This window comes from Pseudomonas sp. CDFA 610 (assembly GCF_021147865.1).
GTDB lineage: Bacteria > Pseudomonadota > Gammaproteobacteria > Pseudomonadales > Pseudomonadaceae > Aquipseudomonas > Aquipseudomonas alliivorans.
Genome location: NZ_JAGTPM010000005.1, coordinates 396,156 through 453,338 on the forward strand (window position 1 = coordinate 396,156; position 57,183 = coordinate 453,338).

A 57,183-nucleotide genomic window follows, 5' to 3' on the forward strand; every position below is an offset into this window, starting at 1 on the left:
GCGTGCAGCGAACAATCAGGTGCCGATCATCATGCTCACCGCCAAGGGCGATGAGTTGAGCCGTATCAAGGGGCTGGAACTGGGCGCCGACGATTACCTTGCCAAGCCGTTCAACCCGGACGAGCTGATGGCCCGCGTCAAGGCGGTTCTGCGTCGTCAGGCTGCACCCGTGCCCGGTGCCCCCGGCAGTGAAGACGAGTCGGTCAGCTTTGGTGACTATGTATTGTCCCTGGCAACCCGCGAGCTAAAGCGCGGTGATGAAGTGCACATGCTGACGACCGGTGAGTTCGCTGTCCTCAAGGCATTGGTCATGCACGCTCGCGAGCCGTTGACCCGTGACAAGTTGATGAACCTGGCCCGTGGCCGGGAATGGGATGCACTGGAACGCTCCATCGACGTACAGATTTCCCGTCTGCGTCGTCTGATCGAACCGGATCCTTCCAAACCCCGTTATATCCAGACTGTCTGGGGCGTAGGCTATGTGTTCGTTCCCGATGGTGCCGGAAATCGCTGACAGCTCGTTTGTCAGAACAGAACACCGAAGATCCTGCCAGCCACGTCGATAATCTTGCATAGATTATCGACGTGCTGGTTTTTTGCGTTCGTACCTCGGGTCTGTCCCGCGTCCGGCAAACTTGCGAGCCCAGGCTCGCCCTGCAAAGTGTGTAGCTGCAGTTATGAAGACACCGCTCTGGTTTCCGCAAAGCTTTTTCTCCCGCACCCTGTGGCTGGTGCTCATCGTCGTGCTGTTTTCCAAGGCGCTGACGCTGGTCTACCTGCTGATGAACGAGGATGTGCTGGTCGACAGGCAGTACAGCCATGGTGTCGCCCTGACACTGCGTGCGTACTGGGCGGCTGATGAAAACGACCGGGAGGCGATTGCCGAAGCTGCGGGTCTGATTCGAGTGGTGGGCGGCGGAGTACCGGAAGGCGAGCAGCACTGGCCATACAGTGAGATTTACCAGCGACAAATGCAGGCCGAACTGGGGGCCGACACAGAAGTGCGTTTGCGTGTGCATGCACCCCCCGCACTCTGGGTGCGCGCGCCGAGTCTGGGTGATGGCTGGCTGAAGGTGCCGCTGTATCCACATCCGCTGCGTGGCCAGAAGATCTGGAGCGTGCTGGGCTGGTTCCTGGCTATTGGCCTGCTGTCCACGGCGTCCGCCTGGATTTTCGTGCGTCAGCTCAATCAACCCCTCAAACGATTGGTCTTTGCGGCTCGCCAGCTGGGGCAGGGGCGCAGCGTGCGGCTGCCGATCAGTGACACGCCGAGTGAAATGGCCGAGGTGTACCGGGCTTTCAATCAGATGGCCGAGGATGTCGAGCAGGCGGGGCAGGAGCGTGAACTGATGCTCGCCGGTGTCTCCCATGACCTGCGGACACCGCTGACCCGGCTGCGGCTGTCGCTGGAACTGATGAGCGACAACGAATTCACTGAGGGCATGGTGCGCGACATCGAGGACATGGACGCGATTCTCGACCAGTTCCTGGCCTTCATTCGCGACGGTCGTGACGAGGAAATCGAGGAAGTCGACCTGGGTGATCTGGTGCGTGACGTGGTCGAGCCGTTCAACAGTGCCGAAGACACCATCCGCCTGTGTCTGGAACCGATTCCCCCGTTTCCGCTGCGCCGCGTCTCGATGAAGCGACTGCTAACCAACCTGATCGGCAATGCCCGGCACCATGCGGGCAATGGCATTGAAGTGGCAGCCTATGTATCGGGTGACCGGAATGCGCCCTACGTCGTGCTGAGCGTTCTGGACCGTGGTGCCGGTATCGACCCATCTGAGCTGGACACCATCTTCAATCCCTTCATACGCGGTGACCGCGCGCGCAGCGGCAAAGGCACTGGGCTTGGACTGGCCATCGTCAAGCGCATCGCTGCCATGCATGGCGGTAATGTGGAGTTGAGGAATCGTTCGGGAGGCGGTCTGGAAGCGCGGGTGCGTCTGCCGTTGGGACTGATGTTGCCGAGGGATGCAGTTTAAAGCGCCATGTTGATCGTGCCAAAGCGATGCATTGGCACGATCGTATTGCCTAGCCTTTCCCTTTGGTACGCGTCATGTGCGGGCCGCTGTTCTTCTCCAGGTACTCGATGATCATCCCCGCGACGTCCTTGCTGGTCGTCACCTCGATACCTTCAAGGCCCGGCGACGAGTTCACTTCCATCACCAGCGGGCCGTGATTGGAACGCAGGATATCCACACCCGCCACGCTCAGGCCCATGACCTTGGCAGCACGCAGGGCTGTCATGCGTTCTTCCGGAGTGATCTTGATCAGGCTGGCGCTGCCGCCACGGTGCAGATTGGATCGGAACTCACCCGGCTTGGCCTGGCGCTTCATGGAGGCGATGACCTTGTCACCGACCACGAAGCAGCGAATGTCCGCGCCACCCGCTTCCTTGATGTACTCCTGAACCATGATGTCCTGCTTGAGGCCCATGAACGCCTCGATCACCGACTCGGCAGCGGTCGCGGTTTCACACAGCACAACACCGATCCCCTGAGTACCTTCCAGCACCTTGATCACCAGTGGAGCGCCGTTGACCATCTGGATCAGGTCGGGAATGTCATCCGGGGAGTGGGCAAAACCGGTGACCGGCAGGCCGATCCCGCGACGCGAGAGCAGTTGCAGAGAGCGCAGCTTGTCCCGTGAGCGGGCAATGGCCACGGATTCATTGAGCGGAAACACACCCATCATTTCAAACTGGCGCAACACCGCGCAGCCATAGAACGTCACTGAGGCACCGATGCGCGGAATCACCGCATCGAAGCCCTCCAGTGGTTTGCCGCGATAATGGATCTGCGGCTTATGACTGGCGATGTTCATATAGGCGCGCAGGGTATCGATCACCACCATCTCGTGGCCACGCTCAATACCAGCTTCGACCAGACGACGGGTGGAATACAGACGCGGGTTACGCGAAAGCACAGCGATCTTCATGCAGCACCTGAGGAAGTAGAGGCCGGGAACACCGGCTTGTCTTGTACATAAGTAATGCCCGGATTGACGACCAGCTGGCCGTCGATCAAGGCGTTGGAGCCCAGCAGCAGTCGATAACGCATCGACTTGCGGCATGCCAGGGTAAATTCCACTGGCCAGATGCGATCACCCAGGGCCAGCGTGGTGCGAATGACGTAACGCACCTGTGCCTGGCCGTTGGAGCTTTTGATGGTTTTCATGGCAACCAGCAGTGCCTCGCAGCGACGATGCCGCAACTGAACCACGGTGCCCAGATGCGCGTTGAAACGAACCCATTTCTGGCCATCGCGTTCGAAAGGTTCTATTTCAGTCGCATGCAGGCTCGATGTACTGGCGCCGGTATCGATTTTTGCCCGAAGGCCCGCCACCCCCAAATCGGGAAGCGCCACCCACTCGCGCAGGCCGATGACTGTCAGATGATCGAATGTTTTCAATGCGATTCCGTATGTATCAAGACTTCTGCCAGGCGTCGGGGCTGATCCGCGCCAGGGCTTTAAACGCAGGTTTGGCGAACCAGTAACCCTGCATCAGGAAAATGCCGCAATCCGCGAGGAAGTCCCGCTCCTCTACACTTTCTATTCCCTCGGCGATGACTTTAATCCCTAACTCCGAACACATTGTGACAACCCCACGAACAATAGCCTGACGCGCGCGATCGCGGTGGATATCGCGGATCAGATTCATGTCGAGTTTTATCAGGTCGGGTTGAAAATCAGCCAGCAGGGACAGGCCGGAATGGCCAGCGCCGAAATCGTCGATGGCGGTCATGAATCCGAACTCACGGTACTCGCGCAGAATATTGCTCAAGTGGCCGCGATCATCCACATGCTCGGTTTCGATTGTCTCGAAAATCAGGTGCTCAATGGGGAAATTATGTGCCTTGGCCGCTTCCAGTGTGCTGCGGATGCACAGCTCGGGACGGTACACGGCATTGGGCAGAAAGTTGATGGAAAGTCGTTCGTTCATGCCCAGTCGCGCGGCACCGGCGATGGCGGTGGTCCGGCATGCCTGATCGAAGCGATAGCGGTTCTGGTCCGTGACCTGGCTGAGCACCGAATGCGCGCCTTCGCCGTTGGGGCCACGCACCAGTGCCTCATGAGCAAAGATGGAGCGGTCGCGCAGATCTACAATGGGCTGATAGGCATAGTCGAACGAAAAATTCAGTTCCGGACTGTTTGTACAACCTTCGCACCCCTTCCTGGGGGCGGTCAATGAAGCTGGAAAGTCGGTCACGTCGCACTCCCTACGGGGTAAAGGCTGTGAAATTGAAGCAGGTTGTTTTTGACAGGCAAGGATCGGTTACTTCATGTTCGTGTCGATATGAGGTCTTGCATGAGCGAACGCCTGAGGGCCGTCACTGATTGCAAAACGCCTGGTAAACGTTCTGACTGTTATAAGGATGAGGAATTCATATGGCACAAAAGCCAGAAGAAGACGACAAGGTTCGTTTGGACAAATGGCTGTGGGCAGCGCGTTTTTTCAAGACCCGCGCCTTGGCCAAGGCCGCCATCGAAAGTGGCAAGGTGCACTGTCGCGGCGAACGCTGCAAGCCCGGCAAGGAGCCCCGTGTGGGCGACGAGTTTCAGATTCGCATGGGTTTCGATGAGCGCACCGTCGTGGTCGAAGCACTGTCCGTTGTGCGTCGTGGCGCTCCCGAAGCGCAGACACTTTACCGCGAAACACCGGAAAGCATTACACGGCGCGAGCATGCGGCCGCGCAACGCAAGGCGGGCAATCTGGGCGTCACGACTGAGGGGCGACCGACCAAGAAGCAGCGCCGTCAGATTTTCGATTTCCGTGGTGTCCAGCGCGACGTTTGAGTCCTGCCGCTGAACACCTGCGTGGCCGGCCTGAAATGCCGTGCGGCTTGGAAGACTACCGGATAGCTCCTAAAATGGCGGCCAAACGGCACGATGCAGAGCGTTTCATCGCGCTTTGCCCGGCGCATTCACGTCGACTGCCCTCACAGATACCCACCTCAGATACCTTCTTTTATGAACGATACCCCGGACATCGATTTCACCCAGCGCTTTATCTTTGACGAAAGCGACGTTCGCGGAGAACTGGTCGCCCTCGAACGCAGCTATGCCGAAGTCCTCGCCAAACATCCGTACCCCGAGCCGGTCGCAGAACTGCTTGGCGAGCTGATGGCCGCCGCTGCCTTGTTGGTAGGCACGCTCAAGTTCGACGGTCTGCTGATTCTGCAGGCAAGGTCCAGTGGCGCGGTTCCGTTGCTGATGGTCGAGTGCTCGAGCGAGCGCGAACTGCGCGGCATTGCCCGCTACGACGAGGCCTTGATCACGCCGGACGCCGGGCTGCAGGACCTGATGCCTGATGGTTCGCTGACACTCACCATCGACCCCCGCAAGGGCAAGCGTTATCAGGGCATTGTTGCCCTGGACGGTGTCGATCTCTCCGAGAGCCTTTCCAGCTACTTCGTGATGTCGGAGCAGCTGGGTACACGCTTCTGGCTCAAGGCTGACGGCCATCGCGCTCGCGGCCTGCTGCTGCAACAGTTGCCGGTGGCGCAGATTCCCGACCCTGAAGAGCGGGACGCCAGTTGGGAACACGTCATTACGTTGGCCAGCACCCTGACTGCCGAAGAAATGCTGAGCCTGGACAACGCGACCATCCTGCATCGCCTGTACCACGAAGACCCGCTGCGGCTGTTCGACATCCAGCCTATCTGCTTCCGCTGCAGCTGCTCGCGCGAGCGTTCGGCCAACGCGTTGGTCAGCCTTGGGCTTGAGGATGCGCAGCAACTGGTGCAGGAGCACAACGGCACCATCGAGATCGACTGCCAGTTCTGCAACGAGCGCTATCTGTTCGATGCCACTGACGTGGCCCAGCTGTTCGCTGGCGGCGGTGTCGATTCGCCATCTGACACGCGTCATTAACCGGACCGCAAACAGCCTCCAGAATACGACGTGGGCCCTGTAATCCAGTTCTGACAGGAGGGTTCTACCATTCCTGAGCTTTTCTGGCATAATCCGGCCCACTTTTACGCTGTAGTAGTGGTAGTTTTTTTACTACAAAACCGTTTGGAGCACTCGGCCACTGGCCGACGGGGAACCTCATGACGCAAACCAACACCGCTGTGTACACCGATCTGAGCACCGACGAACTGGTCAAGGAAGCCCTTGCCCGCAACGAAGGCGAACTTTCCGACACTGGCGCACTGGTTGTGCAGACAGGCCATCGTACTGGCCGCTCGCCGGTCGATCGTTTCATCGTTGAAGAGCCGAGCACTCAGGACGCTATCGCCTGGGGCCCGATCAACCGCAAGTTCCCGGCCGAGAAATTCGACGCTCTGTGGAATCGTGTAGGTGCTTACCTGGCCGAACGCGAGCGCTTCGTTTCCCACGTTCATGTAGGTTCCGATCCTGCGCACTACCTGCCCGTCAAGATGACCACAGAGACGGCCTGGCACAACCTGTTCGGTCGTTGCCTGTTCATCAACCCTGAACAGTACAACCCGGCTGGCAAGGACGAGTGGGAAATCCAGAACGCCCCCTGGTTCGTCTGCGACCCTGAGCGCGACGGCACCAACTCCGACGGTACTGTCATCATCAACTTCGCAGCCCGCAAGGTGCTGATCGCAGGCATGCGTTATGCCGGCGAAATGAAGAAAGCGATGTTCTCCGTGCAGAACTTCCTGCTGCCAGCCTCCGATGTGCTGCCGATGCACTGCGCGGCCAACATGGGCGAAGACGGCGACGTGACCCTGTTCTTCGGTCTGTCCGGCACCGGCAAGACCACCCTGTCGGCTGACGAAAGCCGTTACCTGATCGGTGACGACGAGCACGGCTGGGGCGAAGGCGTGGTGTTCAACATCGAAGGCGGTTGCTATGCCAAGTGCATCGACCTGTCCGAGAAGAACGAGCCTGTCATCTGGAAAGCCATCCAGCACGGCGCTGTTCTTGAAAACGTCGTCCTCGACGCCAACAAGAAAGCCGACTACGCCGACAGCAGCCTGACCCAGAACAGCCGTGCGGCCTACCCGCGCGAACTGATCGAAAAGCGCGCGCCGAAAAACCTCGGTGGCGAGCCAAACGCCGTGATCTTCCTGACCTGCGACCTGACTGGCGTACTGCCGCCTGTGTCGATCCTCAGCGAAGAACAGGCCGCCTACCACTTCCTGTCGGGCTACACCGCACTGGTTGGTTCGACTGAAATGGGTTCGGGGTCGGGCATCAAGTCCACCTTCTCCACCTGCTTCGGCGCACCTTTCTTCCCGCGTCCGGCTGGCGAATACGCAGAGCTGCTGATCAAGCGCATCCGCGGTTTCGGCTCCAAGGTCTATCTGGTCAACACCGGCTGGACCGGCGGCGGCTACGGCGTTGGCAAGCGCTTCAACATCCCGACCACCCGTGGCGTGATTGCAGCGATCCAGAGCGGCGCGCTGATCGGTGCCGAAACCGAGCACCTGGACACCATCAACCTTGACGTACCGAAGTCGGTTCCGGGCGTAGACACCAACCTGCTCAACCCGCGCAACACCTGGGCTGACAAGGCTGCCTACGACGAAGCCGCCAAGGCGCTGGCTGGCCTGTTCGTGGAGAACTTCAAGAAGTTCGACGTGAGCGACGCCATCAAGGCTGCCGGTCCGAAGTTGTAATTAAACATTCTCGACGCCGCGCCTCAGCGCGGCGCTCGGAAATGCTCAAGCAAACGCCTCGACTTGTCGGGGCGTTTGCTTGTCCGGGATACTGCCTGGGTGTTGCATATCATGAAAAGGAGCTGTGTTTTGACCCCGACCGACATCCTGATTCAACGTTTCGAGCCGCATCACCAGCAGGGCGTGGTTGATGTGATCCTGCCCATTCAGCGCGAAGAGTTCGGTATCGCCATCACTGCCGAGGACCAGCCGGATCTCAAGAGCATTCCCGATTTCTATCAGAGTGGCACCGGAGATTTCTGGGTCGCCACGCACTGTGGGCAGGTCATCGGAACCATCGGGCTCAAGGACATTGGTGCAGGGCAGGCGGCGCTGCGAAAGATGTTCGTCGCCGCGCCGTTTCGCGGACGTGAATTCTCGGTGGCCGCCAGGCTGTTGGACAGGCTGATCCAAGACGCCAGGATTAAGGGCGTCAGCGAAATATTCCTCGGCACCACCGACAAATTCCTCGCCGCACACCGGTTCTATGAAAAGCACGGGTTCAGCGAGTTAGCCAGGGAAAACCTGCCTGAAAGCTTTCCGCTCATGGCGGTGGACAGCCGGTTTTATGTGCTGGGGCTGAAAGGCTGACCCTTTCGCTCATTGAGCATGAAGTCGCTCTTGTGGGCTTTGCTCAATCCTTAACGTTAGCTGCGCCCTTCATTGTTGAAGGGCGCGACTTGGGAATCACGTCACCGCATAGAACTTGCGGACATACCCTGTGCTGGTCCACTTGCACGGCGCACCTTGTGCGACGAAGACGGTATCGCCGGTTTTCACCACGACCGCTTCACCGCCCTCGATGCCCAGTGTCACGCTGCCTTCGATGAGGTTCATCAGTTCGTGGATTCTGTGCGGACGCGAGATGCGCTCGTAAGGCGTGGAATCCCAGACACCGATGCGCAGGGTGCTGGCGGTGTCTTCGAAGATGTTGTTGCTGCGGCACTGCGGCAGCGCGCTGATCATGATTGCCGGATCCGGTGGAGATGACGGTGTGAGCATCGCGAGACGATCCAGGTGCGTGACGCCAGGCTTGTCCGGTCCGGTAGCCTGTGTGGCCGCGCAGAATGCCCAGACGCTGTCGTGTTGTGCTTCGATCCGTACCTGCGTGCCCTGGCCGATGACGGCGCTCTCGCCGGTGCTGATCGTAATGGTGTCGGCGCCTGAATTGAGTGTGACGGCACCACGATGCACAACCAGCATTTCGGTGTAGGGATAAGCGCCGACCGACACTGAAGTACTGGAATGAACGACACCGGCGGCGATGCCTGCCTCATCCATGAAGGCTGTACGGCGTTCGTTGGCGAAGGGGTCGCTGGCGTCGAGAGGCCCCGGTGTGAATTCGGTATCGACAGGGCTGTGATCGGCGCGGGCCAGCAGAAGTACGGTGGGTTGAGGCATGGTTCCGGTCTCGAGAATGGTGTGTGGACTGTTCGCGGACGAGGGAGGGTGGCTTGCCCGTGATGAGCGACGCGGTACTTCAGGAACATCGCGTCATCGTTTCATCGCCGGCAAGCCGCCTCCCACAGTCCGGCGTTTGCTGTGCGGCAGCGCTACGTCGTCGCGCAATGCTGCGCTCAACCAATCGCCTGGGTAATCAACGCAAACTGGCGCACGCCCTGGCTGGGCTGTGGCACCGCGCCCATGCTCATGCAAGTCACGGCATCGACGCGTTTGAGGCCGGCTTCTTCCAGCCAGTCCACCAGGCCGCCATTGGAGGGGATGTCGATGCGTACGAAGGCGTAAGGCACCTTGGCCAGTAACTGTTCGATCATATGTCTGGCCTGATCCACGTCCTCGGCAACCACCGGTCCGATGCACAGGCCGCGACCGAACGGACGCATCAGGGCGAAGGCCTTCAATTGGCTGTCGCGCTGGATGCCTACTGCATGTTCGAGGTTATCGAGCACATCGCTCAACACCTTCGAGCGATCCATGCCAGTGCCCGCATTGGCGAGTTCAAGAACACGAGCATGGTCGGTCCCGGTCAGGACGCGGAAGTGTTCTCCAGCTTTCAGAGCGGTCGGCGCGGGCAGTTGGGCCTGGCCTTGACGCTGTTGAACTTCACCAAAGCTGACGAAGCCCATCTTTGCGTAGAGCGGCGCGCCTTCAAGGGTGGCGTTGAGCACTGCTGTACGGGGAGCGACGCTGCCGACGGCCATTTCCATCAGCTTGCGACCGATGCCCTTGCCTTGATAATCGTCGCTGACAATCACCAGACCGATGGTGGAAAACTCACCCTGATGGCAGGCGAAGGCGCTACCGATCAGTCGGCCGTTGTGCAGCGCGACGAAGCCCTCGGCAACGCGTTGCAGCATGGCCCAGTCTTCAAGGCGGTGCGGCCATTTCAGGGCGATGGACAACTCGTGAGCGTTGGCCACATCGGCGGCAGTCATCGGGCGGTATTCAAGGTCGAGGCGTTGCTGGGCGAGCATGGTGTGTCTCCCATCCAGAAGGATGCACAGGCGATAAAAAGGATACGGCAGGATTGCTGTATCCCACCTGCGCGACGGGGTGACAAGAGGGGTTTGAACATTCGGTAGATTTCACGATTGGCAGATCGCCTGACCACACTTACTGCTTAAAACGGCTGAAACTCCGGCAGCAAATGCTTGAGGTTTTCCAGCGCATTCCTGCCTTATATAGCTGCGCGAATCGGCTCGTTCCGTACGCAGTACATTGTGCTGCGCCACCAGGGATGCAAAGGCGCAGTTTCTGCGGTGCAAAGCCGCGTGTTTGAGCCGGAGCGCCCTGAAAAGGGTCAAAAAAGCACCAAAAACCGGGGTTTGCCCAAGGCTGGAGCGCCCCGCAAAGTCTGCTGAGCGCGCACCTCAAAACGGTGCTTTCTATCAAGCAGCCAGCACTTTTAACGCCATCTGCTGATTTCACGGTGTTGTAATGAGGGTGTGCTGCAACGTGCAACGCGGTCCCTTGCATCAGGGCCGGAACTGCTCGTCACGCCATGACCCCAACGAACTTTCAGGACCGCACACAATGAGCTTTCTTCGACCAAAATTCATTACGTTCGACTGCTACGGCACGTTGACCAACTTTCACATGGGCACCATGACGCGCGAACTTTTCGCTGACCGTGTTCCGGCCGAGCAGATGGATCAGTTCGTGAAGGATTTCTCGGCGTATCGCCTGGATCAGGTCATGGGTGACTGGATGCCTTACGACGAGATCCTGAAAGTGTCCCTGTCGCGTGTCTGCAAGCGCTGGAACGTCGAATACCGCGGCGAAGGCCAGCTCTATTACGACGCCGTTCCGACCTGGGGTCCGCACGCCGATGTGCCGGCCGGTCTGTCGAAGATCGCCGACAAGATTCCGCTGGTGATCTTTTCCAATGCCAGCGACAGCCAGATCATGTCCAACGTCGAAAAGCTCGGCGCACCTTTCTACAAGGTCTTCACGGCTGATCAGGCCAAGGTCTACAAACCACGCCTGGCAGCGTTCGAATTCATGCTCGACAACCTCGGCTGCGGTCCGGAAGACGTGTTGCACGTGTCCTCCAGCTTCCGCTACGACCTGTTCTCGGCCAACGATATGAAGATCAAGAACAAGGCCTTTGTGGCTCGCGGTCACGAACAGCCTGCCCACAGCTCGTTCGAATATCACCAGATTCCAGACATCGGCGGTCTGGCGGGTCTGGTCGGTCTGTAAGCAGAACGATCCGCGACACGGCATTTTTCAAGGTGCTCTTCCATGAGTGACAAGGGGAACAAGATGCGCAGTGAGTCCTACTGGCTCGATACGGCTCCAGACTTTACCGGCGCGCAGGCTGGCGCGGTGGAGGGGCAGGCTGACGTGGTGGTGGTCGGTGGCGGTTTCACCGGGCTCTCGGCAGCGCGTGCATTGGCCTTGAAAGGTGCCAGCGTCGTGGTGGTGGATGCGGGCCGGGTGATCGGCGAAGCGTCCGGCCGCAACGGCGGGCAGTGCAACACGGGTGTCGCGCAGGATTACGCGTCGTTGAGCGCGACACTGGGTGCAGCTCAGGCCCGCGAATTCTACAAGGCGTACGAAAGTGCAGTACAAAGTGTCGTCAGCGTGATCGAGCAGGAAAACATTGCCTGTGACATCAAGCGCAACGGCAAATTGAAGCTGGCCGCCAAGCCGGGCCATTACGAAGGGTTGGCACGCACCTGCGAACTGATCCGTCGTGAGGTCGATGCCGATGTCGAGCTGCTGTCGGCGCAGGACATCCGCTCCGAAATCGGCTCGGACGAGTTTCACGGTGGACTCCTGCAGCGTAATGGCGTGCAGATCCATGTGGGTCGCTTTGGCCTGGGTCTGGCCGATGCGGCCGTGCGTCACGGCGCACGGATTTATCAGGACACAACGGTCAGAGACTGGAAGGCCAACCGCAACGGCTTTGTGGTCAACACCTCGAAAGGATCGATTCAGGCGAAGCAGGTGTTTCTGGCGACAGGTGCCTGTCAGCACGGCGGACTGGGCTGGTACCGTCGCCGCATCGTGCCGGTCGGCAGTTTTGTGATCGCCACCGAGGTGCTGCCGCAAGCCTTGATCGATCAGTTGTTTCCCAACCAGCGTGCGTACGTGACCAGTCGCTTGATCGGCAACTATTTCCGCCTCACCCCGGATAACCGTCTGCTGTTCGGCGGACGCGCCCGCTTCGCCATGTCCAACAGCAGCTCCGATGCCAAGAGCGGCAAGGTGCTGCAGGCGGCCATGATTCAGATGTTTCCGCAGTTGGCGCACGTGAAGATCGATTACTGCTGGGGCGGTCTGGTGGACATGACGTCCGATCGTTTGCCGCGTGCGGGCGAGCACGACGGCGTCTTTTACTCGATGGGCTACAGCGGTCATGGCGTGCAGATGTCGGTGCACATGGGCCGCGTCATGGCCGACGTCATGGAGGGCAAGGCGCAGGCCAATCCCTGGAAAGATCTGAACTGGCCGGCCATTCCCGGGCACTTTGGCAAACCGTGGTTTCTGCCTCTGGTCGGCGCTTATTACCGCTATCAGGACAGCCGTCACTGAGTGTTTTGTTTCACCGTCGTCGTGTGTGTTTGAAGGACGCTCCGGTCAACCGTGAGCAACTCGGAATTTCCCTTTTTCGACAGGTAGAACTGATATGGCTGACAAGAAAAACGATTCCCCGCTGATCACAGGCGAAGACAGCCTGCGCGTTTTCGAGGGGCTCAATCGCGGCCTTTCGCGTCGTGATGCGTTGCGTATGCTGGGCGTTGCCGGGGTTGTTGCGGCAGGCTCCACCAGCCTGTTCGGCGCCGCCGGAAAGGTCTTCGCCGATGACGACACCGCGCCTGTCAAAGGCAAGCCGGGCGGTCGCATTCGTGTGGCGGGCATGTCCAGCTCTACAGCCGACACGCTCGATCCTGCAAAGGGCGCACTGTCCACCGACTACGTGCGTCACTACATGTTCTATAACGGCCTGACCCGTTTCGACAGCCACCTGGTTCCGCACATGGAGCTGGCCGAGAAGATCGACAACAAGGACGCGACCGTCTGGACCATCACCCTGCGCAAGGACGTGACCTTCCACGACGGCAAGTCGCTGACCGCAGGCGACGTGGTGTTCTCGCTGTCGCGCCATAAAGATCCGGCCACCGGCTCGAAAGTGATGCCGCTGATGGCGCAGTTCTCCGAGATCAAGGCCACCGGCCCATTGGAAGTACAGATCACCCTCAGCTCGCCGAACGCCGAGTTGCCATCGATTCTCGCCGTTTCCCACCTGCTGATCGTGCCCGAAGGCACCACCGATTTCAGCAAGGGCATCGGCACCGGTCCGTTCAAAGTCAAGGAGTTCAACCCTGGCGTTCGTTCGGTCAGCGTGCGTAACCCCAACTACTGGAAACCGGGCCTGCCGTACCTGGACGAGATCGAATTCATCGCCATTGCCGACGAGCCATCGCGGGTCAACGCGCTGCTGTCCGGCGACGTACACATGATCAACGAGGTCAATCCGCGTTCTACCAGTCGTATCGCCGCCAGCGCCAAACACCGCGTGGTCGATGCGCCGTCCGGCAACTACACCGACCTGATCATTCGTCAGGACCAGATGCCGGGCAAGAGCCCTGAATTCACTGAGGCCATGAAGTACCTGCTGGACCGTGAACAGGTCAAATCAGCAGTGTTCCGTGGCTATGCCCGGGTCGGTAACGACCATCCGATTGCGCCCGGTTCGCGCTACTTCAACGCTGACCTGCCGCAACGCGCCTATGATCCCGAGAAGGCAAAGTTCCTGCTCAAGAAAGCCGGCATGGAAAAGATCACCATGGCCGTGGCCGCCTCACCTGCTGCCACTGGATCGGTCGATATCGCCGTGCTGCTGCAGCAATCGGCGAAACAGGCCGGGCTGACGCTCAACGTCAACCGCTTGCCGAGTGATGGTTACTGGTCCAACCACTGGATGAAGCACCCGCTGAGCTTCGGCAATATCAACCCGCGCCCCAACGCCGACGTGATCTTCTCGCAGTTCTTCCAGTCCTCTGCACCCTGGAACGAATCGGGCTGGAAGAACGATCAGTTCGACCAGTTGTTGATGCTCGCCCGTGGTGAAACCGACGACGACAAGCGCGCCAAAATGTATGGCGACATGCAGACTCTGGTCAGCCAGAACTGTGGCATCGGCATTCCGGTGTTCATCAGCAACATCGACGGCGTGGACAAGCGTATCCAGGGCTATTCCAGCAATCCGCTGGGCGGTTTCATGGGCTACATGTTCAGTGAGCAGGTCTGGCTGGACGCGTGAAAGCGGCTGTGAATCGAGCGGGAGGATGCAGATGAATAGCAACACACTCGGGTTGATCCTGCAGCGCTTCGGCGCTGCGATCGTCACGCTGTTGATCGTGTCCATGGTGGTCTTCGCCATTACGGCGGTGCTGCCGGGAGATGCGGCGCAACAAGCTCTGGGGCAGTTCGCGACACCTGAACAGGTCGCGGCATTGCGTACAAAACTGGGGCTCGATCAGCCGGGTGTGGTGCGTTATCTGCAGTGGTTGATGAACCTTCTGGGCGGCAACTTCGGTGAGTCGGTGTCCAACGCGATGCCGGTGTCCGATCTGATTGCCGGACGTTTCCCCAACACCCTGATGCTGGCCGCGACCACTGCGCTGGTGTCGGTACCGGTCGCCCTGATGCTGGGCATCGGTGCGGCAATGGGCCGGGGCGGACGTATCGACAGCGCCCTGAACTTTGTCACCCTGTCGCTGGTGGCGGTGCCTGAGTTTCTGGTCGCCACGCTGGCGGTGCTGATCTTCGCCGTAAAACTGGGCTGGCTGTCGGCGCTGTCCTACGGCGGTGACGCCAGTACGCCCCTGCAATTCATCCGCACTTATGCGTTGCCGGTCATGACGCTGTGCTGCGTGATCGTCGCGCAGATGGCGCGCATGACTCGCGCCGCCGTCATCGATCAGCTCGACAGCCCCTACGTGGAAATGGCCCGGCTCAAGGGCGTGAGCCCTGTGCGTATCGTGCTTCGACATGCCTTGCCCAACGCCATCGGGCCTATCGTCAACGCCGTTGCGTTGAGTCTTTCCTATCTGCTGGGCGGTGTGGTCATTGTCGAGACAATCTTCAACTACCCGGGCATTGCCAGCCTGATGGTCGATGCGGTGACCAACCGCGACATGGCGCTGGTCCAGGGCTGCACCATGCTGTTCTGCGCGGCTTACCTTGGGTTGGTGCTGTTGGCCGACCTGTGTGCAATTCTTTCCAACCCGAGGCTGAGAAACCAATGAATCCGATCATTGAGACATCTACGCCCGCCGTTCAAGCGCGTGCGCCTCGCAAGATCGCCTGGCTGGGTCTGGTGGGCGCGTCGGTCTGCTTCTTCTGGCTCATGATCGCGCTGTTCGGGCCATGGCTCGCGCCACATCCTGTGGGCGAGGTTGTGTCCGATAACGTCTTCGAAAACATAAGCGCGGCCTTTCCGTTCGGCACCGATTATCTGGGCCGCGACATGCTCAGCCGCGTGCTGATTGGCGCACGCTTCACGGTCGGTCTGGCGTTGATCTCCGCCGTGCTCGCCAGCGGTATCGGCACCATGTGTGCGCTGCTGTCGGTGGTTGCACCCAAATGGCTGGACGAAATCATCAGCCGTCTGATGGATGCGTTCATCTCGATTCCGAGCAAGATGCTTGCGTTGATCATGGTCTCTGCGTTCGGCTCCTCCGAAGTGCTGCTGGTCTGTACGGCCGTGCTGAGCTACACGCCGGGCGCGTTTCGCATCGCCCGCAGCATGGCGGTGAACATCGAAGCGCTGGAGTACGTCCAGGTCGCGCGCACCCGCGGCGAAGGTCGCCTCTACATTGCCTGCCGTGAAATTCTGCCGAACATGCTCAACCCGGTGCTGACGGATCTGGGCCTGCGCTTCGGCTTCATTGTGCTGTTGCTCAGCGGCATGAGCTTTCTCGGTCTGGGCGTTCAACCGCCGGATGCCGACCTTGGTTCGCTGGTGCGCGAAAACATCGGCGGCCTCAATCAGGGCGCGCCAGCCATCGTGATTCCTGCGTTGGCGATCGGCTCGCTGACCATCGGCGTGAATCTGTTTATCGACCGCTTGTCATCGCGGCGCAGCCGACGCTCGGGAGGGCACTGAGATGAGTCAATTGATTCGGGTGCAAGACCTGCGCGTGGTGGCGGACACCGACAAGGGTGAGCTGGAAATCGTCAAGGGTGTCAGCTTCGCGCTGGAGAAAGGCGAAGTGCTGGCGCTGATCGGCGAGTCCGGTTCAGGCAAGACCACCATCGCCCTGGCGCTGCTGGGATATGCCCGGCGCGGTTGCAAGCTGGCCGGTGGCGTCGTTCAGGTCGGTGAGCACGACATGCTCAGCCTGCCGGAAAGCCAGTTGCAAGGTTTGCGCGGCAATCGGGTTTCCTACGTCGCACAAAGCGCGGCGGCGGCTTTCAATCCGGCGAAAAAGCTGATCGATCAAGTGATCGAAGGCGCATTGATTCATGGTCTGGGCAGCCGCTCGGACCTGCAGCGAAAAGCCGTCGACCTGTTTCGCGACCTGGCATTGCCCAACCCCGAAACCATCGGCCAGCGGTATCCGCATCAGGTCTCGGGCGGTCAGTTGCAGCGGGTCATGGCAGCGATGGCACTGATCAGTGATCCGCTGCTGGTGATCCTCGACGAGCCGACCACTGCGCTGGATGTGACCACCCAGATCGACGTGCTGCGTGCCTTCAAGCGCGTGGTGCGGGATCGCGGCGCAACGGCCGTCTATGTCTCCCACGACCTTGCGGTCGTGGCGCAGATGGCCGATCAGATCGTCGTGCTCAATGGCGGCAGAATCATCGAACAGGGCAGCACGGCGGCGTTGCTCAAGGGGCCGGAAGACGAATACACGCGCAGCCTGCTCGCCGCCGCCCGTCCTGATGCGAAACTGTCGCCGGCCAGCGACATGGTAAAAGACAGCACGCTGCTGACCATCAAGGGCCTGACCGCAGGCTACGGCAAGAAAAACCTGCAAGGCATGCCGATGATCCGTGTGCTGGAAGACATCGATTTGACCATTCGTCGTGGTCAGGCCATCGGTGTGATCGGCGAGTCGGGCTCGGGCAAGTCGACCCTGGCCCGTGTGGTCGCCGGTCTGCTGGATCCTGCACAAGGCAGCCTGACGTTCGATGGAGCGCCGTTGTCCGGCGACCTGGCCGGGCGAACGAAAGAACAGTTTCGTCGTATTCAGATGGTGTTCCAGAATGCCGACACTGCGCTCAACCCGATGCACAACGTCAGCGCGATTCTGGCCCGCCCGCTGAAGATGTATTTCAACCTCAAGGGCAAGGCGCTACGTGATCGCATCCACGAGTTGATGGACCTGGTGCGTCTGCCACGCGAACTGGCCGACCGGCGTCCCAACGAACTGTCCGGCGGCCAGAAGCAGCGCGTCAACCTGGCCCGTGCGCTTGCAGCCAAGCCGGACCTGATCCTGTGCGACGAAGTCACCTCGGCGCTGGATACCGTGGTCGGTGCCTGCATTCTCGAACTGCTTGGCGACCTGCGGCGCAAGCTGGGCGTTTCCTACCTGTTCATCAGCCATGACATTTCCACCGTGCGCGCGCTGTGCGATGACATCGTGGTGATGTATAGCGGCCACAAGGTCGAAGAGGGCAGCCGTGACGCCTTCAGTCAGACGCCTTTTCATCCCTACACCGACCTGCTGGTGCATTCGGTGCCGGAGCTGCGTCAAGGCTGGCTGGAAGGCTGCGGCGTGACCAGCGGCAAGCTGCCACCCATCAGCGCGCCGTCGAACATCCCCGAGCTGTGCACCTTCCTCAATCGCTGCCCCGTGCGCATCGAGGGCTTGTGCAACAAGACCGCGCCGGGTCGTCGCTTCATTGCAGGCGGCAGCGAAATCCTTTGCCACCGCGACAGCGGCGAGTTGCAGGAACGTCAGAACGATCTGGACCCCGTCACCGTAGGAGCCTACGCATGAGTGGCCGTTTTGTAAGACTGGGCGAGCGTGATCGGCCGGTCGTCAACCTCATCGTCGACGGCGCGCCTGTCGAAGCCTTGCAGGGCGACACCCTCATGGTTGCGCTGCTGACCGGAGGCACTGCCTTGCGCCAGTCCGAGTTCGACTCGGGGCGTCGGGCGGGCTTCTGTCTGATGGGCGCCTGTCAGGATTGCTGGGTCTGGACCCGCAGTGGCGAACGCTTGCGCGCCTGTTCCAATGAAGTCCGCGACGGACTCGATATCGTCACCACCCAACCGGAGGCGAAATGGCCACTTCTCCACGGCTGAAAATCAGTCACGCCGCCAGCCCGCGTGTGGTCATCGTCGGCGCCGGTCCTGCGGGCACTCGCTGCGCCGAAACCCTTTTGGCGGCTGGCATCAAACCGATTCTGATCGATGAGAACCGCCGCGACGGCGGGCAGATCTACCGTCGCCAGCCCGAAGGCTTCAAACGTGATTACTCGGCGCTGTACGGCACTGAAGCGGCCAAGGCGCGCGACCTGCACGAAAGCTTCGATCGCTTGCGCAGCCAGATCGATTATCGCCCCGACACCCTGGCCTGGAACCTGACGGCAGGCCAGCTCTGCTGCGTCAGCAAGGGTTTGCATTCGGTGGTGGAGTACGACGCGTTGATTCTCTGCGCGGGAGCCACCGACCGCCTGATGCCGATCAAGGGCTGGCAACTCGCAGGAACCTATAGCCTGGGCGGCTCGCAGATTGCGCTCAAGTCGCAGTCGGTTTCCATCGGCAGCCGTGTGGTGTTCATGGGCAGCGGTCCGTTGCTGTACCTGGTCGCCAGCCAATACGTCAAAGCCGGTGCCGACGTGGCGGCGGTGCTCGACACCTCGCCCTTCAGCAAGCGCATCGGCGCGATGCCCAAGCTGTTGTCTCGTCCGGGGCTGTTGTTCAACGGCATGAAGTTGCTTGCTGAGTTGTATCGCGCCAAGGTGCCGGTGCACTTGGGAATCACGCCTGAAGAAATTCTGGGTGACGAGAAGGAGGGTGTCACCGGCGTGCGCGTGAGACTCGCCAATGGCAAGGCTCTGACTGTCGATTGCGATGCGCTGGCGCTGGGTTATCACTTGCGACCTGAAACTCAACTGGCTGATCTTGCCGGTTGTGGCCTGCGTTTCGACGAAGCGTCGGGGCAATGGGTGCTGGCAGTCGATGACGACGGACGCACCTCAGTCGCAGGCGTTTATGCCGCAGGCGATGGCGCGAAAATTCGCGGTGCCGATGCGGCCGAACAGGCCGGGCGACTGGCCGCGCTGACCGTGCTGGCCGACCTCGGCAAGCCTGTGGATAACCAGCGTGTGGATAACCTTCGCCAGAATCTGGAGGTCATGGATCGCTTTCGTGTCGGGCTGATGGAAGCCTTTCCGTGGCCGTCTGCGCAGGCGAAGGCGTTGCCTGATGAAGCCATTATCTGTCGTTGCGAAATGATCAGCGCGGGCGAACTGCGCGGCGTGGTCCGTGAGAAGGGCGCCTGCGAAGTCAACCGCGCCAAGGCCTTCAGCCGGGTCGGCATGGGGCGCTGCCAGGGGCGTTATTGCTCGCAGGCCGGGGCTGAAGTGATCGCTGCCGAATCCGGCGTACCGGTCGAGCAGGTTGGCCGTCAACGCGGTCAGGCTCCGGTCAAACCGTTGTCGATGATGACAGACGAGGTGGTGTCATGAAGCAGCCCAAGGTCGATGTAGTGATTGTCGGTGGCGGCGTGATGGGCGCGGCGTCTTCGTTCTTTCTGCGCCAGCGCGGCAAATCGGTGACGCTGCTGGAGCGCGACGTGATCGGCCAGTACGCCAGCGGCGTCAATTTCGGCAACGTGCGCCGTCAGGGTCGTCATCTGGATCAACTGGAGTTGGCCAACCGCTCGTTTGCGCTGTGGAAGCGACTGCCGCAGCTGATTGGCGAGGACCTCGAGTTTCTGCCAAGCGGCCACATGCGGGTCTGCTATCGCGAAGATGAAATCGAAGAGCTCGACGCCTATGCTGCGGCACCTCAGGCGCGAGAGCTGGACCTGAAGGTCTACCGTGGCAAGGAACTGCACGAACGTTTTCCGTTTCTGGGGCCGGACGTGAAAGGTGGCTCTTACGCGCCACATGACGGCCACGCCAACCCGCGTCTCGCCGCACCTGCCTGGGCTCGTGCTGCGATACGTGCTGGCGCTCGCATCGAAGAGCGCACCGAAGTGCTGCACGTCGAAAAAGTCGGCAAGGAATTCCAGATCACGACCACCGATGGCCGAGTTTTCACTGCTGATCAATTATTGATCACCGCCGGTGCCTGGGGCGAAAAGCTCTCGTCGCAGTTCGGCGAGCCGGTGCCGCTGGAAACCTTCGGCCCGCAAATGTCTGTCACCGAGCCAGTGCCTTACGCGCTGCCGACAGTGATTGGCGTGTTCACCAAAATCCCCCACGAAGTGGTGTACTACCGCCAGATCGCGCGCGGCAACATTGTGATCGGTGGCGGCGTGCGCACCAGGCCGGACATGGTCAACCGCCGTGCGTACTTCGACCCGAACAGCCTCATCAATCACATGCAGCAGATGCGCCGTCTGTTGCCCGGCGTCGGTAATCTGAACATCATTCGCGTGTGGAGCGGCATCGAAAGCTACACGCCGGACTCATTGCCGATCATGGGCCCCAGCGGCAAGGTCGACGGCCTGTACTACGCGTTCGGCTTCTGCGGCCACGGCTTCCAGCTCGGCCCTGGCGTGGGCGATGTGATGGCTGAACTGATCAGCACTGGCAGTACCAGCACGCTGATCAGTCCGTTCGATATCCGCCGTTTCGCCGCCTTCTCAGAACTTGCGAGTAAAGCCTCATGACACCGCGTGCGCTGGACATCTTCAAACGTCTGATTGCCTTCGAAACCGTGTCGTCTGAGCCGAACATGGCGCTGATCGAGTACGTTCGCGACCTGTTGGCGACCAAGGGCATCGAGTCACTGATCGTCAGGGACGAGACCGGCAAGAAGGCCAACCTGTTTGCCAGCACCGGTCCGCAAGAGCAGCCCGGCGTGCTGCTCTCCGGGCACACAGACGTCGTGCCCGCCGCTGGACAGGCGTGGACCGTACCGCCGTTTCAGGCAACTTTGCGTGACGGGCGCATCTACGGGCGCGGCACCTGCGACATGAAAGGCTTCATCGCGCTGGCCATCGACGCCATGCTCGATGCCGCCGACATGACCCTGACCCGCCCGCTGCAACTGGCGTTGTCCCACGATGAAGAAATCGGCTGTGTCGGCGTGCGGCGTTTGCTGGATGTGCTGCATCTGGCGCCTGTACGTCCGTTTCTGTGTGTAGTGGGTGAGCCGACGCTGATGCAGTTCGCGGTCGGTCACAAAGGCAAGAGTTCGTACCGCACTTACTGCCGGGGTCAGGAAGCGCATTCCTCGCTGGCACCGCGTGCGGTCAACGCCATTCACCTGGCCAGCGACTTCATTGCCGAGCTGCGCAAGAGCCAGAAACAGGTCGAGCAACAGGGCGTGCGTGACGACGGCTACGACATTCCCTATAGCACTGTACATATCGGCCGTATCGATGGCGGCAAGGCGCTGAACATCGTGCCGAACCTCTGCACCCTGGAATTCGAATACCGCAACCTGCCGGGCGATGACCCTGACCAGTTGCTGGAGCAGTTGCGTGAGCGCGCCGAAGTGCTGGTGCGTGAAGCCAGGCAGCTGTCCGGCGTTGCAGCCATCGACATCGAAATCATGAACGAGTATCCAGCGCTGGAGACACATCCCAGCGTTGAAGCCGTGCGCATGCTGCACGCCTTCGCCGAACCGGGCACCCGGCACATCAAGGTCTCGTACGGCACCGAAGGCGGCCTGTTCGCCGGGCGCCTCAACGTGCCAGTGGTGGTCTGCGGGCCTGGCTCCATCGAGCAGGCGCACAAGCCCGACGAGTTCATCGAAGAAAGCCAGATGAATGCAGGCGAGCGTTTTCTGCAAAGTCTGCTGGGCTCGCTGAAGCAGTAGAGGCTGCCGTGCGGGCGCGAAATTCAGCATCGTTTGCCGCCCGCATTCCCTGCTTTCAGCATCCTGGACTGTGATGGCTGCTTAGACTGGCAGTCATCCCGGAACAGGACTCGACCGACCATGCTCAAGAACCATTTGAAAGACCCCAGCCTGCTGGTAGAACGCGCCTATGTCGATGGGCAGTGGATCGTGGCCGACGATGGCGCGACGCTGGACATTACCGACCCGGCTACCGGCGATGTGATCGCACAGGTCCCGGCGCTGCAAGGCGCTGAAACCCGTCGCGCCATCGAAGCCGCCGAGCGCGCATGGCCGGCCTGGCGAGCCCGCCCGGCCGCCGAGCGTGCAGGTCTGCTGGAGCGCTGGCATCAGGCGATGCTGGAGAACGTCGAAGACCTGGCGCTGATCATGACCCTTGAGCAGGGCAAGCCGCTGAACGAGTCCCGCGGTGAAATCCGCTACGGCGCCAGCTTCGTCAAATGGTTCGCCGAAGAAGCACGCCGCTCTTATGGCGAAACCATTCCCGCGCCGAGCGCGGACCGCCGGTTGATGACGCTCAAACAGCCGGTCGGCGTTTGCGCCGCCATCACGCCTTGGAATTTCCCCAACGCAATGATCACCCGCAAGTGCGCGCCAGCCCTGGCGGCGGGCTGCCCGATCATCGTCAAACCCTCGGACCTCACGCCACTGTCGGCGCTGGCACTGGCGGTGCTGGCCGAGCGCGTGGGCATTCCGGCAGGCGTATTCAACGTCATCACCGGCATGCCAGCCGGCATCGGTGAAGAACTGACCGGCAACCCGGTGGTGCGCAAGATTTCGTTCACCGGCTCGACTGCGGTCGGTCGCCTGTTGATGCGCCAGAGCGCCGAACACATCAAGCGCCTGAGCCTTGAGCTGGGCGGCAATGCCCCGTTCATCGTGTTCGACGACGCCGATCTGGAACAGGCGGTTACCGGCATCATGCTCAGCAAGTTTCGCAACGCCGGACAGACCTGCGTGTGCGCCAACCGCATTCTGGTGCAGGACGGCATCTACGACCGTTTCGCCGCGCGTCTGGTGGAAGAAGTCGCCAGGCTCAAGGTCGGCAACGGTATGGAAGACGGCGTGACCATTGGCCCGCTGATCAACCCGGCGGCCGTCAGCAAAGTGGCCCGCCACATCGACGACGCCCTGAGCCAGGGGGCAACACTGCTGTACGGCGGTATACCGGACGGCGACAGCCAGTTCGTCCAGCCGACCGTGCTGGGCGATACCCACGCAGGCATGCTGCTGGCCAACGAAGAGACCTTCGGCCCGGTCGCACCGCTGATGCGCTTCACCGATGAAGCCGAGGCGCTGGCACTGGCCAACGCCACGCCGTACGGCCTGGGCGCGTACTACTTCACCCAGGACCTGCGTCGTTCATGGCGCTTCGGCGAGGCGCTGGAATTCGGCATGGTCGGCCTCAACACCGGCATCATTTCGATGGAGGTCGCGCCGTTCGGCGGTGTCAAACAGTCGGGTCTGGGCCGTGAAGGTTCCAGTTATGGTCTGGATGAGTACCTGGAAGTGAAGGCGTTTCACGTCGGCGGGCTGTAAGGCGTATCTGAAAAAACTTCAGGCATCATGAAAAACGCCGCAGCGCTCAAAGAGCCTGCGGCGTTTTTATTGCTCAGCCTCAATCAGACTGTATGCAGATACCAGTTGTACTCAAGGTCGGAGATGGAGTGTTCGAACTCCTCCAGCTCGCTCTCTTTACAGGCCACGAAGATGTCGATGTATTTCGGGTCGATGTACTTGGCCATGACGGCGCTGTCGTCCAGCTCACGCAATGCATCGCGCAGGTTGTTCGGCAGGCTTTGCTCATGCTGCTCGTAGGAGTTGCCTTCTACCGGCGCGCCTGGCTCGATCTTGTTGACGAGGCCGTGGTGTACGCCTGCCAGCACGGAAGCCATGAGCAGATACGGGTTGGCATCGGCACCGGCCACGCGGTGTTCGATACGCACGGCATCGGCTGTGCCCGTGGGAACCCGGATGGCAACGGTACGGTTGTCCAGGCCCCAGGTTGGCGAGTTGGGCACGTAGAACTGGGCACCGAACCGGCGATACGAGTTGACGTTCGGGCACAGGAACGCCATCTGCGCCGGCAGGGTCTCGAGCACACCGCCGATCGCATGACGTAATGCGGCGTTCTGCTCGGGATCCTCGCTGGTGAAGATATTCTTGCCATCGCGATCCAGGATCGAGATGTGGACGTGCAGACCATTACCCGCCTGACCCGGATAGGGCTTGGCCATGAAGGTCGTGTCCATTTCGTGGTCGTAGGCGATGTTCTTGATCAGACGCTTGAGCAGTACGGCGTAGTCGCACGCCTTGATGGCGTCGGCCACGTGGTGCAGGTTCACTTCGAACTGGGCCGGGGCGCTTTCCTTGACGATGGCGTCAGCCGGAATGCCCTGCTCTTTCGCACCTTCCAGAATGTCCTGAAGGCAATCGACGTATTCGTCGAGGTCGTCGATCAGGTAAACCTGTGTCGAATGCGGGCGTTTGCCGGAGATCGGCGAGCGCGGAGGCTGTGGACGGCCGTTCACGTTCTCCTGATCGATCAGGTAGAACTCCAGCTCGAATGCGGCGCAGATGGTCAGGCCCATTTCGTCGAACTTGGCGACGACCTGGCGCAGCACCTCACGCGGGTCGGCGAAGAACGGGTCGCCTTCGAGTTCGTGCATGGTCATCAGCAGTTGCGCGGTAGGGCGCTTTTGCCACGGCTCGTTGCACAGGGTGTCGGGGATTGGATAGCAGATTCGGTCAGCATCACCGATGTCCAGGCCCAGGCCGGTGCTTTCCACCGTGGAGCCATTGATATCCAGAGCAAATAAAGAGGCTGGCAGGTTGATGCCTTTCTCGTAAACCTTATGGAGGCTGGTGCGTTCGATGCGTTTGCCACGCACCACACCATTCATATCTGCAATAAGAAGGTCAACGTACAGAACCTCAGGATGTTCCTTAAGGAACGCGTTCGCTTCATTAAGCTGAACGGCACGCGGGGGTACCGACATGATGCAACACCTTTGTTGTTAAAAATATCAATCATCAATGATTACGGGTCTCAGTCAATCCGAAAGCCATGATGAAGTCAATAGAGCCTTTATGTGCCCTAAAAATGCTCCAAAAAGCCATTTTTGCTGCTATTTGGGGCATTTTTTCGGGCCTTCGGCTGCCTTGGAATATGCGCCAGGACTGCCTGTCTTCTATTTTTAACGGATTGTTGTATAAAAAAATGAACAAGGCTAAGCTCGATCGCAACCCATAAAGCAATAATACCGGGGGTTCAATGCTGCGCCTTCCCTTGACCGGCATGACTAGGTCCAATCCGCAGAACGGTCATCATGCCGGTGATATCAGTGCTCATGGTGCGCCATCGCTGATGATGAGGGCACCCGGACTGCCATTGCGCGTTACCCGTTTCATTCTCAATACTGGACACTACCACTATAGCGGCCTCGTCAGTGTGACGGCGGCTGTGTGGAATTGTGCCCGTGCAGGTGTCACCTTACGCCTTCTTGGCTCCTTAAACGAGTTGTACACCATGACGCCGATGCGTCGAAAAAACGCCTGATCGCGATCAGGACACCAAAACCCTGAGGTATTTATGAGTACCAACCTCGACCAGCTCACCGATTGGTTGAAAGAACACAAGATCACCGAAGTCGAATGCATGATGTCCGACCTCACCGGGATCACCCGCGGCAAGATCTCTCCGACCAACAAATTCATCGCTGAAAAAGGCATGCGCCTGCCTGAAAGCGTGTTGTTGCAGACGGTCACCGGCGACTACGTAGAAGACGATATCTACTACGAGCTGCTGGACCCGGCCGACATCGACATGATCTGCCGCCCCGACCAGAACGCGGTGTATCTGGTGCCTTGGGCCATCGAGCCCACTGCGCAGGTGATTCACGATACCTACGACAAGCAGGGCAACCCCATCGAGCTGTCGCCGCGCAACGTCCTCAAGAAAGTCCTCAAACTCTATGCCGACCAAGGCTGGCAGCCTATCGTGGCGCCGGAGATGGAGTTCTACCTGACCAAGCGTAGCGACGACCCGGACTATCCGCTGCAGCCTCCGGTCGGCCGCTCGGGGCGTCCTGAAACCGGCCGCCAGTCATTCTCCATCGAAGCGGCCAACGAGTTCGATCCGCTGTTCGAGGACGTCTACGACTGGTGCGAGCTGCAGAACCTGGACCTGGACACGCTGATCCACGAAGACGGCACTGCGCAGATGGAGATCAACTTCCGTCATGGCGATGCACTGTCGCTGGCCGACCAGATTCTGGTGTTCAAGCGCACCATGCGCGAAGCGGCGCTCAAGCATGACGTTGCAGCAACGTTCATGGCCAAGCCCATGACCGGCGAGCCCGGCAGCGCCATGCACCTGCACCAGAGCATCATCGATATCGAGACCGGCCAGAACATCTTCTCCAACGAAGACGGGACGATGAGCGAGCTGTTCCTCAACCATGTCGGCGGCCTGCAGAAATTCATTCCTGAACTGCTGCCCCTGTTCGCACCCAACGTTAACTCGTTCCGACGCTTTCTGCCGGACACCTCCGCGCCCGTGAACGTGGAATGGGGTGAAGAGAACCGCACTGTCGGCCTGCGTGTGCCGGATGCCGGGCCGCAGAATCGCCGGGTGGAAAACCGCCTGCCGGGCGCTGACGCCAATCCGTACCTGGCCATTGCCGCCAGCCTGCTGTGCGGTTTCATCGGCATGGTCGAAGGCATCAACCCGAGCGCGCCGGTGGTCGGTCGCGGTTACGAGCGCCGCAACCTGCGCCTGCCGCTGACCATCGAGGATGCGCTGGAGCGGATGGAAAACAGCAAGACCATCGAAAAGTACCTGGGCAAGAAATTCATCATTGGCTACGTCGCGGTCAAGCGTGCCGAGCATGAGAATTTCAAACGCGTGATCAGCTCCTGGGAGCGTGAGTTCCTGCTGTTCGCCGTCTGACCCGGCAGGGCGTCGCCGCATGAGACGGCGATGTCCCGCTTACTGACCTGATTAAAAGGAAGTGCTGCATGAGTGCCAACCACAACCCGCAAACCCTCGAATGGCAAGCCTTGAGCAGCGAGCATCACCTGGCACCGTTCAGCGACTACAAACAACTGAAAGAGAAAGGCCCGCGCATCATTACCCGCGCTGACGGCGTTTATCTGTGGGACAGCGAAGGCAATCGCATTCTGGACGGCATGTCCGGCCTGTGGTGCGTGGCTATCGGCTATGGCCGCGAAGAACTGGCCGATGCTGCCAGTAAACAGATGCGCGAGCTGCCTTACTACAATCTGTTTTTCCAGACCGCCCACCCGCCGGTGCTGGAACTGGCCAAAGTGATTTCCGACATTGCGCCTGAAGGCATGAACCATGTGTTCTTCACCGGCTCCGGTTCCGAAGGCAACGACACCATGCTGCGCATGGTTCGTCATTACTGGGCGCTCAAGGGCCAGCCGAACAAGAAGACCATTATCAGCCGCATCAACGGCTATCACGGCTCCACCGTCGCGGGCGCGAGCCTGGGCGGCATGACCTACATGCACGAGCAGGGCGATCTGCCGATTCCCGGCATCGCCCATATCCCGCAGCCGTACTGGTTTGGCGAGGGTGGCGACATGACGCCGGACGAGTTCGGCGTATGGGCAGCCGAACAGCTGGAAAAGAAGATTCTGGAGCTGGGTGTCGATAATGTCGGTGCGTTCATTGCCGAGCCGATTCAGGGCGCGGGTGGCGTGATCGTGCCACCTGACACTTACTGGCCGAAGATCAAGGAGATCCTGTCGCGCTACGACATCCTGTTTGTCGCCGACGAAGTGATCTGTGGTTTCGGGCGCACCAGTGAGTGGTTCGGTAGCGATTTCTACGGCCTCAAGCCGGACATGATGACCATTGCCAAGGGGCTGACCTCAGGATACGTGCCCATGGGCGGTCTGGTGGTGCGCAACGAAATCGTGGCAATACTCAATGAGGGCGGCGATTTCAACCACGGTTTCACCTATTCGGGTCACCCCGTGGCCGCTGCCGTGGCGCTGGAGAACATTCGCATTTTGCGCGAAGAAAAGATCGTCGAACGGGTCAAGTCTGAAACGGCACCATACTTGCAAAAGCGTCTGCGTGAGTTGAGTGATCATCCGTTGGTAGGAGAAGTGCGCGGCGTCGGCCTGCTGGGCGCTATCGAGCTGGTGAAGAACAAGGCGAAGCGCGAGCGATACACGGACAAGGGCGCAGGCATGATCTGTCGAACCTTCTGCTTCGACAATGGCCTGATCATGCGGGCCGTGGGCGACACCATGATCATCGCGCCACCGCTGGTGATCACGTTCGAGCAGATTGATGAGCTGGTAGAGAAGGCTCGCAAATGCCTGGACCTGACCCTGGCGGCGCTGGAAGGCTGAACCGTGGCGGCGGACGGTCCACGCCATGGGCGTTTGTTGAGTGGAATAAGGGTGTTCGACAGGTGTCGGCTTGAAAGCCTGCCCATGAACTTGCCAGACTAATGGCTACAAGCCGCTAATCTAATCGGTCAGTGATAAAAAAACATTGGAGCTACGCATGAAAAAATTTGGCAAGACCCTTCTCGCCCTGTCCATGATGGGCGTTGTGGCCACCGCTGCGCAGGCCGATGACAAAGTGCTGCACGTCTATAACTGGTCCGATTACATCGCGCCGGACACCGTTGCCAAGTTCGAGAAGGAATCGGGCATCAAGGTGGTCTATGACGTTTTCGACAGCAACGAGACGCTCGAAGCCAAATTGCTGGCCGGCAAGTCCGGTTACGACATCGTTGTCCCGTCCAACAACTTCCTCGCCAAGCAGATCAAGGCTGGCGTTTATCAGGAGCTGGACAAGTCCAAGCTGCCTGACTGGAAGAACCTGAACGAATCGCTGCTCAAGGCAGTGTCGGTCAGCGACCCGGGCAACAAGCACGCCTTCCCGTACATGTGGGGCTCGATCGGCATCGGTATCAACCCGGAAAAGGTCAAGGCTGCGCTGGGTGCCGATGCACCGGTAAATTCCTGGGACCTGCTGTTCAAGCCCGAGAACGCGGCAAAGCTGAAATCGTGCGGCATCAGCTTCCTCGATTCGCCAACCGAAATGCTGCCGATTGCCCTGCATTACCTGGGTTACCCGACCGACTCGCAGGACAAGAAGCAATTGGCTGAAGCCGAAGCGCTGTTCATGAAGATCCGTCCATCGATCGGCTACTTCCACTCGTCCAAGTACATCTCGGACCTGGCCAACGGCAACATCTGCGTCGCAGTGGGCTATTCGGGTGATATCTACCAGGCCAAATCCCGTGCTGAAGAAGCGGGCGGCAAGGTCAAGGTTGCCTACAACATTCCGAAGGAAGGTGCTGGCAGCTTCTACGACATGGTCGCCATTCCCAAGGATGCCGAAAACGTCGAAGGCGCCTACAAGTTCATGACCTTCCTGATGAAGCCGGAAATCATGGCCGAGATCACCAACGCGGTGCGCTTCCCGAACGGCAACGCAGCGGCCACGCCTCTGGTCGACAAGGCGATCACCAGCGATCCGGGCGTTTACCCGCCTGCTGACGTACAGGCCAAACTGTATGCCATCGCAGATCTGCCTGCCGCGACTCAGCGGATCATGACCCGCAGCTGGACCAAGATCAAATCAGGTAAATAAGCCTGTCATGAAACCTGTGGAAGCTGCGTAGCCCTCGGTGCGCAGCTTCCAACAGACAGGAAAATTGCCGAAAACTTTGCTGGTTGGACTCATAGACGGTAAGTTGCGCGCCGGTTTTGTCGTCCGGATGCCATCCGGCTTTCAGGCCTCTCTGTTAAAAGGATTCATGTTGTGTCTATTTCTAATCTTTCCAAAGCCTTGCTGGTGACTGCCGGGCTGACACTGGCAGCCAGTGCTCAGGCCGAATCCACCGTGCATATTTATAACTGGTCCGATTACATCGGCAAGACCACGCTGGCGGACTTCGAAGCGGCGACCGGCATCAAGCCGATGTACGACGTGTTCGACTCCAACGAAACCCTGGAAGCCAAGCTGCTGGCCGGTCGCACCGGCTATGACGTGGTGGTGCCGTCCAATCATTTTCTCGGCAAGCAGATCAAGGCGGGCGCGTTCCAGAAACTCGACAAGTCGCTGCTGCCCAACTACAAGAACCTCGACCCGGCGCTGCTCAAGCGTCTGGAGAAGAACGATCCCGGCAATCAGTACGCCGTGCCTTACCTGTGGGGCACCAACGGCATCGGTTACAACGTCGAGAAGGTCAAAGCGGCGCTGGGCGTCGACAAGATCGATTCCTGGTCGGTGCTGTTCGAGCCTGAAAACATCAAAAAGCTGTCCAGCTGTGGCGTAGCGTTCCTCGACTCTGCGGACGAAATGCTGCCAGCCATGCTCAACTACCTCGGGCTTGATCCCAACAGCACCAAGGAAGCCGACTACAAGAAGGCCGAAGCCAAACTCATGGCGATTCGTCCTTACGTGACTTACTTCCATTCCTCCAAATACATCACGGACCTGGCCAACGGCGACATCTGTGTTGCGGCCGGTTTCTCGGGCGATGTGTTCCAGGCCAAGGCCCGCGCCGAAGAAGCAGGCAAAGGCGTGAAGCTTGCGTACAGCATCCCGAAAGAGGGCGGCAACCTGTGGTTCGACATGCTGGCGATTCCGGCTGACTCGAAAAACGTCAAGGCCGCCAGCGCCTTCATCAACTACCTGCTCGACCCCAAGGTGATCGCTCAGGTCAGCGATGAAGTCGGCTACGCCAATCCCACCCCGGCCTCGGGTGAGTTCATGGATCAGGCGATCCGCACCGACGAAGCGGTCTACCCGCCTCAGGAAGTGCTGGACCGGTTGTTCGTGAACAGCGAGTTGCCACCCAAGGTGCAACGTCTGATGACCCGCAGCTGGACCAAGGTCAAGTCGGGCAAATAACAATCCAGCGCCCGGCCGTTTTGGCCGGGCTGCCTATCATGTTGGGAGTTTCACCCATGGCAGTTGCCTCCGGCGCCTACAAGAAAGCCCTCGAAGGCGGTCAGCAACCCAAACAGGTGCTGGTCAAGATCGATCGCGTCACGAAAAAATTCGACGAGACGATTGCTGTGGACGACGTGTCCCTGCAAATCAACAAGGGTGAGATCTTCGCTCTGCTCGGCGGATCGGGCTCCGGCAAGTCCACACTGCTGCGCATGCTGGCAGGCTTCGAACGTCCGACCGAGGGTCGTATCTACCTCGACGGCGTCGACATCACCGACATGCCGCCGTACGAACGTCCGATCAACATGATGTTCCAGTCCTACGCGCTGTTTCCGCACATGACCGTGGCCGACAACATCGCCTTCGGCCTCAAGCAGGACAAACTGGCCAAGTCGGAGATCGACGCCCGCGTAGCCGAAATGCTCAAGCTGGTGCAGATGACCCAGTACGCCAAGCGCAAGCCGCATCAGCTTTCCGGTGGTCAGCGTCAGCGTGTGGCCCTGGCCCGCTCGCTGGCCAAGAAGCCCAAACTGCTGCTGCTCGACGAGCCCATGGGCGCGCTGGACAAGAAACTGCGTTCGCAGATGCAACTGGAGCTGGTGGAAATCATCGAGCGCGTGGGGGTGACCTGCGTGATGGTGACCCACGATCAGGAAGAGGCCATGACCATGGCCGAGCGTATCGCGATCATGCACCTGGGCTGGATCGCCCAGATCGGCAGCCCGATCGACATCTACGAGACCCCGACCAGCCGTCTGGTGTGTGAATTCATCGGCAGCGTCAACCTGTTCGAAGGCGAAGTGATCGAGGACATGGAAGGCCACGCGCTGATTCGCAGCCCGGAGCTGGAGCGCAATATCTACGTTGGCCACGGCGTGAGTACGTCCGTGGAAGACAAGAGCATCACCTACGCACTGCGCCCGGAAAAACTGCTGGTCACCACCGAGCAGCCGGGCTTCGAGTACAACTGGTCGCGCGGCAAGGTCCACGACATCGCTTACCTGGGCGGTCATTCGGTGTTCTACGTTGAATTGCCCGGCGGCAAGCTGGTGCAGTCCTTTGTGGCCAACGCCGAGCGTCAGGGCGCGCGTCCGACCTGGGGCGACGAAGTCTACGTGTGGTGGGAAGACGACAGCGGCGTGGTACTGCGCTCATGAAAATCCGCAAGATCAAGCGCGCCTTCGAGCGCATCAAGCCCAACGGCCGACAGATCGTTATCGGTGTGCCGTTCCTCTGGCTGTTTCTGTTCTTTGCGCTGCCGTTTCTGATTGTCATCAAGATCAGCTTCGCCGAAGCCGACGTCGCGATCCCGCCGTATACCGAGATATTCAGCTACGCCGAAGAGAAGTTGCAGTTGGTGCTCAACCTCGCCAATTACACTTTGTTGACCGGCGATGACCTGTACGTTTCGGCCTACCTGGGTTCGCTGAAAATGGCGTTCATCAGCACGCTGCTGTGCCTGCTGATCGGCTACCCGATGGCCTACGCCATCGCCAATGCGCGCAAGGACATCCAGACCGTTCTGTTACTGCTGATCATGATGCCGACCTGGACCGCGATCCTGATCCGCGTCTATGCCTGGATGGGCATTCTCAGCAACAACGGCCTGCTCAATGCATTCCTGATGTGGCTGGGCCTGATCGACCAGCCGTTGCAGATACTCAACACCAATCTGGCGGTGTACATCGGCGTGGTGTATTCCTATCTGCCGTTCATGATCCTGCCGCTGTACGCCAACCTCGTGAAGCACGACACCAGCCTGCTGGAAGCCGCGTCCGACCTGGGGTCGAGCACCTTCAACAGTTTCTGGAAAATCACCGTGCCGCTGTCCAAGAACGGCGTGATCGCCGGCTGCATGCTGGTCTTCATCCCGGTAGTCGGCGAGTTCGTAATCCCCGAACTGCTGGGCGGGCCGGAAACCCTGATGATCGGCCGTGTGCTGTGGCAGGAATTCTTCAACAACCGTGACTGGCCCGTGGCTTCGGCGCTGGCGGTCATCATGCTGCTGGTGCTCATTGTGCCGATCATCCTGTTCAACCGCAGTCAGGCCAAAGAACTGGAGGGCAAGGCATGAAGACCTTTCGATTCTCGAACCTGGTGCTGATACTCGGCCTGCTGTTCATCTACGCGCCGATGGTCATTCTGGTCATCTACTCGTTCAACGCTTCGCAACTGGTGACCGTCTGGGGCGGCTGGTCGGTGAAGTGGTACGTGGGCCTGCTGGACAACTCGCAGCTGATGGGCTCGGTGATGCGCTCGCTGGAAATCGCCTGCTACACCGCCATCGCGGCGGTGGCGCTGGGCACGATGGCAGCGTTCGTGCTGACCCGCATTACACGTTTCAAGGGCCGGACCTTCTTCGGCGGGCTGGTCACGGCGCCGCTGGTGATGCCGGAAGTGATCACCGGTCTGTCGTTGTTGCTGCTGTTCGTGGCGATGGCGCAGTTGATCGGCTGGCCACAGGAACGCGGCATCGTGACTATCTGGATCGCCCACACCACGTTCTGTGCCGCCTACGTGGCGGTGGTGGTGTCGGCGCGCCTGCGCGAGCTGGACCTGTCGATCGAAGAAGCGGCGATGGATCTGGGTGCGCGTCCCTGGAAAGTATTCTTCCTGATCACCATCCCGATGATCGCGCCATCGCTGGCGGCGGGCGGCATGATGTCGTTTGCGCTGTCGCTGGACGACCTGGTCCTGGCCAGCTTCGTCTCCGGGCCTGGCTCGACGACCCTGCCGATGGAAGTGTTCTCGGCCGTGCGACTGGGCGTCAAGCCCGAGATCAATGCGGTGGCGAGCCTGATTCTGCTGGCCGTGTCGCTGGCGACCTTCCTGGTCTGGTTCTTCACGCGCCGTGCGGAAAACAACCGCAAGCGCGCGATCCAGCAAGCCATCGAGGAAAGTGCTGCCGACGCCTGGAAACAACCCGACCCACGCCGCGCTCCGGCGGTGTGATGGGCAAGGCTGCTGTCTGCCCTGTCTCGCGGCAATAAGGGACTCATGGAAGGCGGCTTGCCGGCGATGGGGTCAGTTCAGTCACAGGTCAGTGCCTGGGAAACCGAATCGCCGGCAAGCCGCCTCCTACAAACTGGCGTCGAGTCAGTCAGTCCAGGTTGTTGGCCATGCTTTAGCGTGAAAACGCCTCTGAAGACGCTCGGCGTCATGTACGCGGTCAGGGTCTCCTGTCACCGCTCCGGCACAAGCCTTAACACCCCTTCGGTATGCTCGGCCACGTCCTGTTCGCTGAAGTATTGCTTCATGTATTCGCCGTTGATGTAGGCCTTGGCCTGATCCGAGTAGTGCTTGTCGAACGGCACGCCGCTCTGACCCACGGGGTTGATGCCCAGGCTGTTGGCGGGGGCGGCGAAGTCGATCAGGCGCCGCGTCGAGGGGCCGTAGTTCACGGGCCAGGGCGCAGGACGAATGCTGGATGACAGGTTGTTCGGCACCTCATGCGTACCCGGCGCGGGATAAGGGCCGACGTTCAGGACTTTATCCAGTGGCTTCTGCGAGCCCAGTGGATGGCCTTGGGTCAGGGTATGCGCTCTGCCCCAGACCCATTCGTCCGGGTTGTTGCCGTACAGGGATTTGAGGTGCGAAACGCTGGCGCGCCAGGCCACCTTGACGGTATTGGCGCGGCTTTCCTCGTGAGGTGAGTTGCGGTTGTTCCACCAGGGCGAATCGGCATCGGCGGCCAGGCGTGGCAGGGCCATGTCCAGCGACCGTGTTGTCAACAGCGTCTGGAACAGGTCATCGCCCAGTTCGTCGTGGAAGGTTTCTTCGGTGATGTCGAACAGGAACTGGTTGAACAGCGTTGCACCGACCGAATCCAGCGAATATTCACCGTTCCAGCTGGCCATCCGTTCCACCAGTGCCCGTTCTTCGGGGTCGCTGACCACGCTGCGCAGCACCGGAATCAACGGCCGGAGAATGCTCGGCGCGTAGTCGGTCCGTGTGCCCAGTTGCAGCTTCTTGCTGGCCTCCAGGTCCCACTTGACCGAAGCGTCGCTCAACTGACGGTCAAGCTGCTGGCCGCGCTCCGGAGGGTTGTAGTAACCCGGAATCTGCATACCGGTAGGCGAGAGCGGCTGGAAGTTGGCAGACACGATGTAGCCACGTGCCGGATTTTCCTCCTGCGGGTTGGCGCTGAAGGGATAGAAACCCGGCTTGTCGGCCTGCGCCGTGCTGCCATCAAGGATATAGGTCGGGTTGACGCCTTCCGGGCGGATCGGCAATTGCGCCGTTGCCCACCAGCCGATGTCACCCTTGGCGTTGGCCCAGACGATGTTCAGGCCGGGCGCCTGGATCTTTGCGGCCGCATTGCGCATCTTTTCGCGTGTATCGGCGCGGTTGGCCTCGTAGAAACCATCCAGCACCGGGTTTTCCGACACCAGGAACGACCACCACATGGCGATGGGCACTTTTCCTGCATTTTTGCCCATGGCGTCGTTGACGATAGGCCCATGGGGCGATTCCAGAAGGCTCAGCGTGACAGGCGCTTGGCCCTTGACCGCAATCTGCTGCTCGGTGCGGGTCATCTCGACCCACTGACCGTGATACCAGACCTGATTGGGGTTTTCGGGATTGGTCTTTTCGGCAATCAAGTCCATGTCGTCGTTCTGGAACATGGTCAGGCTCCAGCCGAAGTCCATGTTGTGGCCCAGAAACGCGAACGGGTTCAGCGGCTGAAAATGCCCGTACAGTTCAAAACCCGGGGCCGACAGCTGCGCTTCGTACCAGGCCGCAGGCACCGAGAAGCGAATGTGCGGGTCGCCCGCCAGAATGGGTTTACCGCTTTGCGTGCGGCTGCCGGAAATCGCCCAGGCATTGCTGCCTTCGAACTGCGGCAGACTGGCCTGTTCGAACGCTTCGTTGCTCAGCTTCGCCAGCGCGCCCAGGCCTTTCCAGTCCGCACCGGTCAGCGCGGGTTTCTGGTCCAGTACGCCGTCCGGGTGCCAGTCCAGATCGAACACCTTCAGGTATTGCGGCCCCAACTGGTCGCGCACATAGGTCATCAAAGGCTCGGTGCGCAGTGCCGAGGCAAAACTGTAGGCCAGATAGCCGCCGATACTGAGGGTGTCTTCCGCGCTGAAAGGCCGCTTGGGGATGCCCAGTGCGTCGGACTCCATCGGTCTTGCGTGGGTGTCCTGGTACTGGTTAATGCCGTCGATATAGGCTTCCAGGGCCTTCCACATCGGCGTGTTCCTGTCCTGACGCGCTACATAGGCTGCTGCGTGCTCACGGATGCGCAGGCTGCGGAACAGTTTGTCGGTCTCGATCAGATTCGGCCCCAGGATTTCGGCCAGCTCGCCACGTGCCAGACGCCTTATCATTTCCATCTGAAACAGCCGGTCCTGAGCCTGTACATACCCCAGAGTCCGGTAAAGGTCCGCTTCGTTTTCGGCACGTATATGGGGCACACCGCGCTCGTCGTAGCGCACGCTGACCGGCGCCTGCAGATGGCTCAGGGCAATTTCGCCATCACGCACCGGCTGCTTGCTGTGGATATACCAGCCTGCGCCACTGGCAACGACGGCGACGATGGCAAGAACGATCAGGCTGCGTTTCATCCGGGTCCTCAATGGTTGGCGTATTGCGGGGATGAAGGCTACCGTTTTGACTCAGGGCTGGGTAGTGAAGATACCAGGCAGATACAATGCATGAATTTTGTGAAAGACAGTTGACTGTGTCAGCCGATCAGGCTTGCCAGGCCCGGGCAGACAGAAGACTATCCCTGCATCATCTGCTCGCGGCGCTCGCCCGAAACTGGAAAGCCCATGTCCGTTACGTTCGACCCCGATAATCTGCGCGCCAGCCTGTTGCCACTGGGCGTCATCGATCCGCTTTCGCCGGACGGACAGGCGTACCAGCGCTTTTATGGACTTGGCAGTCTGGGTGGGGAGAATGTCATTCGTAGCTGGCTGGGTCGGCTGGATGTCGCGGGATACGAGATCGTCGGGCAGGTGTGGATGCCTGAAAACGCTGTCGCGACGCTGTTTCTGTTCCACGGTTTCTATGACCATATGGGTCTGTACCGGCACGTGATCGAGTGGGCACTGGGGCAGGGTTTTGCGGTGATCTCCTGCGACCTGCCGGGGCACGGACTTTCCAGCGGCAGCCGTGCGAGCATCAACGATTTCGCGGAATATCAGGCCGTGCTTCAGCAACTGTTGCTGGAGGCGCAGGCACTCAGACTGCCGAAACCCTGGCACCTGTGTGGCCAGAGCACCGGCGGTGCCATCGTAATCGATCATCTGCTCAATCAGGGCACTGACAGCCCCGCGCAAGGGCAGGTCATTCTCCTGTCGCCACTGGTGCGGCCGCGTGCCTGGGGCTGGTCACGGCTCAGTTACCACCTGCTCAAGCCCTTCGTGACCGGCATCGCCCGGCGCTTTACCGAAAACTCCAACGCACCGGCCTTCCTACCGTTCCTGTTGGCCGACCCGTTGCAGCCCACCCGGCTGCCGACCGCCTGGGTCGGTGCGCTGGCGAAATGGATCGTGCGTATCGAAAGCGCGCCACGCAGCAAGCGCAGCCCGTTGATCATTCAGGGGGAGGCAGACATGACGGTGGACTGGCTGCACAACCTGAACGTTCTGAAGGACAAATTCAGCGAACCGCAGATCCTGATGCTTGGCCCCGCCCGCCATCATCTGGCCAACGAACTGCCGGAGCTGCGTGCGCGGTACTTCGATTTTCTGGCGGCGCGACTGCGTTAAGGCTTGCGGAGAGTAGGGGCCGAAAACGCTTTGACCTGACGGCGCAGACGGAAGTTGTCGACGGCCAGCGTCACAGTCGTGATCAGGCCAAGCACAGCAAATGCGTCCTGCCCCAGTTCGTTCCAGAACAGCGAGGCCAGAAGCGCCATGGCGATTGCGGTGGCGAGCAATGCGATCGAGTCTTTCATAACGTCCTTTTTGATAACGACCGCAGGCTTACTGCGCGGGATTCAAACTTGATGTGCTTTGTCCGACCGCAAGCCCTGCGCGGATCGCGGCGAGTGCCGCCTGATAATACGCCTGACCTTCCGGCGATTCGGCGAAGGTCGAAAACTCTTCCAGCTCCGGGTCGGACAACTCGCGATAGACGTACAGCAACGTGTTGTTCAGGTCGGCACTGATCTGCGCCATCAGGCGCTCGCGCTGGCCTTCGAGCATGCCTTGCGCCTGACCGCCGCCCAACAGGCCAGGAATCATCTGGCTCAGGCTGTCGGCGGCCACTCCGGCGATGGCGAGGCTGACTTCGGCACCGGCCTGCTTGGCGGGCAGCGCTTGCGCCAGATGGCCGATCAACAGTTGGCGAGTGGCGTCGGCTTCGATGTGTGGCAGCCCTTCGGCGTGCTTGGCCAGTTGATCGGCGCGGGTCGCGGTCAGTTCGGCATTGACGATCTTGCGACCCAGAGGCGACTGGAAGAATTGCAGCGAGGGATTGGGGTCCTTCAGGCTTTCACGCAGGCGACGTGCGGCACGCTGATCCATGGCCTGCGGCGCAAAACGTTGATTGCTGTTATTGACCAGCGCCTGAAAAACCGCAGGTGGCAGGTTGTCCCGGTAGCGCTGCTGCGCAGCTTTCAAGGCATCGTTGAAGTGCGCACGCTGGTCCGGCCAGCCTGCAGCCTTGTACAACTGGTCATAGCTGTCCGCCCAGGCAGGCGCAGTGCACAACATCAACAACAAAACAAACAAACGGCGCATTAGGGACTCCTGTCGGCAGGTCGCTATTCTCCGGGTGTTACCGGGGACTTGTCGAGTTATCACTGCCCTTGCGCAGCGAAATCTACCGCATATGACGCGCCACATACGCGCCTCTGTCGGATTTCAGGGCTTATGGATATGATGCGCCGCATGCGCATACCCTCCGATCACCCGCTGCTGCTACGAATCGTCGACGACCTGGCCGCAAACGGCTGGTCGCAGCAGAATATTTTCCTGCCCGCCAGTCTGACCCTCGAACTCGAACAAGAGTGCCGCAAGCGTGCTGCCGAAGGTGAGCTGGAGCCTGCCGGTATAGGCCGGGGGCTTGCGCATGAGGTGCGCGAGGGGATTCGCGGCGACCGCATCCAGTGGCTGGAGGCCGGTCAGGCAGACTGCTGCGACAGCTATCTGGAACTGATGGACAGCCTGCGTCTTGCACTCAACCGCGGTCTGTTTCTGGGGCTTGAGGATTACGAAAGCCATTTCGCCCAGTATCCGCCCGGCGCTTTCTATCTGCGCCATGTGGACCGTTTCCGCGATGACGACAAACGGATGGTGTCGGCGGTGCTGTACCTCAACAACGCCTGGCTGCCTGAACATGGCGGCCAGCTGCGCATGTACCTGAAGGGAGAGGTCGCGTATGACGTGCAGCCTGCGGGCGGTTGTCTGGTCGTGTTTCTTTCCGGCGAAATCCCCCATGAAGTGCTGCCCGCAACCCGGGACAGGCTGTCACTGACCGGCTGGTTCAGGCGTCGTGGCGACGAGGTTTTCCCGTAGTCGCGTCCCGAATGCAGCCGCGCTCGGATTCATGAAAACTGTTTCATCAAGTCGTTCAGCTGTTTTCACGTGGCTCGGGCTATCGTTGCACAGCCCGACATCACGTCGATCACGTCTGGAGAAATCATGAAGTCGCTATTTTCTGGGGCTGTCGTTGCGAGCGTTCTGCTGGGCGCTTCGATGCTGGTCAGCGCTGCCGACATCCCGCGCACTGCATCGGCGGCGGGAGCCGAGGTCTACATCATCTCGCCGAAGGATGGTGAGACCGTCACCTCGCCCTTCAAAGTGCAGTTCGGCCTCAAAGGCATGGGCGTCGCGCCTGCCGGTGTGGATGTTCCAGAAACCGGGCACCATCACCTGCTGATTGACGTGAAGGACCAGCCCGCGATGGATGCGCCGTTGCCGATGACTGACAACATCCGTCATTTCGGCAAGGGCCAGACCGAAACCGAAGTGAACCTGCCGCCCGGCCAGCACACCCTGCAACTGCTGGTCGGCGACAAGAGCCACATCCCGCTGAACCCGAGCGTCGAGTCGAAGAAGATCACCATCAATGTGAAGTGACGCGCAGTTCACCGGATTGTGGGAGGCGGCCCATTGCTGCCGTCGTCACCTGCAAGAACTCCCGCGCCCTGCGGGCACAAGCGGGTTTCAGCCGCCTGAAGGTCTGGCGTTCAGCCGAACACCAGCCCCGACGAGCGCAGCAGCTCCTGTGTGTAGGGCTGCTGCGGGGCGGCAAAAATCTCCCGCGACGGGCCTTGTTCGACCACCTTGCCGTCCTTGATCACGATCAGGTCATGCGCCAGGGCGTGTACCACCGCCAGGTCGTGGCTGATAAAGAGATAGGTCAGGCCGTGACGAATCTGCAGATCACGCAGCAGCGCGACGATCTGTTTCTGCACGGTACGGTCCAGCGCCGAGGTCGGCTCGTCCAGCAGGATCAGGTCCGGTTCCAGCACCAGCGCGCGTGCAATGGAAATGCGCTGGCGCTGGCCGCCGGAAAACTCATGCGGGTAACGATGCCGACTGGCCGGGTCCAGCCCGACTTCGCCCAGCACCCTGATCACCGTTTCCTCCCGTTCCCTGGGCGTGCCGATGTTGTGAGTGACCAATCCCTCGGCGATGATCTGCGCCACCGTCATGCGCGGACTCAGGCTGCCGAACGGGTCCTGAAACACCACCTGCAACTGGCGACGCAACGGACGCATCAGGTGCTGGCTGTGCAGACTCAGTTCCTTGGTGCCGAAACGGATACTGCCTTCGGAGTCGACCAGCCTCAGGATGGCCTGGCCCAGCGTGGACTTCCCCGATCCCGATTCACCGACGATACCCAGCGTCTTGCCTTTGAGCAGTTCGAAACTCACGCCATCCACAGCCTTCACATACTGCTGCTCGCGGTTGAACCAGGACTTCGTCAATGGAAACCAGACTTTAAGGTCCAGCACCGACAGCAACGTGTTGCTGTGCGTTGAAGGCACCGGCTCGCCGTCGGGCTCGGCGTTGATCAGCAATTGGCTGTAAGGGTGCTGCGGGCTATTGAACAGTGTTTCGCAGTCGGCCTGTTCGACGATTTCGCCTTCGCGCATCACGCAGACCCGCTGCGCAATGCGTCGCACCAGATTAAGGTCATGGCTGATCAGCAACAGCGACATGTTCAGCCGCTGTTGCAGGGACTTGAGCAGTTCGAGGATCTTCACCTGCACCGTCACGTCCAGCGCCGTGGTCGGTTCGTCGGCGATCAACAGGTCAGGCTCGTTTGCCAGCGCCATGGCGATCATGATGCGCTGGCGTTGCCCACCAGACAGCTGATGCGGATACGCATTGAGGCGCGACAGCGGATCCCGGATGCCCACCAGTTCCAGCAGCTCAAGGGTGCGATTGCGGGCCGCCTTGCCTTTCAGGCCCTTGTGGGTGACGAGGATTTCACCGATCTGTTTCTCGACCGTGTGCAGCGGGTTCAGCGAGCTCATCGGCTCCTGAAAGATCATCGCCACCCGGTTGCCGCGCAGGCTGCGCAGTTGTTTGTCGCTCGCGCTGACCAGATCCAGTCCGTCATAGCGAATCGAGCCCTGGGTGCTGACCGTTTTGCCCGGCAACAGGCGCAGGATCGAATGCGCGGTCACCGACTTGCCAGAGCCGGACTCGCCCACCAGCGCCAGGCACTCGCCGCGCCGGATGTCGAGGCTGACGCCATGCACCACTTCATGGCCGTTGAAGGCAACGCGCAGGTCGCGTATTTCAATCAGGTTATCGTGCATGTCAGCTCCGGGGATCGAACGCGTCACGGCAGGCTTCGCCGATGAACACCAACAGGGACAGAATCAGCGCCAGTGCGACGAAGGCCGTCAGGCCCAGCCACGGCGCCTGCAGATTGCGCTTGGCTTCGCCGATCAGTTCACCCAGCGAGGCGCTGCCCGCAGGCATGCCGAAACCGAGAAAATCCAGCGCGGTGAGGGTGGCGATGGAGCCTGTCACGATGAACGGAAGGTAAGTCAGTGTGCTGGTCATGGCGTTGGGCAGAATGTGTCGCCACATCAGCGCGGCATCGGTCAGACCCAGTGCGCGGGCGGCTTTGACGTATTCCAGATTGCGGCCACGCAAAAACTCGGCGCGCACTACGTCCACCAGCGACAGCCATGAGAACAGCGCCATGATCCCCAGCAGCCACCAGAAATTCGGCGACACGAAGCCCGACAGAATGATCAGCAAGTACAGCACCGGCAGGCCCGACCAGATTTCCTGAATGCGCTGGCCGATCAGGTCGGTCATGCCGCCGTAATACCCCTGAATCGCTCCGGCACAGACTCCGATCACCGTGCTGATCGCGGTCAGCAGCAACGCGAACAGAATCGAAATCCGCGCCCCGAACAGCACCCGCGCCAGCACATCCCGCGCCTGCTCGTCGGTGCCCAGCCAGTTATGGCTGTCAGGCGGGCTGGGCGAGGGCGCGTCCAGGTCGTAGTTGATGGTGTCGTAACTGAACGGGATCGGTGCGAACATCATCCAGCCGTTCTTCGCCGCGATCAGCTGGCGCACATAGTCGCTGGAATAATCGGGCTCGAAGGGAAGCTCGCCGCCGAAATCCGTTTCCATGTAGGTGTGAAACGCCGGGTAATACAGCGTGTTGTCGTAACTGAGCAGCAGCGGCTTGTCGTTGGCGATCAGCTCGCCGCACAGGCATACCAGCATCAGTCCGACGAAGATCCACAACGACCACCAGCCGCGCCGGTTGGCCTTGAACAGCGCCATGCGTCGCTGGCTCTGGGGAGAGAACTCGAACATCAGGCGCTCCTCGCGGAAAAATCGATGCGCGGATCGACCAGCATGTAGCACAGGTCGCCCACCAGTTTGATCAGCAGGCCGAACAGGGTGAATAGAAACAACGTGCCGAACACCACGGGATAGTCCCGCGACACCGCCGCCTCGTAGCTCATGCGCCCCAGCCCGTCGAGGCCGAAAATGGTTTCGATCAGCAGCGAACCGGCGAAGAACACCTCGATCAGCGCCTGCGGAATACCGGCGATCACCAGCAGCATGGCGTTGCGGAAGACATGGCCGTACAGCACGCGGTGTTCCGTCAGGCCCTTGGCCCGCGCCGTGACCACGTACTGGCGGCTGATCTCGTTGAGAAAGCTGTTCTTGGTCAGGATGGTCAGTGTCGCGAAGCCGCCGATCACCAGCGACGTGACTGGCAGTACCAGGTGCCACAGATAGTCCTTCACCTTGCCCCAGGTACCGAGGCTGTCGAAGTTTTCCGAGAACAGGCCCTGCGCCGGAAACCAGCTCAGATAGCTGCCGCCGGCAAATACCACGATCAGCAGAATCGCGAACAGAAACGCAGGTGTGGCGTAGCCGACGATCACCAGCGTGCTGCTCCACACATCGAACGCGCTGCCGTGCCTTACTGCCTTGCGAATACCCAGCGGAATGGAGATCAGGTAGGTGATCAAGGTGGCCCACAGCCCGAGTGACAGCGACACAGGCAGTTTCTGCGCGATCAACTCGGTCACCGGCGCGCCACGAAAGAAGCTGTTGCCGAAGTCCAGTTGCGCGTAGTTCTTGAGCATCAACCACAGGCGTTCGTGCATCGGCTTATCGAAACCGTAATGCTCCTTGATCGACTCGATCAGTGCCGGGTCCAGCCCGCGCGTGCTGCGGCTGGCGGTGCCGCTGGAAGCCACTTCGCCACCGCCGCCGCCCACGCCATTGGGGCTGAAACCCTGGATGCGTGCGATGGCCTGTTCCACCGGCCCGCCGGGGGCGGCCTGCACGATCAGAAAATTCACAATCAGAATGGCCAGCAGCGTAGGAATGATCAGCAGCAGGCGTCGGATTACGTAAGCCAGCATCTCAATGCTCCTTTGCAGCGGTGGTCTTGCTGCCGAGCGCAGCGGCCTGGGCGTTGGTCAGCGCGGTCGGGCTGATCTGCCACCAGGTTTCCAGGCCAACGTCATAGACGGGCGCGGTGTCGGGCCTGCCGAATCGGTTGGCGTAGACCAGCGGCGTGCCCTTGGAGAAGTAGTTGGGGATCATGTAGTAACCCCACTGCAGCACGCGATCCAGCGCTCGGGCGTAATGCACCATGTCGTTGCGGCTGTTGGCCGCTACCAGCCCGTCGATCAGCGTGTCCACGGCCGGGTTGCGCAACACCATGGCGTTGGAACTGCCAACTTCCGTGGCGCTTTGCGAGCCGTACAGGTTGTACAGGTCTCGACCCGGCGAGATCAGCGGATTGCCGCTTTTGGGAAAGGTGACCACGATCATGTCGTAGTCCCTTGCGTTGAGCCGATTGATGTACTGCGCCGAGTCGATGCGCAGGAAATCCAGTGTGATCCCGATCTGTGCCAGCGTGCGTTTGAACGGCAGGATCAGGCGATCAAAACCGCCTTGGCCGTCGAGAAAACTGAACACCATCGGCTCGCCTGCGGCGTTGACCAGTTTGTTGTTCTTCGGGTGCCATCCGGCTTCGGCCAGCAGCTTGAGCGCCTGCACCTGCTTGTCGCGGATGTAGCCGCTGCCATCGGTCTTGGGCGGCTGGTAGACCTGAGTGAACACCTCGTCCGGCACCTGGCCACGCAACGGTTCAAGAATCTTCAGCTCGGCTTCGTCCGGCAACTGGGTGGCGGCCATTTCGCTTTTTGGAAAGTAGCTCTGTTGGCGCAGGTAGAAATTGCGCATCACCCGGCGATTGATCCAGTCGAAGTCCCACAGCATCGACAGCGCCTGCCGCACGCGGCGGTCCTTGAAGATCGGGTTGTCCAGGTTGAACACAAAACCCTGCGCGGCCACGGGGCGCTGGGTGGCCAGGATGTTCTTCTGCAACCGCCCGTCGTCGATGGCCGGGCCGCTGTAGCCCACGGTAAAACCCGCCGAAGAAAACTCCCGGTTATAGTCGAACGCGCCGGCCTGCAGCAGTTGCCGGGCGATTTCCGTGTCGCCGTAGAAATTCACGGTCAGGGTGTCGAAGTTGTACAGGCCACGGCTGACCGGCAGGTCCTTGCCCCACCAGTCCTTGACCCGTTCGAAGACCACGCTGCGTCCGGCGTCGACCTTGGCGACCCGGTACGGCCCGTTGCCCAGCGGCGGCTCGAAACCGCCGCCGTTGGCGAAGTCCCGGCTCTTCCACCAGTGCTTCGGCAAAATGTGCAGGCTGGCGATGTCGAGGGCCAACATGCGGTTGAGGTTGTTCTTGAAGTCGAAACGAATCTGCAGCGGCCCTTCGAGGGTCACGTCCTTCACGTCGGCGAACATCGGGCGATAGCTGAAGCTGGCCTTGGTGGTCATCAACTCGTAGGTGTAGCGCACGTCTTCGGCTGTGACCGGCTGGCCGTCGTCGAAGCGCGCCTTGGGGTTGAGGTAAAACCGGACCCACAGACCGTCCGGGTCCACTTCCATTTTTTCAGCGATCAGCCCGTAGACGGTGTAAGGCTCGTCGAGCGAGCGATAGGCCAGTGGCGAGTAGACCCAAGTGTCGACCTGGACGACCCCGATGCCTTGATCGACATAGGGATTGAGGTAGTTGAACTGACCGATTTCTTCGGCTGACCGGGTCAGCGATCCGCCCTTGGGGGCGTCCGGATTGACGTAATCGAAGTGCTTGAAGCCGGCCGGGTATTTCGGTGCCTCGCCATAAACAGTCAAGGCATGCGTCGGTGTGGCCAGCGCAACCTGCCAGCAGGTGCACAACACCGCAACACCCAGCAGCAGGCGTCGCAGAGAACGGATTTGACGCGACATGATGGGGCTATCCTCGTACGCACGAATGACGCCATGCGGCGAAAAAGGCCTCCGGCCGGGGAAGGTGGATGAAACCTGTGGCCGGAGGGGGCGAGCTCGCAAACAGGACGCGACCCACGGAGCGTGTATGGGTCGCGCCTTCACCCTTAGAAGTGATACGTCATGCGTGCGAACAGCGTGCGTCCCAGCGGATCGGCATAACGCGGGTCATAGCCGGACTGGAAGTTGTAGGCCTGGTTGGAGAACGGCGGGTTGCGGTCAAACATGTTGCGCAGGCCCGCATCGACGTCCAGCACCTTGTCGAAGGTATGGCCGACCGACAGGTCCCACAGCGCATACGAGGCGACCCGCGCATTGGTGGTGCGGTCGTAATCGTTGTAGCCAGTGGTGAAACGGTTGGTGATGGATGCGCGGGTGTTGCCCAGCGACCAGGAGCCCACCAGCACGTGTTTCCAGCGCGCAATCACGCCATCGCCCTGGAAGTCGCCGACCTTGTCGGTGTAGGGACCGTCGATGATGTTCTGGTAGTCGTAGCGGTTGACGTAGGTGCCGGTCATGCCCAGGCCGAACTGACCATACGGCGTGTTCGGGAAGCGATAGTCGAGGGTCACGTCCACACCGCTGGTCTTAACGATGCCCAGGTTGGCGTTGCCGGTCACAATGTTGGCGATCGAGCCGTCTGCGGCACGAATATAGCGGTCGGCGTATGTGTTGGGGTCATCGAAAACAGTCGATTCAGGGAACGACTGAATCTGGTTGGAAATGTGAATCCACCAGAAATCCAGCCCCATCGACAGGCTGCTGACCGGCTGATAAACGAAGCCCAGCGTCACGTTACGGGCCTTTTCCGGCGCCAGCTCGGTATTACCGCCGCTGTTGTTGAGGAACTGCTGCGCACAGTCACGACCGGCATTGCCACCGGGCTGCACGGTGCCGCCCGCACACAGTATCGGGTCGTTGTAGTAGCCCTGAGTGAAGGTAGTGCTGCGCGGCGAGTACAGCTCATAAAGCGACGGCGCGCGGAAACCTTCGCTGTAGGCACCACGGACCACCAGTTGCTTGACCGGCTGATAGCGGAACGAGTACTTGGGGTTGGTGGTGCTGCCGAAGTCGCTGTACTTGTCGTGGCGAACGGCTGCGCTCAGTTCGAGGCTGTCCAGTACCGGCACGCTCAACTCGGCGTATTCGGCTTTTACGCTGCGCTCACCCTCTGCGCTGCCTGCGGCATCCGCACCCAGGCTACTGATGTCGTTGACGAAGGCTTCGTACTGCTGATGCATCTTTTCTTTGCGGTACTCGCCGCCCAGTGCCAGCCCGGCCGGGCCTGCGCCGAACCAGTCACCGATTTCCCGGCTGATGCGCCCGTCAATACCGGCCACGCGGCCCACGGCACTGGAATATTGGCCATGGTATTCGCTGGCATCGATCAGCGCCTGACCAGCCGCCGTCTGTGGCCCGAACGGATTGATCACGCCATTGGCCAGTCCGTTGATCATCGCTGCATCGCTGACATAGCCGTTGGTGACGTTGGAAAGCACCTTGTTCTGGTTGTACGAAGCGCCGACGTTGTAGTCCCAGCCGCCCACCAGACCGTCGAAATTCAGCAGAAAGCGCTGGCTGGTGTTCTGGTCACTCTGCGCCCGTGGACCGGCAGCCGTTTCGCGCCAGGCGGTGTCGACCGGTTGGGTCGGATCGATGGTGAAGTTGGTCGGTGCCGGGGTGATGCCGTTGCCGGGGTAGAACGGTGAGGATGAGTCCAGTGACAGGCCGGTGAGCGGTGCCGGGCCGATGCCCACCTGGTTGTTGTTTCGCGCCCAGAAGTATTCCAGGCTGACATTGTGGTCTTCAGCCAGCTTGCCGGTGGCCTTGCCGAAAAACGAGGTTTTCTCAGTCTGCGGGATCAGATCAATGTATTCGCGGGTGCTGAACCGGCAGATGCCGTTGCGGGCGATCAGGCTAGGCCCGGAGCAGTTGGCGCCCAGCGGGTTGGAAGAGTTGTCGCCCTGGAAATAGTTGCCGGGGTACGCCGTGCCGGAAGTCTGGTTGAGGCCGCGGCCCGGTACATAGTCTTGTGCGAACGAGCGATCATTGGCGTCCAGGTTCTGCTGCTTGTTGTAGTTGAAGACGCCCATCACGTTGAAGCGGTCTTCTTCCAGATCACCGAAGCCCCAACTGGCGCTCATGTCCTTGGTGGCACCGCCGCCGCTGTTGGTCGGGGTTTCGCCGCCCAGGCTCAGGGTGCCGTCAGTGAGTGTTTTCTTGGTGATGAAGTTGATCACCCCGCCAATGGCGTCGGTGCCGTACAGCGCCGATGCGCCGTCACGCAGCACTTCGACGCGGTCGATGGCGGCAAACGGGATCATGTTCAGATCGACTGCGCTGCCGCTGGGCACACCTGACAAAGCGTTGTTTGCCAGGCGACGGCCATTGAGCAGGACCAGTGTCTTGTTCGCGCCGATGCCGCGCATGTCGGCGAAGGACGCACCACCGGTGCCTGCGCCGACCGAGCCTGCGCTGTTGTTGATCGACTGGCTGCCGGTGATGCGCTGAACCAGGTCCTGAGTGGTGGTCACACCCTGTTTCTTCAGGTCATCGGCGCGCAGGATGGTAATCGGAACGGCGGTTTCGGCATCGACCCGGCGAATCGCCGAGCCAGTCACTTCGACGCGTTGCAACTGGGTCGTGGCTGGCACGACGGCGGCGGCGGAGACGGACTCACTGGCGGTGTCCGCCTCGACAGCGTCTGCCGCCTGGGCACCGCTCGTGCCCATTGCCAGGGCGCACAACAGCACGCGAGGATGACGGCGGACCGCGAGGGCCAGTGGCTTGAGGGTGTATCCGGGAAGATTCATCAGCATGGTTATTTCCGACCTGGTCCAGACATTATTGAAATGGCCTTGTGAGCCCTCTATTCCCTTCCCGGTTATGCCGGGTGGGCATTCCACTGCTTTGGTTTTCCAGCAAGCCGCTCCCCTCCAGGGGCCTTTCGGCCCACGGACGATCCTGTACACGGGAGTCGGATCAGCGGGTTTCGCGGGACGAAACCCTCAATTCATTTGGCCGTCATGACGGATATCTTCGTGATGCCGGACCGTTCGATAGACGCCATGGCCTTGGCCACCTGGCCATAGTTCACGTCGGTGTCGGCCTGTAACTGGACGCGGATGTCCGGGTCCTTGGCCTTTTCGTCCTGCAGGCTTTTCTCCAGCAGCTCGGGGGCGATTTCCGACTTGGCGAGGAAGAACTTGCCGCTCTGATCGACGCTGACCACCACCGGGTCCTTTTTCTCGGCCGGGGCAACCGAGTCGGTCTTGGGCAGGTTGACCTTGATCGCGTTGGTCATCAGGGGGGTGGTGACGATGAACACCACCAGCAGCACGAGCATCACGTCCACCAGCGGCGTGACGTTCATTTCGCTGAGCACTTCATCGCTGTCTTGAGTGGAGAACGACATTAGCTTGCCTCCCGCACGGCGTGGCCCTGCTTGCTGGCGATGGATTGACGGGATACCGCGAAGGCACTGCGCTGAGCCAGGGCGTCGAAGTCGTGGGCGAAGTCGTCCATGTCGGCGACGGCCAGCTTGAGGCGGCGCAGGAAGAAGTTGTAGATCAGTACCGCAGGCACCGCGACCGCGATGCCGACGCCGGTGGCGACCAGGGCGTGACCGATGGGGCCGGCGACCGCTTCAAGGCTGGCCGAGCCGGTCAGGCCGATGCTTTGCAGTGCTTCCATGATGCCCCAGACCGTTCCGAACAGGCCGATGAAGGGCGCGGTGCTGCCGATACTGGCGAGGATCGCCTGGCCGCTTTCCAGCGAGCGACGTTCCTTCTGGATCTGCTGGCGCAGGTTGCGTTCCAGGCGGTCCGAGCGGTTGATGGTGTGTGCCAGTTGCTGCGTGGTGCGCGGTGACTCGTCCACGGCCATGGCCTCGAAACCGCTGTTGGCGATGCGTGCCAGCGAGCCTGGGTATTGCGATGCATGTTCGGCGGCGGTCAGCAGGTCCGGCGCGCCCCAGAAAGCTTTGGTGAAGTGTTTGTTCTGGGATTTGAGCTTCACGTACTGCGCTGACTTGATCAGCAACAAGGCCCAGCTCAGCACGGAAAACAGAATCAGCGCCCAGAGCACGGCGGGGACGATCATGGAAGAGAGCGATGCGTTCATGGTTTACACCTCACCAGCTTTAATAGAATTGTCAGTGGTCATACGCCGGATCATTCCGGCAGCTTGAAATCGATGGTCTGTGTGGCGAAGCCTTCAATCGGTGTGTCGCCGCGCTTGGCCGGAATAAACTTCCAGTTGCGCACTGCTTCCACTGCAGCCTCGTCGAGAACCGGTTTGCCGCTGGATTTGGTCACCTCGACCGTGCCTGCGCGGCCGTTTGGCAGCACCTTGATGCGCAGCACCACGCGGCCTTCCCAACTGCGTCGCAAGGCCAGCCCCGGATATTCGGGTGGCGGGTTGCCCAGGCTGGCGAGCCCGGAGACCGCTGCGCTTTCCTTCACAGGGGCTGCTGGCGCTGCCGGAGCGGGTGGCGCAGGTGCCGGCGTCGGTGGTGCTGGAGGCGCGGGGGCGGCTACCGGTTTGGGTGGCGCAGGCGGCGTCGGCTTTTTCACAGGTTCAGGTTTCTTGACCGGCTTGGGCTTCTCGACCTTCGGCTTTTCGATGGGCTTGGGCGGCGGCTCGACTGCGTCCGGGTCCTCGACCGGCTGCTCCGGTTCTGGCGGGGGAGGCGGCGGAGGTGGAGGTTCAGGCGGCGGCGGTGGCTCCGGGGTTGGAGGCGTCGGGCTGGTCAGTTCAATGGTCATTTCCGGAACTTGTGGCGGAACTTCGGGCACTTCCGGTTCGGCCGTCTGCATGTACCACCACACGGCACCGTGAATAAGTACCGAGGCTGCGATCAACACGAAGACGTGCGATTTTTTCAGGCCGCCAGGTCGCGAAGTATTGGCCTTGAAGGGGATGCTCTGCCACACCGTCGGACTTTCCTCCGGCGGTGGAACAGGGACCGCTTTCATGATTACCGCATCATTCATTAACGCTCCCTCGGGTAGTTGAAGGGCAATAAAAATCCGTTCAAACATTGGCGAATGTTCGAATGATGGAGACCTGCACATTCGTTGAGGCGCACGACACCGCCGAGCCTGAAAGAGGCACAGACTCAATACGGTAAAGCGCATGTTCAATCAGGGCGATGGCATTGCAAATCCTTGCTTATTAGTTGTGTCCACCACGAGCAAACTTGTTGCTTGATAACAATTTCACTTTGCAACCGCTGTGCCAGAAATGGCAAGTGATACGCCTGTATGCGGCGTTCCAGAGCGGATGTCGCATTCCTGTACTTTTTTTTCGATTGAACGCCGTTTCAGTTGACATGACCTTCAAATGAATAAGAGTCCTCGTGATTCAAAGGGCGTAGTACACCCCTCCGAGCAGTCAGACGAATTGAAAAATACATGACCATTCGGTCATAAAATCACATGCACCAATACTGTAAGGCTTGGTTCAAGTTGGTGCGTTAGTTGATCAGTTTTTCAAGATGGATGCCCCGGCTTTAAAAAGATTGAAGGTCGAGTTAAATATAAAGCTCAGCAATGGGCTGAGTAATGGCTAGATGATACTAATCAAAATAAATTGTCGGACGATAAACGCGTTAGTGAGAAGTTTCCATTGTGGGTTAGTAATAGGCACACAGCATTCCGCGAGCCCTTGCCAATAAGGCAGGACAAGGTTGTTCGGTTATTCAATCAAGGCTGGCGCCCTGTGTTTTATTCAGTCGGAAAGATACGTCGGCGTGGTCAGACATGAAGCCATGGCAGATGGCGGGCCCATTGCGGGCGCAACCCTTTCCAGCGGGGATGGATATTGCAGTGGTCTGGCATCAGCGGGATGTGGCATGTGTAGACTCCTTTCCTGGCAAGGCGCACGACTTGTGGTCTGGCGCTGCACTGTTAATGGACGACTCTGCGTCCGAAAACTGCACATTGGTGCGTGTGGGCACCTCCTTTGTGCAGTGCATGCCACTGGTTCATGGCACGGCCGTTCCACTTGGAAGATCTGTGCCAATTGTGTCTTTTTGTATCATGAAGATTACAAACGGCAGCAAATGCCCTGTCCAGACGCACTCGTCATCTGGATCGAACCCTTTGCGTTCGGGCACGTCCACTTTCTTTGGCAAGACAAAAGAGGTGGCCGACATGACAACCGATTTCATCCTGACGAACGAAGTGCCTAAAGAAGATCCTGCCAGTCCGCAGTTGGGTCAGTACGATCGCGAAGCCGATCCGGTGTTGAACATGAACGCCAACAGGCCGGGAGCCGGCCCCGCGAAGGGAGATGAGATGCTGGAGCGCACTGAAGACGAGGAAGCCTACGAGGATGACGAGCCGGAAGTGTATTCGGATGACCCGGATATCGTGGCGGATGAGGGCGGGGGTGTGTTGCCCGGCTGATAGAAACTGCACAGCTCAAGCGCCCCTTACAGAGACCTTGAGCTGGTTGCTTTGAAAGCGGTAGTTACCAGAACGCAGCGGGTGCAGTGAGTGCCTTGCTGAACACCTCGATGGTGCGTTCGACATCCGCTTGCGTGGTATAGCGACCGAGGCTGACGCGTACGCTGGCCAGTGCCTTGTTGGTATCGAGCCCCAGTGCAAGCAGCACGTGCGATGGTGCGTTGCTCGCCGAGTTGCAGGCCGAGGTCGAGGACAGCGCCAGAGCATGTGAGAGCTGCGCACTGGTGAATCCGCTTCGTGTGATGCACAGGTTCAGGGTGTGCGGGATGCGTTGTTCAGGGCAGCCGTTAAGTTGCACGTCCGGCAGCGCCAGCAGCCCTTCACGCAGATGACTGCTCAGCTCCGCGATACGACGGTTTTCCGCATCAGCCTTGTCGATTGCCAGCGCAAAGGCTTCACCCATACCGACGATCTGATGCGTCGCCAGTGTGCCGGAACGAAAGCCGCCTTCATGTCCACCGCCATGAATCTGCGCCTGCAGCAATGCATGAGCACGCGGGCCTATGTACAGCGCACCGATGCCTTTCGGACCGTATGCCTTGTGAGCCGAGAACGACATCAGATCGACCGCCAGATTTGCCAGATCCACCTTCACTTTCCCGACGGCTTGAGCCGCGTCGACGTGAAACAGCGCCCCATGTTCGCGCACCAGCGTGCCGATGCTGGCGATATCCGTCAGCGTGCCCAGCTCGTTGTTCACCAGCATCAGTGACACCAGCAACGTGTCTTCACGCAATGCCGCCTGCACGGCCTGTGGCTGGATCAGCCCATTGGCGTCCGGCTGCAACCAGGTCACCGCAAAGCCCTGGCGCTCCAGCGTTTTCACCGTATCGATGACGGCCTTGTGCTCCAGAGCGCTGGTGATGATATGGCGACGTTGCGCCGTGCTGTCATGGGCAATGCCCTTGATTGCCAGGTTATTGGACTCGGTCGCGCCAGAGGTCCAGATCACCGTCTCGGCAGGCGCATTCACTGCGTCCGCCACCTGACGCCGCGCCTGCTCGACTGCCTGCCGCGCCACCTGCCCGTAACCATGCCCGCTGGACGCCGGATTACCGAAATGCCCTTCGCGCCCCAGACAGGCAACCATGGCTTCAATGACCTGCTCATCGACAGGCGTGGTGGCGGCGTAATCCAGGTAAAGGGCGGTCGTGGTCATGGGCAATTCGCTTGGTTATCGGGTCAAGGTTGATGGTGAAAAGATTACCGACGCCGACGCGAAAAAATTTTGATATTTGAGCAGATTGACTGGCTATCAGTGAAAAATATTTCTGATTTGGGCGTTTTATGGTGAATAAAATTTTACACCTCTATTGGCAGGGGGTAGTTTTATGCCAATAGTTGCGCAAGTACCGGTTGCACGGCGCCGTTCAGGATGCGTCGCGTCCGATACAGAGCCCGAACCACAAACACGGAACACGTCCATGGACAAGTTCGACCGCGCCATCCTCGACAGCCTGCAAACCGACTGCACCCGCTCGGTCGCAGACATCGCCGAGCGTATTGGCCTGGGCAGCACCGCCTGCTGGCGACGCATCCAGAAACTCGAAGAAACCGGCATCATCGACCGCCGCGTAGCCCTGCTGAACCCGCAGCGCCTGAATGTCTCCGTCAGTGTCTTCGCCGCCATCCGCACCAACCAGCACAACGCCGCCTGGCTCGAACAGTTCCACAACGCCGTTGGTGACTTGCCCGAAGTCGTCGAGTGCTACCGCATGGCTGGCGACACCGACTACCTGCTGCGCATCGTCGTGACCGACATCGCGGGCTACGACGCGGTGTACAAACAACTGATCAGCATTCCCGGTATCACCGACGTCAGTTCCAGCTTTGCCATGGAGCAGATCAAATTCACCACAGGGCTGCCGTTGCGGTATGCGTCGTTTGGTGCCTAAAACCGTGAATGTGCAGCCCGGTCTTCACCGTCGCTTCACACGGGCCTTGACCTCCACCTAGGTAGAGGTTTCACACTGCCGACTCCTTCAACATGGAGTTGACCCTATGCCAGTATCCCCCGACGCCGAAAACGCCGCGTTCACGCTCTGCAATCCACAGGGCCTGTGCAACCCTCGAGTAAACGCGTATTCCCACGTCGCATCAGTCAATGCCGGTGCCCGAATGCTGTTTGTTGCCGGGCAGGGCGGCGAAGATCAGCAAGGACGGTTGTCTGCCGACTTCACCGAGCAGGCCATCCAGGCCCTGGCCAATGTTGAAACCGCACTGCAATCCCAGGGCGCAAGCCTGGCTCAGGTGTTCAAGCTGACCTTGCTGATCGTCGACCACAACGAACAACGCCTGCACAGTTGGGTCGAGCAGGCGAACCGGGTGTGGGGTACAGGGCGCCATCCGGCCTGCACCCTCATTCCGGTGCCCCGCCTGGCGATGGACAACATGCTGATCGAGATCGAAGCGATCGCAACAGCCTGACCGAACGCAGCCGTTGGCGCAGATGAACGGCCGATGCCGGGAACGACCCGCCACGCCTGCACGTCTGACCTGTATCGACTCACTTGAAGGTACAGCGCAATGGACAAGACAATCACCGTGGACCAACTGGCGACCACCGATCTTGGATCAATCAACGAGATCTGGCTCGGCGGCACTCACACCCAGTTATGCCTGTGGCGCGGCGAGCAGATCGTCACCCACGACATGCTCAGCGAAGGCACCCACGACCAGAACGCCCAACGCTTGTGCCTGCAACTGGTCAACCCTGACGATCAGGCCGCAGTGGCCAGCGTCGAGGCGATCGTGCGTGAGCGGCTGGAGGGGAGAGAGGGCGAGTTTTATCCGGCCGAGGATGTGGACACTTATCAGTGACTGGCTGCCTCCCAGTGTTCTTGCTGCTGCGGGCCATCACAGCAGCAAGGAGGCAGGTCGCGTCACTTTACAGATATCAATCCACGCTCTGTATTACGCAACGCTTCCAATGCCTCCAATCCATCACGCAAGAGTAGATGCGCCACCCTGTCGTGACCGAGCGATAGGTGGCGGACTGTGTGCAGGCTGGTCAACGGGTAGCACGAACCGGCACACCCGAAGGGCGGCCTGCACATGGCCGCCATGACGTCTGTAGGAATTCAAAGTCTTCAGGATTCCAGGCAGCACATTACACATCAAACAGTTATCTATTTTATTGCAATTATAATGTGTCAATTTGATATTGCTCTCGCTGCTTGTCGATAAGCCCGTCTAAATAAATCTTCATCCCTCCTCGTAAAAAACTGATGTCTGATTAATACGCTATTGGCCAGCCATGAATGATGGCCATTTCCAATAAGAGTGTTTTGCCAGGCCTGATGGCTAATTAAGCAGTCTGCCTTTACGTGGAGAAGTAAACGATGACGTATACCGTAAAACAATACGGCTGGATTCGTGACGTACCGGATCATCGAGATCATTTGTACGCTGCGCCCGTCGAGCAGTTGGCCGCGCTTCCACGTCATGTGGATCTGCGTCCTCATTGCCCCAATGTCTACGATCAGGGCCAGTTGGGCAGTTGTACAGCGAATGGTATTGCAGCTGCCATTCAGTTTGATCGCATGAAGCAGAAGCTTGCCCCTGCATTCACGCCATCCCGTTTATTCATTTATTACAACGAGCGTGTTATCGAGCACACGGTGGAGTCGGACAGCGGTGCAATGATCCGTCACGGTATCAAAAGCGTCGCCGAACAAGGCGACTGCGATGAAGCCGAATGGCCGTACGACATTACCAAATTTACCGTCAAGCCAACCAAATCCTGCTACGCCCACGCCAAGCGGTACAAGGCGGTTTCCTACCAGAAAGTCGCCCAGAACCTGAACCAGATGAAAGGGTGTCTGGCCGCTGGATATCCTTTCGTCATAGGTTTTGGCGTCTATGAAAGCCTCGAAAGCGATGAAGTTGCCAAGACGGGCATTGTCCCAATGCCAGCGCCCGACGAAAAATTGCTGGGCGGTCATTGCGTGCTCGCAGTGGGCTATGACGATGCAAAACAGGTCTTCATCATGCGCAACTCCTGGGGCACCAAATGGGGCATGCATGGCTACTTCACCATGCCGTACAGCTACCTGATGGACCCCAATCTGGCGTCGGATTTCTGGACGATCAGGATTGTCGCGGGCTGATGCCGAGGCAAGGTGTGGTCAGCGACCACACCTTCAGGGAACGCTTGTTATTTGGGGCTGGGGCCGAATCGATTGGCGTCGCGATGCCCCTCCAGGCAACTGAATATGATCGGGACTATCGGTACCAGCATCCACCAGCCACTGCGATCAGTGTCATGAAGCCTGCGAACGCCCACCGCAAGCCCTGGAATGAAAACAGCGATTGAATAAAAGGTGGAGATCAACTGGTCAGTGCCCAAAAGACCATCGAGAAAACCGAGGACCACGGAGATCAGGAGGTTAGTCAAAAAAAACATCCAGAATTCTTTTCTGCGCGCTCTGCCGCTGAAAACGGCATATTTCCTCAAGACTTCAAAATACCAGAATGTCGATTCTGGAGCGTCGGATGAAACTGCGCCGGGTGTCCATATGATATCTCTCGATGCATTGCAATGTGGGCAAGTATCCCCCTTTTCAGTCAGTTCCTTTGCGCAGTTGTGACAATAGGCCATGTCATTCCTTATGAGGTTAAGTCCAGGTTCGGTGGTGTAATGGTTTAGTCTGCGATGAATGCGGGTTTTTAGTACATGTTGCAGGCGTTGCAGTGGCGCAACGGATAGAAGGCCATAGTAATTGTTTTTTGAAGGCTGTTTTTATGGATGATTCCGTATCTCGATGGGATGCCGGAAATCCTGAGGCAAAAAAACAAAACTGCCAAGCTAGAATTGCCTCCGTTAACAACTATGTAGGCTCGGAAACAATTTGAATGGCGAACACGCTGTAAAGGTATCGGTGTTCAATTGGATGCTTTGGCAGTTGGGCAGAAAT

At 59.9% G+C, this 57,183-nt stretch carries 51 protein-coding genes (1 of these 51 cut by a window edge); 32 read left to right on the plus strand and 19 right to left on the minus strand.

Annotation, left to right across the window (positions count from 1 at the left end; genetic code table 11):
* Together ompR and KDX39_RS11900 are read left to right on the plus strand one after the other, a co-directional pair.
* Window positions 1-514: the 3' portion of an osmolarity response regulator transcription factor OmpR gene (gene ompR, locus KDX39_RS11895; RefSeq protein WP_004880573.1), read on the plus strand. 227 nt of this gene lie to the left of the window's left edge; only the last 514 of its 741 coding nucleotides appear in the window; its start codon lies beyond the left edge, outside the window; its stop codon occupies window positions 512-514.
* Between the two features lie 163 nt (window positions 515-677).
* A complete protein-coding gene (locus tag KDX39_RS11900) occupies window positions 678-1,988 on the plus strand; it encodes an ATP-binding protein (protein ID WP_099228832.1) in 1,311 nt (436 codons plus the stop codon).
* Window positions 1,989-2,037: 49 nt separating this feature from the next.
* Here the strand turns inward: KDX39_RS11900 and rimK are convergent, their stop codons facing one another.
* The 3 genes from rimK to rimA are packed head-to-tail and all read right to left on the minus strand — an operon-like array spanning window position 2,038 to window position 4,215.
* Entirely contained in the window at window positions 2,038-2,943 is a 906-nt protein-coding gene (gene rimK / locus KDX39_RS11905; RefSeq protein WP_003318100.1) for a 30S ribosomal protein S6--L-glutamate ligase, read from the minus strand.
* Entirely contained in the window at window positions 2,940-3,416 is a 477-nt protein-coding gene (gene rimB / locus KDX39_RS11910; protein WP_004880568.1) for a retropepsin-like aspartic endopeptidase RimB, read from the minus strand. The genes rimK and rimB overlap by 4 nt, the downstream gene beginning before the upstream one ends.
* Before the next feature lie 16 nt (window positions 3,417-3,432).
* The gene (rimA, locus tag KDX39_RS11915) at window positions 3,433-4,215 is read right to left on the minus strand and encodes a S6 modification regulatory phosphodiesterase RimA (protein ID WP_231660489.1); all 783 of its coding nucleotides are present in this window, start codon (window positions 4,213-4,215) and stop codon (window positions 3,433-3,435) included.
* A 179-nt stretch (window positions 4,216-4,394) separates the two neighbouring features.
* Between rimA and KDX39_RS11920 the strand changes: the two genes are divergently transcribed.
* The 4 genes from KDX39_RS11920 (at window position 4,395) to KDX39_RS11935 (ending at window position 8,230) form a co-directional block, all read left to right on the plus strand.
* Window positions 4,395-4,802, plus strand: a complete 408-nt coding sequence (locus KDX39_RS11920; protein ID WP_004880564.1) for an RNA-binding S4 domain-containing protein — start codon at window positions 4,395-4,397, stop codon at window positions 4,800-4,802.
* Window positions 4,803-4,976: 174 nt separating this feature from the next.
* On the plus strand, window positions 4,977-5,879 hold the full coding sequence (gene hslO, locus KDX39_RS11925; protein ID WP_184322356.1) for an Hsp33 family molecular chaperone HslO: 903 nt from the start codon (window positions 4,977-4,979) through the stop codon (window positions 5,877-5,879).
* A gap of 179 nt (window positions 5,880-6,058) precedes the next feature.
* On the plus strand, window positions 6,059-7,600 hold the full coding sequence (locus tag KDX39_RS11930) for a phosphoenolpyruvate carboxykinase (RefSeq protein ID WP_099228829.1): 1,542 nt from the start codon (window positions 6,059-6,061) through the stop codon (window positions 7,598-7,600).
* A gap of 129 nt (window positions 7,601-7,729) precedes the next feature.
* Complete coding sequence (locus tag KDX39_RS11935; protein WP_231660490.1) at window positions 7,730-8,230, plus strand: GNAT family N-acetyltransferase; 501 nt, start codon at window positions 7,730-7,732, stop codon at window positions 8,228-8,230.
* Window positions 8,231-8,326: 96 nt separating this feature from the next.
* Here KDX39_RS11935 and KDX39_RS11940 read toward each other — a convergent pair whose 3' ends face one another.
* Window positions 8,327-9,040: a cupin domain-containing protein gene (locus tag KDX39_RS11940; RefSeq protein ID WP_231660491.1), complete on the minus strand. Its 714-nt coding sequence runs from the start codon at window positions 9,038-9,040 to the stop codon at window positions 8,327-8,329.
* A gap of 176 nt (window positions 9,041-9,216) precedes the next feature.
* Window positions 9,217-10,074 carry a GNAT family N-acetyltransferase gene (locus tag KDX39_RS11945; protein ID WP_231660492.1) on the minus strand — a complete coding sequence of 286 codons (858 nt, stop codon included), beginning with the start codon at window positions 10,072-10,074 and terminating at the stop codon, window positions 9,217-9,219.
* Window positions 10,075-10,633: 559 nt separating this feature from the next.
* Here KDX39_RS11945 and KDX39_RS11950 point away from each other — a divergent pair.
* The 11 genes from KDX39_RS11950 to KDX39_RS12000 all read left to right on the plus strand — a co-directional run bounded on the left by KDX39_RS11950 (window position 10,634) and on the right by KDX39_RS12000 (window position 23,642).
* Complete coding sequence (locus tag KDX39_RS11950) at window positions 10,634-11,302, plus strand: haloacid dehalogenase type II (RefSeq protein ID WP_099228826.1); 669 nt, start codon at window positions 10,634-10,636, stop codon at window positions 11,300-11,302.
* 63 nt (window positions 11,303-11,365) lie between these two features.
* Window positions 11,366-12,640, plus strand: a complete 1,275-nt coding sequence (locus KDX39_RS11955; RefSeq protein WP_231660540.1) for an NAD(P)/FAD-dependent oxidoreductase — start codon at window positions 11,366-11,368, stop codon at window positions 12,638-12,640.
* 94 nt (window positions 12,641-12,734) lie between these two features.
* Window positions 12,735-14,372, plus strand: a complete 1,638-nt coding sequence (locus KDX39_RS11960; protein WP_184322352.1) for an ABC transporter substrate-binding protein — start codon at window positions 12,735-12,737, stop codon at window positions 14,370-14,372.
* 31 nt (window positions 14,373-14,403) lie between these two features.
* Entirely contained in the window at window positions 14,404-15,360 is a 957-nt protein-coding gene (locus KDX39_RS11965; RefSeq protein WP_004880541.1) for an ABC transporter permease, read from the plus strand.
* Window positions 15,357-16,220 carry an ABC transporter permease gene (locus KDX39_RS11970; RefSeq protein ID WP_099228823.1) on the plus strand — a complete coding sequence of 288 codons (864 nt, stop codon included), beginning with the start codon at window positions 15,357-15,359 and terminating at the stop codon, window positions 16,218-16,220. Before KDX39_RS11965 ends, KDX39_RS11970 begins: the two co-directional genes overlap by 4 nt.
* Window position 16,221: 1 nt before the next feature.
* Window positions 16,222-18,063 (plus strand): ABC transporter ATP-binding protein, encoded by a 1,842-nt coding sequence (locus KDX39_RS11975; RefSeq protein ID WP_231660493.1) that lies wholly within the window; start codon window positions 16,222-16,224, stop codon window positions 18,061-18,063.
* Window positions 18,060-18,371: a (2Fe-2S)-binding protein gene (locus tag KDX39_RS11980; RefSeq protein ID WP_025996681.1), complete on the plus strand. Its 312-nt coding sequence runs from the start codon at window positions 18,060-18,062 to the stop codon at window positions 18,369-18,371. The genes KDX39_RS11975 and KDX39_RS11980 overlap by 4 nt, the downstream gene beginning before the upstream one ends.
* A complete protein-coding gene (locus KDX39_RS11985; RefSeq protein WP_231660494.1) occupies window positions 18,350-19,759 on the plus strand; it encodes an FAD/NAD(P)-dependent oxidoreductase in 1,410 nt (469 codons plus the stop codon). The genes KDX39_RS11980 and KDX39_RS11985 overlap by 22 nt, the downstream gene beginning before the upstream one ends.
* Window positions 19,756-20,910, plus strand: coding sequence for an NAD(P)/FAD-dependent oxidoreductase (locus tag KDX39_RS11990; RefSeq protein ID WP_099228820.1), 1,155 nt, complete (start codon window positions 19,756-19,758; stop codon window positions 20,908-20,910). The genes KDX39_RS11985 and KDX39_RS11990 overlap by 4 nt, the downstream gene beginning before the upstream one ends.
* On the plus strand, window positions 20,907-22,064 hold the full coding sequence (argE, locus tag KDX39_RS11995; RefSeq protein WP_231660495.1) for an acetylornithine deacetylase: 1,158 nt from the start codon (window positions 20,907-20,909) through the stop codon (window positions 22,062-22,064). Before KDX39_RS11990 ends, argE begins: the two co-directional genes overlap by 4 nt.
* Window positions 22,065-22,184: 120 nt before the next feature.
* On the plus strand, window positions 22,185-23,642 hold the full coding sequence (locus KDX39_RS12000; RefSeq protein WP_231660496.1) for an NAD-dependent succinate-semialdehyde dehydrogenase: 1,458 nt from the start codon (window positions 22,185-22,187) through the stop codon (window positions 23,640-23,642).
* 83 nt (window positions 23,643-23,725) lie between these two features.
* On the opposite strand, the gene KDX39_RS12005 is transcribed toward KDX39_RS12000, so the two are convergent.
* Window positions 23,726-25,102 (minus strand): glutamine synthetase family protein, encoded by a 1,377-nt coding sequence (locus tag KDX39_RS12005; protein WP_029243588.1) that lies wholly within the window; start codon window positions 25,100-25,102, stop codon window positions 23,726-23,728.
* Window positions 25,103-25,695: 593 nt separating this feature from the next.
* Here KDX39_RS12005 and KDX39_RS12010 point away from each other — a divergent pair.
* From KDX39_RS12010 to KDX39_RS12040, 7 genes are all read left to right on the plus strand, one after another.
* Window positions 25,696-27,054, plus strand: a complete 1,359-nt coding sequence (locus tag KDX39_RS12010; RefSeq protein ID WP_184322344.1) for a glutamine synthetase family protein — start codon at window positions 25,696-25,698, stop codon at window positions 27,052-27,054.
* A 68-nt stretch (window positions 27,055-27,122) separates the two neighbouring features.
* Entirely contained in the window at window positions 27,123-28,490 is a 1,368-nt protein-coding gene (locus KDX39_RS12015) for an aspartate aminotransferase family protein (RefSeq protein WP_231660497.1), read from the plus strand.
* Window positions 28,491-28,647: 157 nt separating this feature from the next.
* Window positions 28,648-29,745 carry a polyamine ABC transporter substrate-binding protein gene (locus KDX39_RS12020; protein WP_004880509.1) on the plus strand — a complete coding sequence of 366 codons (1,098 nt, stop codon included), beginning with the start codon at window positions 28,648-28,650 and terminating at the stop codon, window positions 29,743-29,745.
* A 171-nt stretch (window positions 29,746-29,916) separates the two neighbouring features.
* Window positions 29,917-31,011, plus strand: a complete 1,095-nt coding sequence (locus KDX39_RS12025; RefSeq protein ID WP_099228814.1) for a polyamine ABC transporter substrate-binding protein — start codon at window positions 29,917-29,919, stop codon at window positions 31,009-31,011.
* 56 nt (window positions 31,012-31,067) lie between these two features.
* Entirely contained in the window at window positions 31,068-32,210 is a 1,143-nt protein-coding gene (gene potA / locus KDX39_RS12030) for a polyamine ABC transporter ATP-binding protein (protein WP_099228813.1), read from the plus strand.
* Entirely contained in the window at window positions 32,207-33,127 is a 921-nt protein-coding gene (locus KDX39_RS12035; RefSeq protein ID WP_099228812.1) for an ABC transporter permease subunit, read from the plus strand. Before potA ends, KDX39_RS12035 begins: the two co-directional genes overlap by 4 nt.
* The gene (locus tag KDX39_RS12040; protein WP_231660498.1) at window positions 33,124-34,005 is read left to right on the plus strand and encodes an ABC transporter permease subunit; all 882 of its coding nucleotides are present in this window, start codon (window positions 33,124-33,126) and stop codon (window positions 34,003-34,005) included. The genes KDX39_RS12035 and KDX39_RS12040 overlap by 4 nt, the downstream gene beginning before the upstream one ends.
* 230 nt (window positions 34,006-34,235) lie before the next feature.
* Here the strand turns inward: KDX39_RS12040 and KDX39_RS12045 are convergent, their stop codons facing one another.
* On the minus strand, window positions 34,236-36,620 hold the full coding sequence (locus KDX39_RS12045; RefSeq protein WP_231660499.1) for a penicillin acylase family protein: 2,385 nt from the start codon (window positions 36,618-36,620) through the stop codon (window positions 34,236-34,238).
* Window positions 36,621-36,827: 207 nt separating this feature from the next.
* On the opposite strand from KDX39_RS12045, the gene KDX39_RS12050 reads away from it, so the two are divergent.
* Window positions 36,828-37,769 (plus strand): alpha/beta hydrolase, encoded by a 942-nt coding sequence (locus tag KDX39_RS12050; protein ID WP_231660500.1) that lies wholly within the window; start codon window positions 36,828-36,830, stop codon window positions 37,767-37,769.
* Here KDX39_RS12050 and KDX39_RS12055 read toward each other — a convergent pair.
* Together KDX39_RS12055 and KDX39_RS12060 are read right to left on the minus strand one after the other, a co-directional pair.
* A complete protein-coding gene (locus tag KDX39_RS12055; RefSeq protein ID WP_184322339.1) occupies window positions 37,766-37,957 on the minus strand; it encodes a hypothetical protein in 192 nt (63 codons plus the stop codon). The genes KDX39_RS12050 and KDX39_RS12055 overlap by 4 nt on opposite strands.
* Window positions 37,958-37,985: 28 nt before the next feature.
* A complete protein-coding gene (locus KDX39_RS12060; protein ID WP_099228807.1) occupies window positions 37,986-38,744 on the minus strand; it encodes a DUF2059 domain-containing protein in 759 nt (252 codons plus the stop codon).
* Window positions 38,745-38,885: 141 nt separating this feature from the next.
* Between KDX39_RS12060 and KDX39_RS12065 the strand changes: the two genes are divergently transcribed.
* The gene (locus tag KDX39_RS12065; RefSeq protein ID WP_231660541.1) at window positions 38,886-39,521 is read left to right on the plus strand and encodes a 2OG-Fe(II) oxygenase; all 636 of its coding nucleotides are present in this window, start codon (window positions 38,886-38,888) and stop codon (window positions 39,519-39,521) included.
* 126 nt (window positions 39,522-39,647) lie between these two features.
* Window positions 39,648-40,085 (plus strand): DUF4399 domain-containing protein, encoded by a 438-nt coding sequence (locus tag KDX39_RS12070; protein WP_210041973.1) that lies wholly within the window; start codon window positions 39,648-39,650, stop codon window positions 40,083-40,085.
* A gap of 110 nt (window positions 40,086-40,195) precedes the next feature.
* On the opposite strand, the gene KDX39_RS12075 is transcribed toward KDX39_RS12070, so the two are convergent.
* The 8 genes from KDX39_RS12075 to KDX39_RS12110 all read right to left on the minus strand — a co-directional run bounded on the left by KDX39_RS12075 (window position 40,196) and on the right by KDX39_RS12110 (window position 50,791).
* The gene (locus KDX39_RS12075; RefSeq protein ID WP_231660501.1) at window positions 40,196-41,779 is read right to left on the minus strand and encodes an ABC transporter ATP-binding protein; all 1,584 of its coding nucleotides are present in this window, start codon (window positions 41,777-41,779) and stop codon (window positions 40,196-40,198) included.
* 1 nt (window position 41,780) lies between these two features.
* The gene (locus tag KDX39_RS12080) at window positions 41,781-42,803 is read right to left on the minus strand and encodes an ABC transporter permease (protein WP_231660502.1); all 1,023 of its coding nucleotides are present in this window, start codon (window positions 42,801-42,803) and stop codon (window positions 41,781-41,783) included.
* Window positions 42,803-43,870 (minus strand): microcin C ABC transporter permease YejB, encoded by a 1,068-nt coding sequence (locus KDX39_RS12085; RefSeq protein WP_099228802.1) that lies wholly within the window; start codon window positions 43,868-43,870, stop codon window positions 42,803-42,805. The genes KDX39_RS12080 and KDX39_RS12085 overlap by 1 nt, the downstream gene beginning before the upstream one ends.
* Before the next feature lies 1 nt (window position 43,871).
* Entirely contained in the window at window positions 43,872-45,758 is a 1,887-nt protein-coding gene (locus KDX39_RS12090; protein ID WP_099228801.1) for an extracellular solute-binding protein, read from the minus strand.
* A gap of 146 nt (window positions 45,759-45,904) precedes the next feature.
* The gene (locus KDX39_RS12095; protein ID WP_231660503.1) at window positions 45,905-48,616 is read right to left on the minus strand and encodes a TonB-dependent receptor; all 2,712 of its coding nucleotides are present in this window, start codon (window positions 48,614-48,616) and stop codon (window positions 45,905-45,907) included.
* Window positions 48,617-48,810: 194 nt separating this feature from the next.
* On the minus strand, window positions 48,811-49,212 hold the full coding sequence (locus KDX39_RS12100) for an ExbD/TolR family protein (protein ID WP_004880470.1): 402 nt from the start codon (window positions 49,210-49,212) through the stop codon (window positions 48,811-48,813).
* Window positions 49,212-49,919 carry a MotA/TolQ/ExbB proton channel family protein gene (locus KDX39_RS12105; RefSeq protein ID WP_099228800.1) on the minus strand — a complete coding sequence of 236 codons (708 nt, stop codon included), beginning with the start codon at window positions 49,917-49,919 and terminating at the stop codon, window positions 49,212-49,214. Before KDX39_RS12105 ends, KDX39_RS12100 begins: the two co-directional genes overlap by 1 nt.
* A 50-nt stretch (window positions 49,920-49,969) precedes the next feature.
* Window positions 49,970-50,791, minus strand: coding sequence for an energy transducer TonB (locus tag KDX39_RS12110; protein WP_231660504.1), 822 nt, complete (start codon window positions 50,789-50,791; stop codon window positions 49,970-49,972).
* Between the two features lie 1,161 nt (window positions 50,792-51,952).
* On the opposite strand from KDX39_RS12110, the gene KDX39_RS12115 reads away from it, so the two are divergent.
* Window positions 51,953-52,207, plus strand: a complete 255-nt coding sequence (locus KDX39_RS12115; RefSeq protein WP_099228914.1) for a hypothetical protein — start codon at window positions 51,953-51,955, stop codon at window positions 52,205-52,207.
* 64 nt (window positions 52,208-52,271) lie between these two features.
* Here the strand turns inward: KDX39_RS12115 and KDX39_RS12120 are convergent, their stop codons facing one another.
* Window positions 52,272-53,426 carry a cysteine desulfurase family protein gene (locus KDX39_RS12120; RefSeq protein ID WP_231660505.1) on the minus strand — a complete coding sequence of 385 codons (1,155 nt, stop codon included), beginning with the start codon at window positions 53,424-53,426 and terminating at the stop codon, window positions 52,272-52,274.
* Between the two features lie 265 nt (window positions 53,427-53,691).
* Here KDX39_RS12120 and KDX39_RS12125 point away from each other — a divergent pair, with 265 nt between their 5' ends.
* The 4 genes from KDX39_RS12125 to KDX39_RS12140 all read left to right on the plus strand — a co-directional run bounded on the left by KDX39_RS12125 (window position 53,692) and on the right by KDX39_RS12140 (window position 56,376).
* A complete protein-coding gene (locus tag KDX39_RS12125) occupies window positions 53,692-54,162 on the plus strand; it encodes an Lrp/AsnC family transcriptional regulator (protein WP_099228797.1) in 471 nt (156 codons plus the stop codon).
* Between the two features lie 106 nt (window positions 54,163-54,268).
* Window positions 54,269-54,694: a RidA family protein gene (locus KDX39_RS12130; RefSeq protein ID WP_231660506.1), complete on the plus strand. Its 426-nt coding sequence runs from the start codon at window positions 54,269-54,271 to the stop codon at window positions 54,692-54,694.
* 99 nt (window positions 54,695-54,793) lie between these two features.
* Complete coding sequence (locus KDX39_RS12135) at window positions 54,794-55,087, plus strand: hypothetical protein (protein WP_231660507.1); 294 nt, start codon at window positions 54,794-54,796, stop codon at window positions 55,085-55,087.
* 521 nt (window positions 55,088-55,608) lie between these two features.
* On the plus strand, window positions 55,609-56,376 hold the full coding sequence (locus KDX39_RS12140) for a C1 family peptidase (RefSeq protein ID WP_231660508.1): 768 nt from the start codon (window positions 55,609-55,611) through the stop codon (window positions 56,374-56,376).
* Window positions 56,377-56,423: 47 nt separating this feature from the next.
* Here KDX39_RS12140 and KDX39_RS12145 read toward each other — a convergent pair whose 3' ends face one another.
* Window positions 56,424-56,867: a DUF805 domain-containing protein gene (locus KDX39_RS12145; RefSeq protein WP_231660509.1), complete on the minus strand. Its 444-nt coding sequence runs from the start codon at window positions 56,865-56,867 to the stop codon at window positions 56,424-56,426.
* Window positions 56,868-57,183 lie beyond the last annotated feature (316 nt).

Excerpts from the sequence above, each read along its gene's own strand:
- KDX39_RS12035 (WP_099228812.1), top strand. The coding sequence starts at position 32,207 with ATGAAAATCCGCAAGATCAAGCGCGCCTTCGAGCGCATCAAGCCCAAC.
- KDX39_RS11950 (WP_099228826.1), top strand. The coding sequence starts at position 10,634 with ATGAGCTTTCTTCGACCAAAATTCATTACGTTCGACTGCTACGGCACG.
- KDX39_RS11945 (WP_231660492.1), bottom strand. The coding sequence starts at position 10,074 with ATGCTCGCCCAGCAACGCCTCGACCTTGAATACCGCCCGATGACTGCC.
- KDX39_RS11985 (WP_231660494.1), top strand. The coding sequence starts at position 18,350 with ATGGCCACTTCTCCACGGCTGAAAATCAGTCACGCCGCCAGCCCGCGT.
- KDX39_RS12130 (WP_231660506.1), top strand. The coding sequence starts at position 54,269 with ATGCCAGTATCCCCCGACGCCGAAAACGCCGCGTTCACGCTCTGCAAT.
- KDX39_RS12135 (WP_231660507.1), top strand. The coding sequence starts at position 54,794 with ATGGACAAGACAATCACCGTGGACCAACTGGCGACCACCGATCTTGGA.
- KDX39_RS11970 (WP_099228823.1), top strand. The coding sequence starts at position 15,357 with ATGAATCCGATCATTGAGACATCTACGCCCGCCGTTCAAGCGCGTGCG.
- KDX39_RS12040 (WP_231660498.1), top strand. The coding sequence starts at position 33,124 with ATGAAGACCTTTCGATTCTCGAACCTGGTGCTGATACTCGGCCTGCTG.
- KDX39_RS11900 (WP_099228832.1), top strand. The coding sequence starts at position 678 with ATGAAGACACCGCTCTGGTTTCCGCAAAGCTTTTTCTCCCGCACCCTG.
- KDX39_RS12045 (WP_231660499.1), bottom strand. The coding sequence starts at position 36,620 with ATGAAACGCAGCCTGATCGTTCTTGCCATCGTCGCCGTCGTTGCCAGT.
- KDX39_RS11965 (WP_004880541.1), top strand. The coding sequence starts at position 14,404 with ATGAATAGCAACACACTCGGGTTGATCCTGCAGCGCTTCGGCGCTGCG.
- KDX39_RS11990 (WP_099228820.1), top strand. The coding sequence starts at position 19,756 with ATGAAGCAGCCCAAGGTCGATGTAGTGATTGTCGGTGGCGGCGTGATG.
- KDX39_RS11980 (WP_025996681.1), top strand. The coding sequence starts at position 18,060 with ATGAGTGGCCGTTTTGTAAGACTGGGCGAGCGTGATCGGCCGGTCGTC.
- rimK (WP_003318100.1), bottom strand. The coding sequence starts at position 2,943 with ATGAAGATCGCTGTGCTTTCGCGTAACCCGCGTCTGTATTCCACCCGT.
- KDX39_RS12065 (WP_231660541.1), top strand. The coding sequence starts at position 38,886 with ATGCGCCGCATGCGCATACCCTCCGATCACCCGCTGCTGCTACGAATC.
- KDX39_RS11930 (WP_099228829.1), top strand. The coding sequence starts at position 6,059 with ATGACGCAAACCAACACCGCTGTGTACACCGATCTGAGCACCGACGAA.
- KDX39_RS12145 (WP_231660509.1), bottom strand. The coding sequence starts at position 56,867 with ATGGCCTATTGTCACAACTGCGCAAAGGAACTGACTGAAAAGGGGGAT.
- KDX39_RS12060 (WP_099228807.1), bottom strand. The coding sequence starts at position 38,744 with ATGCGCCGTTTGTTTGTTTTGTTGTTGATGTTGTGCACTGCGCCTGCC.
- KDX39_RS12015 (WP_231660497.1), top strand. The coding sequence starts at position 27,123 with ATGAGTGCCAACCACAACCCGCAAACCCTCGAATGGCAAGCCTTGAGC.
- KDX39_RS12140 (WP_231660508.1), top strand. The coding sequence starts at position 55,609 with ATGACGTATACCGTAAAACAATACGGCTGGATTCGTGACGTACCGGAT.
- potA (WP_099228813.1), top strand. The coding sequence starts at position 31,068 with ATGGCAGTTGCCTCCGGCGCCTACAAGAAAGCCCTCGAAGGCGGTCAG.
- KDX39_RS11975 (WP_231660493.1), top strand. The coding sequence starts at position 16,222 with ATGAGTCAATTGATTCGGGTGCAAGACCTGCGCGTGGTGGCGGACACC.
- KDX39_RS12075 (WP_231660501.1), bottom strand. The coding sequence starts at position 41,779 with ATGCACGATAACCTGATTGAAATACGCGACCTGCGCGTTGCCTTCAAC.
- argE (WP_231660495.1), top strand. The coding sequence starts at position 20,907 with ATGACACCGCGTGCGCTGGACATCTTCAAACGTCTGATTGCCTTCGAA.
- KDX39_RS12020 (WP_004880509.1), top strand. The coding sequence starts at position 28,648 with ATGAAAAAATTTGGCAAGACCCTTCTCGCCCTGTCCATGATGGGCGTT.
- KDX39_RS12095 (WP_231660503.1), bottom strand. The coding sequence starts at position 48,616 with ATGCTGATGAATCTTCCCGGATACACCCTCAAGCCACTGGCCCTCGCG.
- KDX39_RS11920 (WP_004880564.1), top strand. The coding sequence starts at position 4,395 with ATGGCACAAAAGCCAGAAGAAGACGACAAGGTTCGTTTGGACAAATGG.
- KDX39_RS12120 (WP_231660505.1), bottom strand. The coding sequence starts at position 53,426 with ATGACCACGACCGCCCTTTACCTGGATTACGCCGCCACCACGCCTGTC.
- KDX39_RS12110 (WP_231660504.1), bottom strand. The coding sequence starts at position 50,791 with ATGAATGATGCGGTAATCATGAAAGCGGTCCCTGTTCCACCGCCGGAG.
- KDX39_RS12050 (WP_231660500.1), top strand. The coding sequence starts at position 36,828 with ATGTCCGTTACGTTCGACCCCGATAATCTGCGCGCCAGCCTGTTGCCA.
- KDX39_RS12090 (WP_099228801.1), bottom strand. The coding sequence starts at position 45,758 with ATGTCGCGTCAAATCCGTTCTCTGCGACGCCTGCTGCTGGGTGTTGCG.
- KDX39_RS11940 (WP_231660491.1), bottom strand. The coding sequence starts at position 9,040 with ATGCCTCAACCCACCGTACTTCTGCTGGCCCGCGCCGATCACAGCCCT.
- KDX39_RS12010 (WP_184322344.1), top strand. The coding sequence starts at position 25,696 with ATGAGTACCAACCTCGACCAGCTCACCGATTGGTTGAAAGAACACAAG.
- KDX39_RS11955 (WP_231660540.1), top strand. The coding sequence starts at position 11,366 with ATGCGCAGTGAGTCCTACTGGCTCGATACGGCTCCAGACTTTACCGGC.
- hslO (WP_184322356.1), top strand. The coding sequence starts at position 4,977 with ATGAACGATACCCCGGACATCGATTTCACCCAGCGCTTTATCTTTGAC.
- KDX39_RS12055 (WP_184322339.1), bottom strand. The coding sequence starts at position 37,957 with ATGAAAGACTCGATCGCATTGCTCGCCACCGCAATCGCCATGGCGCTT.
- KDX39_RS12105 (WP_099228800.1), bottom strand. The coding sequence starts at position 49,919 with ATGAACGCATCGCTCTCTTCCATGATCGTCCCCGCCGTGCTCTGGGCG.
- KDX39_RS11960 (WP_184322352.1), top strand. The coding sequence starts at position 12,735 with ATGGCTGACAAGAAAAACGATTCCCCGCTGATCACAGGCGAAGACAGC.
- KDX39_RS12070 (WP_210041973.1), top strand. The coding sequence starts at position 39,648 with ATGAAGTCGCTATTTTCTGGGGCTGTCGTTGCGAGCGTTCTGCTGGGC.
- KDX39_RS12125 (WP_099228797.1), top strand. The coding sequence starts at position 53,692 with ATGGACAAGTTCGACCGCGCCATCCTCGACAGCCTGCAAACCGACTGC.
- KDX39_RS12115 (WP_099228914.1), top strand. The coding sequence starts at position 51,953 with ATGACAACCGATTTCATCCTGACGAACGAAGTGCCTAAAGAAGATCCT.
- KDX39_RS12005 (WP_029243588.1), bottom strand. The coding sequence starts at position 25,102 with ATGTCGGTACCCCCGCGTGCCGTTCAGCTTAATGAAGCGAACGCGTTC.
- KDX39_RS12085 (WP_099228802.1), bottom strand. The coding sequence starts at position 43,870 with ATGCTGGCTTACGTAATCCGACGCCTGCTGCTGATCATTCCTACGCTG.
- KDX39_RS12100 (WP_004880470.1), bottom strand. The coding sequence starts at position 49,212 with ATGTCGTTCTCCACTCAAGACAGCGATGAAGTGCTCAGCGAAATGAAC.
- KDX39_RS12080 (WP_231660502.1), bottom strand. The coding sequence starts at position 42,803 with ATGTTCGAGTTCTCTCCCCAGAGCCAGCGACGCATGGCGCTGTTCAAG.
- KDX39_RS12000 (WP_231660496.1), top strand. The coding sequence starts at position 22,185 with ATGCTCAAGAACCATTTGAAAGACCCCAGCCTGCTGGTAGAACGCGCC.